The organism is Pontibacterium sp., from assembly GCF_964228735.1.
Classification (GTDB): Bacteria; Pseudomonadota; Gammaproteobacteria; order Pseudomonadales; family Balneatricaceae; genus Pontibacterium.
This window is the reverse complement of record NZ_CAXRBQ010000122.1, coordinates 1-56,632: the sequence shown is the minus strand read 5'-3', so window position 1 is coordinate 56,632 and position 56,632 is coordinate 1. Positions and strand designations below refer to the sequence as shown.

57 protein-coding genes (1 of these 57 cut by a window edge) are annotated in these 56,632 nt (G+C 53.9%); 23 read left to right on the top strand and 34 right to left on the bottom strand.

Annotation, left to right across the window (positions count from 1 at the left end):
- Positions 1–288 carry the 5' portion of an arsenate reductase (glutaredoxin) gene (arsC, locus tag ACEQ15_RS13930; RefSeq protein ID WP_370279817.1) on the bottom strand. Its footprint begins 63 nt before the window's first position, so only the first 288 of its 351 coding nucleotides appear in the window; it begins with the start codon at positions 286–288; its stop codon lies off the left edge, out of view.
- A gap of 86 nt (positions 289–374) precedes the next feature.
- Here arsC and ACEQ15_RS13925 point away from each other — a divergent pair, with 86 nt between their 5' ends.
- Together ACEQ15_RS13925 and ACEQ15_RS13920 are read left to right on the top strand one after the other, a co-directional pair.
- Positions 375–1,658: a YihY family inner membrane protein gene (locus ACEQ15_RS13925; RefSeq protein WP_370279816.1), complete on the top strand. Its 1,284-nt coding sequence runs from the start codon at positions 375–377 to the stop codon at positions 1,656–1,658.
- 8 nt (positions 1,659–1,666) lie between these two features.
- Positions 1,667–1,942, top strand: coding sequence for an acylphosphatase (locus ACEQ15_RS13920; protein ID WP_370279815.1), 276 nt, complete (start codon positions 1,667–1,669; stop codon positions 1,940–1,942).
- Between the two features lie 36 nt (positions 1,943–1,978).
- Here the strand turns inward: ACEQ15_RS13920 and ACEQ15_RS13915 are convergent, their stop codons facing one another.
- On the bottom strand, positions 1,979–2,542 hold the full coding sequence (locus ACEQ15_RS13915; RefSeq protein ID WP_370279814.1) for a lytic transglycosylase domain-containing protein: 564 nt from the start codon (positions 2,540–2,542) through the stop codon (positions 1,979–1,981).
- A gap of 115 nt (positions 2,543–2,657) precedes the next feature.
- Between ACEQ15_RS13915 and ACEQ15_RS13910 the strand changes: the two genes are divergently transcribed.
- Positions 2,658–3,554, top strand: coding sequence for a diguanylate cyclase (locus ACEQ15_RS13910; protein WP_370279813.1), 897 nt, complete (start codon positions 2,658–2,660; stop codon positions 3,552–3,554).
- 52 nt (positions 3,555–3,606) lie between these two features.
- Here ACEQ15_RS13910 and rarD read toward each other — a convergent pair whose 3' ends face one another.
- Both rarD and ACEQ15_RS13900 read right to left on the bottom strand, forming a co-directional pair.
- Positions 3,607–4,506: an EamA family transporter RarD gene (gene rarD / locus ACEQ15_RS13905; RefSeq protein ID WP_370279812.1), complete on the bottom strand. Its 900-nt coding sequence runs from the start codon at positions 4,504–4,506 to the stop codon at positions 3,607–3,609.
- Between the two features lie 133 nt (positions 4,507–4,639).
- Entirely contained in the window at positions 4,640–6,004 is a 1,365-nt protein-coding gene (locus tag ACEQ15_RS13900) for an SLC13 family permease (RefSeq protein ID WP_370279811.1), read from the bottom strand.
- 86 nt (positions 6,005–6,090) lie between these two features.
- On the opposite strand from ACEQ15_RS13900, the gene ACEQ15_RS13895 reads away from it, so the two are divergent.
- Together ACEQ15_RS13895 and ACEQ15_RS13890 are read left to right on the top strand one after the other, a co-directional pair.
- Positions 6,091–6,897 carry a helix-turn-helix domain-containing protein gene (locus ACEQ15_RS13895; protein WP_370279810.1) on the top strand — a complete coding sequence of 269 codons (807 nt, stop codon included), beginning with the start codon at positions 6,091–6,093 and terminating at the stop codon, positions 6,895–6,897.
- Positions 6,898–6,928: 31 nt separating this feature from the next.
- A complete protein-coding gene (locus ACEQ15_RS13890; protein WP_370279809.1) occupies positions 6,929–7,969 on the top strand; it encodes a ribonuclease Z in 1,041 nt (346 codons plus the stop codon).
- A 46-nt stretch (positions 7,970–8,015) separates the two neighbouring features.
- On the opposite strand, the gene hisC is transcribed toward ACEQ15_RS13890, so the two are convergent.
- The 3 genes from hisC to ACEQ15_RS13875 all read right to left on the bottom strand — a co-directional run bounded on the left by hisC (position 8,016) and on the right by ACEQ15_RS13875 (position 10,250).
- Positions 8,016–9,089: a histidinol-phosphate transaminase gene (gene hisC, locus ACEQ15_RS13885; protein WP_370279808.1), complete on the bottom strand. Its 1,074-nt coding sequence runs from the start codon at positions 9,087–9,089 to the stop codon at positions 8,016–8,018.
- Between the two features lie 159 nt (positions 9,090–9,248).
- Positions 9,249–9,461 carry a hypothetical protein gene (locus ACEQ15_RS13880; RefSeq protein WP_282355999.1) on the bottom strand — a complete coding sequence of 71 codons (213 nt, stop codon included), beginning with the start codon at positions 9,459–9,461 and terminating at the stop codon, positions 9,249–9,251.
- Positions 9,462–9,827: 366 nt separating this feature from the next.
- A complete protein-coding gene (locus ACEQ15_RS13875) occupies positions 9,828–10,250 on the bottom strand; it encodes a bacteriohemerythrin (protein WP_370279807.1) in 423 nt (140 codons plus the stop codon).
- Between the two features lie 313 nt (positions 10,251–10,563).
- On the opposite strand from ACEQ15_RS13875, the gene ACEQ15_RS13870 reads away from it, so the two are divergent.
- Positions 10,564–11,256: a GGDEF domain-containing protein gene (locus tag ACEQ15_RS13870; RefSeq protein ID WP_370279806.1), complete on the top strand. Its 693-nt coding sequence runs from the start codon at positions 10,564–10,566 to the stop codon at positions 11,254–11,256.
- A 215-nt stretch (positions 11,257–11,471) separates the two neighbouring features.
- Positions 11,472–12,899 (top strand): aspartate kinase, encoded by a 1,428-nt coding sequence (locus ACEQ15_RS13865; protein ID WP_370279805.1) that lies wholly within the window; start codon positions 11,472–11,474, stop codon positions 12,897–12,899.
- Between the two features lie 73 nt (positions 12,900–12,972).
- On the opposite strand, the gene ACEQ15_RS13860 is transcribed toward ACEQ15_RS13865, so the two are convergent.
- Both ACEQ15_RS13860 and ACEQ15_RS13855 read right to left on the bottom strand, forming a co-directional pair.
- Positions 12,973–13,599 (bottom strand): nitroreductase family protein, encoded by a 627-nt coding sequence (locus ACEQ15_RS13860; protein WP_370279804.1) that lies wholly within the window; start codon positions 13,597–13,599, stop codon positions 12,973–12,975.
- Positions 13,600–13,625: 26 nt separating this feature from the next.
- Positions 13,626–14,522, bottom strand: coding sequence for an EamA family transporter (locus ACEQ15_RS13855; RefSeq protein ID WP_370279803.1), 897 nt, complete (start codon positions 14,520–14,522; stop codon positions 13,626–13,628).
- Between the two features lie 113 nt (positions 14,523–14,635).
- Here ACEQ15_RS13855 and ACEQ15_RS13850 point away from each other — a divergent pair, with 113 nt between their 5' ends.
- The gene (locus ACEQ15_RS13850; RefSeq protein ID WP_370279802.1) at positions 14,636–15,139 is read left to right on the top strand and encodes a MarR family winged helix-turn-helix transcriptional regulator; all 504 of its coding nucleotides are present in this window, start codon (positions 14,636–14,638) and stop codon (positions 15,137–15,139) included.
- A gap of 83 nt (positions 15,140–15,222) precedes the next feature.
- Here ACEQ15_RS13850 and ACEQ15_RS13845 read toward each other — a convergent pair whose 3' ends face one another.
- From ACEQ15_RS13845 to ACEQ15_RS13835, 3 genes are all read right to left on the bottom strand, one after another.
- Positions 15,223–15,528 (bottom strand): hypothetical protein, encoded by a 306-nt coding sequence (locus ACEQ15_RS13845; RefSeq protein WP_370279801.1) that lies wholly within the window; start codon positions 15,526–15,528, stop codon positions 15,223–15,225.
- A gap of 253 nt (positions 15,529–15,781) precedes the next feature.
- Positions 15,782–16,087: a hypothetical protein gene (locus ACEQ15_RS13840; protein WP_370279800.1), complete on the bottom strand. Its 306-nt coding sequence runs from the start codon at positions 16,085–16,087 to the stop codon at positions 15,782–15,784.
- A 233-nt stretch (positions 16,088–16,320) separates the two neighbouring features.
- Positions 16,321–17,391: a nucleoid-associated protein gene (locus ACEQ15_RS13835; protein WP_370279799.1), complete on the bottom strand. Its 1,071-nt coding sequence runs from the start codon at positions 17,389–17,391 to the stop codon at positions 16,321–16,323.
- A 135-nt stretch (positions 17,392–17,526) separates the two neighbouring features.
- Between ACEQ15_RS13835 and ACEQ15_RS13830 the strand changes: the two genes are divergently transcribed.
- On the top strand, positions 17,527–18,060 hold the full coding sequence (locus tag ACEQ15_RS13830) for a YaeQ family protein (RefSeq protein ID WP_370279798.1): 534 nt from the start codon (positions 17,527–17,529) through the stop codon (positions 18,058–18,060).
- Between the two features lie 45 nt (positions 18,061–18,105).
- Positions 18,106–19,698, top strand: coding sequence for a Na/Pi cotransporter family protein (locus ACEQ15_RS13825; RefSeq protein WP_370279797.1), 1,593 nt, complete (start codon positions 18,106–18,108; stop codon positions 19,696–19,698).
- On the opposite strand, the gene arfB is transcribed toward ACEQ15_RS13825, so the two are convergent.
- Together arfB and ACEQ15_RS13815 are read right to left on the bottom strand one after the other, a co-directional pair.
- The gene (gene arfB, locus ACEQ15_RS13820) at positions 19,688–20,101 is read right to left on the bottom strand and encodes an alternative ribosome rescue aminoacyl-tRNA hydrolase ArfB (protein ID WP_370279796.1); all 414 of its coding nucleotides are present in this window, start codon (positions 20,099–20,101) and stop codon (positions 19,688–19,690) included. The two genes, ACEQ15_RS13825 and arfB, sit on opposite strands and share 11 nt — an antisense overlap.
- 40 nt (positions 20,102–20,141) lie before the next feature.
- Complete coding sequence (locus ACEQ15_RS13815) at positions 20,142–20,351, bottom strand: PA3496 family putative envelope integrity protein (protein ID WP_370279795.1); 210 nt, start codon at positions 20,349–20,351, stop codon at positions 20,142–20,144.
- A gap of 467 nt (positions 20,352–20,818) precedes the next feature.
- Here ACEQ15_RS13815 and ACEQ15_RS13810 point away from each other — a divergent pair, with 467 nt between their 5' ends.
- The 3 genes from ACEQ15_RS13810 (at position 20,819) to ACEQ15_RS13800 (ending at position 24,851) form a co-directional block, all read left to right on the top strand.
- Positions 20,819–23,554, top strand: coding sequence for a GNAT family N-acetyltransferase (locus ACEQ15_RS13810; RefSeq protein WP_370279794.1), 2,736 nt, complete (start codon positions 20,819–20,821; stop codon positions 23,552–23,554).
- 293 nt (positions 23,555–23,847) lie between these two features.
- Positions 23,848–24,543: an AzlC family ABC transporter permease gene (locus tag ACEQ15_RS13805; protein WP_370279793.1), complete on the top strand. Its 696-nt coding sequence runs from the start codon at positions 23,848–23,850 to the stop codon at positions 24,541–24,543.
- A complete protein-coding gene (locus ACEQ15_RS13800; protein ID WP_370279792.1) occupies positions 24,522–24,851 on the top strand; it encodes a branched-chain amino acid transporter permease in 330 nt (109 codons plus the stop codon). Before ACEQ15_RS13805 ends, ACEQ15_RS13800 begins: the two co-directional genes overlap by 22 nt.
- Positions 24,852–24,911: 60 nt before the next feature.
- On the opposite strand, the gene ACEQ15_RS13795 is transcribed toward ACEQ15_RS13800, so the two are convergent.
- Entirely contained in the window at positions 24,912–25,244 is a 333-nt protein-coding gene (locus ACEQ15_RS13795; protein ID WP_370279791.1) for an ArsR/SmtB family transcription factor, read from the bottom strand.
- 261 nt (positions 25,245–25,505) lie between these two features.
- On the opposite strand from ACEQ15_RS13795, the gene ACEQ15_RS13790 reads away from it, so the two are divergent.
- From ACEQ15_RS13790 to ACEQ15_RS13780, 3 genes are read left to right on the top strand one after another with little or no spacing between them, the layout of a single operon-like run.
- The gene (locus ACEQ15_RS13790; RefSeq protein ID WP_370279790.1) at positions 25,506–28,076 is read left to right on the top strand and encodes an RND family transporter; all 2,571 of its coding nucleotides are present in this window, start codon (positions 25,506–25,508) and stop codon (positions 28,074–28,076) included.
- Positions 28,069–28,875: an outer membrane lipoprotein-sorting protein gene (locus ACEQ15_RS13785; RefSeq protein WP_370279789.1), complete on the top strand. Its 807-nt coding sequence runs from the start codon at positions 28,069–28,071 to the stop codon at positions 28,873–28,875. The genes ACEQ15_RS13790 and ACEQ15_RS13785 overlap by 8 nt, the downstream gene beginning before the upstream one ends.
- A complete protein-coding gene (locus ACEQ15_RS13780; RefSeq protein WP_370279788.1) occupies positions 28,872–30,197 on the top strand; it encodes a hypothetical protein in 1,326 nt (441 codons plus the stop codon). Before ACEQ15_RS13785 ends, ACEQ15_RS13780 begins: the two co-directional genes overlap by 4 nt.
- A gap of 30 nt (positions 30,198–30,227) precedes the next feature.
- On the opposite strand, the gene ACEQ15_RS13775 is transcribed toward ACEQ15_RS13780, so the two are convergent.
- Both ACEQ15_RS13775 and ACEQ15_RS13770 read right to left on the bottom strand, forming a co-directional pair.
- Positions 30,228–31,505, bottom strand: a complete 1,278-nt coding sequence (locus ACEQ15_RS13775) for a GGDEF domain-containing protein (RefSeq protein ID WP_370279787.1) — start codon at positions 31,503–31,505, stop codon at positions 30,228–30,230.
- 237 nt (positions 31,506–31,742) lie between these two features.
- Positions 31,743–32,153, bottom strand: a complete 411-nt coding sequence (locus ACEQ15_RS13770; protein WP_370279786.1) for a DUF2892 domain-containing protein — start codon at positions 32,151–32,153, stop codon at positions 31,743–31,745.
- 226 nt (positions 32,154–32,379) lie between these two features.
- On the opposite strand from ACEQ15_RS13770, the gene ACEQ15_RS13765 reads away from it, so the two are divergent.
- Positions 32,380–33,324, top strand: a complete 945-nt coding sequence (locus ACEQ15_RS13765; RefSeq protein ID WP_370279785.1) for a universal stress protein — start codon at positions 32,380–32,382, stop codon at positions 33,322–33,324.
- Between the two features lie 22 nt (positions 33,325–33,346).
- Here ACEQ15_RS13765 and xthA read toward each other — a convergent pair whose 3' ends face one another.
- Positions 33,347–34,162 (bottom strand): exodeoxyribonuclease III, encoded by an 816-nt coding sequence (gene xthA / locus ACEQ15_RS13760; RefSeq protein WP_370279784.1) that lies wholly within the window; start codon positions 34,160–34,162, stop codon positions 33,347–33,349.
- Between the two features lie 233 nt (positions 34,163–34,395).
- Between xthA and gor the strand changes: the two genes are divergently transcribed.
- Entirely contained in the window at positions 34,396–35,751 is a 1,356-nt protein-coding gene (gene gor / locus ACEQ15_RS13755; RefSeq protein ID WP_370279783.1) for a glutathione-disulfide reductase, read from the top strand.
- Between the two features lie 74 nt (positions 35,752–35,825).
- Here the strand turns inward: gor and ACEQ15_RS13750 are convergent, their stop codons facing one another.
- Complete coding sequence (locus ACEQ15_RS13750) at positions 35,826–36,845, bottom strand: diguanylate cyclase (RefSeq protein WP_370279782.1); 1,020 nt, start codon at positions 36,843–36,845, stop codon at positions 35,826–35,828.
- Between the two features lie 321 nt (positions 36,846–37,166).
- On the opposite strand from ACEQ15_RS13750, the gene ACEQ15_RS13745 reads away from it, so the two are divergent.
- Both ACEQ15_RS13745 and ACEQ15_RS13740 read left to right on the top strand, forming a co-directional pair.
- Positions 37,167–38,366, top strand: coding sequence for a L,D-transpeptidase family protein (locus ACEQ15_RS13745; protein WP_370279781.1), 1,200 nt, complete (start codon positions 37,167–37,169; stop codon positions 38,364–38,366).
- Between the two features lie 105 nt (positions 38,367–38,471).
- Entirely contained in the window at positions 38,472–40,121 is a 1,650-nt protein-coding gene (locus ACEQ15_RS13740; RefSeq protein WP_370279780.1) for a SulP family inorganic anion transporter, read from the top strand.
- Here ACEQ15_RS13740 and ACEQ15_RS13735 read toward each other — a convergent pair.
- Positions 40,088–40,693, bottom strand: coding sequence for a YigZ family protein (locus tag ACEQ15_RS13735; protein ID WP_370279779.1), 606 nt, complete (start codon positions 40,691–40,693; stop codon positions 40,088–40,090). The genes ACEQ15_RS13740 and ACEQ15_RS13735 overlap by 34 nt on opposite strands.
- Positions 40,690–41,826 carry a cation diffusion facilitator family transporter gene (locus ACEQ15_RS13730; protein WP_370279778.1) on the bottom strand — a complete coding sequence of 379 codons (1,137 nt, stop codon included), beginning with the start codon at positions 41,824–41,826 and terminating at the stop codon, positions 40,690–40,692. Before ACEQ15_RS13730 ends, ACEQ15_RS13735 begins: the two co-directional genes overlap by 4 nt.
- A gap of 372 nt (positions 41,827–42,198) precedes the next feature.
- Here ACEQ15_RS13730 and ACEQ15_RS13725 point away from each other — a divergent pair, with 372 nt between their 5' ends.
- Complete coding sequence (locus ACEQ15_RS13725; RefSeq protein WP_370279777.1) at positions 42,199–43,071, top strand: bile acid:sodium symporter family protein; 873 nt, start codon at positions 42,199–42,201, stop codon at positions 43,069–43,071.
- Positions 43,072–43,095: 24 nt separating this feature from the next.
- Here ACEQ15_RS13725 and queE read toward each other — a convergent pair whose 3' ends face one another.
- Complete coding sequence (gene queE / locus ACEQ15_RS13720; protein ID WP_370279776.1) at positions 43,096–43,725, bottom strand: 7-carboxy-7-deazaguanine synthase; 630 nt, start codon at positions 43,723–43,725, stop codon at positions 43,096–43,098.
- Between the two features lie 68 nt (positions 43,726–43,793).
- On the opposite strand from queE, the gene ACEQ15_RS13715 reads away from it, so the two are divergent.
- Both ACEQ15_RS13715 and ACEQ15_RS13710 read left to right on the top strand, forming a co-directional pair.
- Complete coding sequence (locus ACEQ15_RS13715) at positions 43,794–44,294, top strand: DUF3087 family protein (RefSeq protein WP_370279775.1); 501 nt, start codon at positions 43,794–43,796, stop codon at positions 44,292–44,294.
- 140 nt (positions 44,295–44,434) lie between these two features.
- Positions 44,435–45,073, top strand: a complete 639-nt coding sequence (locus ACEQ15_RS13710) for a rhodanese-like domain-containing protein (RefSeq protein WP_370279774.1) — start codon at positions 44,435–44,437, stop codon at positions 45,071–45,073.
- 67 nt (positions 45,074–45,140) lie between these two features.
- On the opposite strand, the gene rdgC is transcribed toward ACEQ15_RS13710, so the two are convergent.
- From rdgC to ACEQ15_RS13650, 12 genes are all read right to left on the bottom strand, one after another.
- Positions 45,141–46,052: a recombination-associated protein RdgC gene (rdgC, locus tag ACEQ15_RS13705; protein ID WP_282353818.1), complete on the bottom strand. Its 912-nt coding sequence runs from the start codon at positions 46,050–46,052 to the stop codon at positions 45,141–45,143.
- Positions 46,053–46,135: 83 nt separating this feature from the next.
- Positions 46,136–46,603, bottom strand: a complete 468-nt coding sequence (locus tag ACEQ15_RS13700; RefSeq protein WP_370279773.1) for a thioredoxin fold domain-containing protein — start codon at positions 46,601–46,603, stop codon at positions 46,136–46,138.
- Between the two features lie 12 nt (positions 46,604–46,615).
- On the bottom strand, positions 46,616–47,509 hold the full coding sequence (locus tag ACEQ15_RS13695) for an alpha/beta hydrolase (RefSeq protein ID WP_370279772.1): 894 nt from the start codon (positions 47,507–47,509) through the stop codon (positions 46,616–46,618).
- Positions 47,510–47,664: 155 nt separating this feature from the next.
- Positions 47,665–48,207, bottom strand: coding sequence for an adenine phosphoribosyltransferase (locus tag ACEQ15_RS13690; protein WP_370279771.1), 543 nt, complete (start codon positions 48,205–48,207; stop codon positions 47,665–47,667).
- A 165-nt stretch (positions 48,208–48,372) separates the two neighbouring features.
- Positions 48,373–49,161, bottom strand: a complete 789-nt coding sequence (fnr, locus tag ACEQ15_RS13685) for a fumarate/nitrate reduction transcriptional regulator Fnr (protein WP_370279770.1) — start codon at positions 49,159–49,161, stop codon at positions 48,373–48,375.
- Between the two features lie 96 nt (positions 49,162–49,257).
- A complete protein-coding gene (hemN, locus tag ACEQ15_RS13680) occupies positions 49,258–50,649 on the bottom strand; it encodes an oxygen-independent coproporphyrinogen III oxidase (RefSeq protein ID WP_370279769.1) in 1,392 nt (463 codons plus the stop codon).
- A gap of 73 nt (positions 50,650–50,722) precedes the next feature.
- Positions 50,723–51,388, bottom strand: a complete 666-nt coding sequence (locus tag ACEQ15_RS13675) for a sulfite exporter TauE/SafE family protein (protein WP_370279768.1) — start codon at positions 51,386–51,388, stop codon at positions 50,723–50,725.
- A complete protein-coding gene (gene ccoS, locus ACEQ15_RS13670) occupies positions 51,385–51,588 on the bottom strand; it encodes a cbb3-type cytochrome oxidase assembly protein CcoS (protein ID WP_370279767.1) in 204 nt (67 codons plus the stop codon). Before ccoS ends, ACEQ15_RS13675 begins: the two co-directional genes overlap by 4 nt.
- Before the next feature lie 34 nt (positions 51,589–51,622).
- Positions 51,623–54,091, bottom strand: a complete 2,469-nt coding sequence (locus tag ACEQ15_RS13665) for a heavy metal translocating P-type ATPase (RefSeq protein WP_370279766.1) — start codon at positions 54,089–54,091, stop codon at positions 51,623–51,625.
- A 3-nt stretch (positions 54,092–54,094) separates the two neighbouring features.
- Positions 54,095–54,631 (bottom strand): FixH family protein, encoded by a 537-nt coding sequence (locus tag ACEQ15_RS13660; protein ID WP_370279765.1) that lies wholly within the window; start codon positions 54,629–54,631, stop codon positions 54,095–54,097.
- 211 nt (positions 54,632–54,842) lie between these two features.
- A complete protein-coding gene (ccoG, locus tag ACEQ15_RS13655; RefSeq protein ID WP_370279764.1) occupies positions 54,843–56,255 on the bottom strand; it encodes a cytochrome c oxidase accessory protein CcoG in 1,413 nt (470 codons plus the stop codon).
- Positions 56,256–56,403: 148 nt separating this feature from the next.
- Positions 56,404–56,632 (bottom strand): c-type cytochrome (locus ACEQ15_RS13650; RefSeq protein WP_370279763.1); only part of this gene is annotated, 229 nt, incomplete at its 5' end.

Below are 56,632 nucleotides of genomic sequence, written 5' to 3'. Positions count from 1 at the left end.
GATTGGACGCTCGATCAGTTTTGGGAATTCGATCATCTTAGCGATCACTTCATCATCGCTCAGGCCGTCGTTGTCCAGGCCTGCTTCTTTGTATTCAGCTTCTTTCTTACGCAGCAGGTCGCGTGCAGAGATGCCCAGCTTCGCCAGTACTGCTTTCAGCTCATCAGCATTTGGGGTGTCTTCCAGGTACTTAACGATCTGAGGTTCGATACCCTGTTCTTCCAGCAGAGCCAGTGTCTGGCGGGATTTGGAACAGCGTGGGTTGTGGTAAATAGTCACGTCACTCATTATGCAATACCGATTTATAATTAATGCGATGTTGGGTTTAAGCCCTGTATTGTATACGTCTGATCTCCCGCGACAAAGGAAACGTCATGCGTCAGTTGTTAGATAAACCGGCATTTCGCTTTTTGGCCTATCTGTTCCGCCAATTCATTGCCAATCAGGGCGTGTTGAATGCCTCCGCGCTCACCTATACCACCCTGTTTGCGGTGGTCCCGTTGATGACCGTTTCTTACGCGGTGCTTGCAGCTGTCCCTTCCTTCCAGGGAGTGGGGGAAGAGCTGCAGAGTTGGGTGTTCAGTAACTTTGTACCGACCACCGGTGCTGTGGTGCAGGATTACCTGAGCAACTTCGCCAATCAGGCCCGCCAGCTGACCGCGGTGGGGGTGGCGGTGCTGGCCGTGACCGCCATCATGATGATGAAAAATATCGAGGCGGCCTTTAACCGGGTTTGGCGGGTATCAGAACCGCGTAAGGGGCTCTCCAGCTTTCTGCTCTACTGGGCTGTACTGAGTCTTGGACCGGTGCTGATCGGTCTTGGTCTGGGTGTGACCTCTTACATCGCATCGATCTCGGTGATTACGGAAGCCACTGAGCTGGTGGGGCGAGCGCGTTTGCTGTCGATCCTGCCGATGATTCTCTCTGCCGCTGCGTTTACCTTGCTGTATGCGGCGGTGCCTAATTGTCGCGTACCGATCAAAAATGCTTTTTACGGCGGACTGGTGGTGGCGATCCTGTTCGAAACCGCGAAACGTGGATTTGCCCTGTTTGTCACCCAGTTTCCCTCCTACGAGCTGATCTATGGTGCATTTGCCGCGGTGCCGCTGTTCCTGCTCTGGATCTTTATCTCCTGGATTATCATTCTGCTGGGCTGTGAGTTAACCCGCAGTCTGACTGTATACCGTCGTCTCGACAATGCCAGTGGTGTATCGGAACTGCATATCATGGTGGCGGTGGTGCATCGCCTCTGGCAGGCGCAAGAAAAAGGCGAGGCTGTGCCGGACCGTGTGCTGCTGAAAGAGGTGCCGGGACTGGACCAGGGGCGTTGGGATCAGTACGTGCAGATCTTGCTGGAAGGTCAGATCATCAGCCGCAGCGACCGGGGAGACTACCTGCTGAGCCGCGATGCAGGGCGTATCTCCTTGGATGAATTGAACAACCTGCTGCCCTGGCCGCTGCCGGATGCGCCGGTGGCCGAATCAATTTCTGCATGGGAGCGCGACCTGAACCAGCGCCTGGGGCAGGTGAGCAACCAGCGGAAAGATGCATTGAATATTTCGCTGGAAGCGTTATTTTCTGACGCTGAACAGGACAGTTACGCGGCGCAACGTAGCGATAAAAGCGCAGGGGACAACAGCGCAGACGAGGTGAGGTAATTAAGAATATGGCAACAATCTGTATACACGCATGGGTGACCGGACGGGTGCAGGGTGTTTGGTACCGTCAGTCCACATTGGAAGAAGCGGAACGCGCCGGCTTAGTTGGTTGGGTGCGCAACCTGAGCGACGGCAACGTTGAGGTTATGCTGCAGGGTGAAGAGAAAGCTGTACGTCACGTGGAAGCGTGGTTGAGCCAGGGGCCTGAACTGGCCAATGTGGCAGAGGTAAAATCCGAAGAGGTTGAAGTCTCCGACGAATTGGTGGATTTCCGGGTCATCTGAACCTGAATCCCTTTCTCGCTTTTACAAGCGGTACAGCTACTCCCTGTACCGTTTTTGGTTTTTATAGACCCGTTCCGGATACCAGGTTTTACCGTAGGAGCCGTTGTAACGGGCCAGTGCTTCAGTCCAATCGCCCTTGGCCACTTTCAGGTAGTGTTTCAGGATGGTACAACCGTAGCGCAGGTTGGTTTTGATGTTGGTGAGGTTGTCGTTGGGACGACCGATCTCGTTTTTCCAGAACGGCATTACCTGCATCAGGCCTTGTGCGCCCGCCCTGGAGATCGCAAAACGGTTGAACAGGCTTTCGGTGTGGATCAGCCCGAGAACCAGATCGATGGGTAACTCGTGGCGTTGGGCTTCGGCATGGGCGTAGCGCAGGATCTCAACCCGTTCCAGGTCATCCTTCACGTAATTGCGGATACGTCCACCCATATCTACCAGCCAGACCTCCGCCACATAGCGGTCTTCAAAGCTGTCCGCGGTGGCAAAGCTTTTCTTCAGCGCATCGCGTAGCGCCGGATCAAACTGCTCCGCTGAATTGCCCCAGGCACTGTTTACACACAGCAGGGCAACAAGTGTGAAGGTCTTGAGAATGTTCATGGAGCGCAGTATATCCTGAGTTTTGTCAGATAAAGAATGCTGCAACTCAAAACACCACAAATTGTGCTATAACTTCCCACTAATGATTTATTCGTATAGATGACGGAGTGTTCGGATGTCTGTTGACAGCAGCCTCGCAGTAACCCAGTTGGATGCGTTGATCTCTACCCTGGAAGAATCGGTGCTTTTCCTCAACGAGAAAGCTGAGGTGATCAGCTACTCGGTTGGTACCAATGAGTGGATGAACCCGATGATTCTGCTGGGACACAACGCTAGTGAAGTAATTCCGGAATCTGTCGTTGCCTCGCTGAGTAATGTGTTGGATAAGGCCGCAACCGATGGTGCGCAGCAGATGGAGCAGTTGATCCGACCGGACAGTGCGCCGCTGCTGAAAGATGCAGGCCTTTCCGAAGCGCTTTGGTTCCGGCTGATCATTGCCCAGTCCGGTAATGGTTGGGTGATGGTATTGCGTGACGTGAGCGAGCAGAAGCGTTTGTCCCGCCGCTCCGGTGGTCAGTCCCAGCGCGATATGCTGACCGGCGCCTACAACCGCCGCACATTGATGCCGGTGGTTGAGCAGGCTGTGGCGCAGGCACAACGTTACGACTGGATCTGCTCGATTCTGGCGATCGACGTGGACGGTCTGACTGCCATCAATAACAAGTACGGCTGGGATGCGGGTGATCAGATCCTGCAGCAACTGGTGCAGACCCTGGAGGCAACCAAGCGTACCGCGGACTTCCTGGCGCGTATCGCCGACGATCAGTTGGCACTGTTCCTACCGGAAACCAACCGTGAGCAGGCGCTACTGGCGGCACAGCGTATTATTAACCTGGCCGGTGAGATGCGTATCCCGGTAGAAGGCGGTGAAATCTCCTTCTCCGTGAGTATTGGTGCGGCAACACTTAACGGTGTTGAAGATACGGCTGCGAAGATGCTGGATCGTGCGGAAGACAATTTGGCGGTTGCGGCACAGAGTGGCGGTAACCGCGCGGAAGGTGACGACATCTAAGTCGAAACCTTCCCATACAGAGTTCAGGCTTAAAGGCCGGTCGGTGGAAACATCAACCGGCTTTTTTCTGCGCTTCATTTCCCTTGTTGAACAACGCCCCTCCGCTGAATACCACCAATGCTGCCCAGATCAGGGCGAAGCTGATCAGCTGGTGGGTACCAAACGGCTCGTTATACAAGAACACCGCCAGCAGGAAGTGGCAGGTTGGTGCCATGTAGGTCAGGAAACCGACTACTGTCAGACTAAGGCGCTGGGCTGCTGCAGCAAATGCCAGCAGTGGTACCGAGGTCAGGATACCCATCGCGACCAGACGACCAGCATCAAAGCTGCTTTCCATAAAGTGATCCTGTCCCGTATCCAAGAGCCAGTACCAGTAGGCAAACGCAATCGGACACAAAACCAGGGTTTCGATCAGCAGACCCGACAGGGTATCCACAGGTGCTTGTTTGCGCACCAAGCCGTACACACCAAAGGTGCTGGCCAACACCAGGGAGATCCATGGCAGTTCGCCGAGGGCGATGATCTGCCAGAGTACGCCTACCGTTGCCAGCACCAGCGCGAATTTGCGGAACTTATCCTGTTTCTCACCCAGTACCAGCGTACCAAGTAACACGTTGACCAACGGCGTGAGGAAGTAACCCAGGCTGGACGCCAGTACCTGGCCTTCGCCCACGGCATAGATAAACACACCCCAGTTTATGGCAATTAGCAGGGCTGAGAAGGTCAGTGCGGCCCACACCCGTATGTTTTTCAGGTGGGTAACCGTTGTCTTCCAGCTGCGCATTAATGTCAGCACCACGCCGGTAAATACACAGGCCCAGATCACGCGATGGGCGAGCACTTCCAGCTCGGGCAGGTCGGTTACCTGCTTGAAAAACAGCGGGAAAAAGCCCCAGAGGCCATAGGCGATCAGGGCGTACAACAGTCCTTGTTGGGCGGTATTCGTTGGCATAAAAAATCCGGGCAATGCGTGAAAGGGCGCCGATTGTACGCCCCTTTGTGTTCAACCGCAGCAGAAAAATATGCAATTTTCTGTATCACATTTTTACCCAATAAAGCTGGGTAGATTCCGTAGGCAGGACCAATCAGATCCAGCCCAGCAGTTGCCACCACAGGTAGTCCAGTGGCAGCAGGATCAGGATAGTCAGTGCACCGGAGATCAGGCAGAAACGGATCGCATGGCGCAGAGGTTCCTTGGCCAGATGCATCGCAACAACCAATGGCGCGGATTGATACGGCATCAAGATGGTGGAGAATCCCAGCACCTGGGTCATCAGCACCGCTTCCAGTGTCATACCGCTTTTGTCCGCCATCTGGTCGGCAAAGGGGGTTAGTACCGCTGGCACACCCGGCAGCGTGGCTACCAGTGCGGTAAGAATCGCTGAGCCGGAGAGGGAGGCAAAGTTCAGCGCTGGATGGTCCGGATTCAGCGGCACCCAGCTGTTGAACGCATTGGCCATGATGGCACCCAACCCAGTGGTATTGATGACTGTGCCTAGCGCCAGAATCCCTGCCAAATACACCATCAGGTTGAAATTCATCTTTTCGTTGAAGGTTTTGGTGTCCACCAGGCCCACTCCTGGCATCAGCAGAAAGAGTGCAGCACTCAGGCCTACCCAGGCGGGAGAGATCTGGTGCAGTGAGTCGGTAAACCAGAGAACCAGAGTTACACCTAAGACAATGATCAGCTTGCGCTGCCCACCGTTGCCGGTAACCGGCTCGGCGTGCCTTGGCTGATGTTGAGGCGAATCAGGAAAGAGCAACAGAATCAGGCCGATGATCAGTGCTGCTTTCAGTAGGCCTAATACCGGGAAGTGCAGGAACAGGTATTCGGCGTAGCCCGGCGTGACGCCCTGGATGGTTTCAGCAGCGCCGATAAACACCATGTTAGGGACGTTGGCAGGCAGTACGGCAAAGGTGGGTACGTGGCAGCCCAACGCGCCTGCCAGTGCAGTACCGGTGCGGCCTTTGCTGCCCGCCTTGAAACCACAGTTGTCCGCCAGCGCCATCACAATGGGAATCAGCAGTACGGCACGGCCAAGGGAGGAGGGCATTACAAAGCCCACCATTACCGATGCGATCACAATGCCACTGATCAGGCGCACGTAGCTGCCGTCAACCTGATGGCTAAGTGTACTGGCGATGCGCTGTCCCAGACCGGTACTGTTGATCGCCATACCAAATACCAAGCCGGAAAAGATCAGCCACATTGCTGCGGAACTGAACCCGGCAAACACGATTTCAGGTGGAGCGACTGCAAACAAGATCGCCGCCAGCATAAAGATCAGCGCTGTAAGGTAATCTGGCAGGATCGCTGCTGCCCAGAACAAGATGGCGAATAGCACCAGTGCAGCGCCTGTGGCTTGCTGCAACGTCAGACCGGCGGGCTGCAGGATAATCAAAAGCAAACCACACAAGAGTGTCAGTATCGCGGTAATGAGCTTGGGCATTATCGTAACTCGTAATTGTGTTGCTAAGGTGTCCATTCTGCGCCTTAATGGAAAGGTACGCATACGATAAATGGACAGGTAATGTAGTGAAACAGACAAAAACACCACCCAGCGGTATTGGTTGCATCGACGATCCGTTGCGGCCGATTCTGGGCATGTGTGGCGTCATGCAAGGGAATGAAGAGGTAATTCTGCATACCCACCCACGAGCTCAGTTGGCTTACGCGAAAGCGGGCGTGCTGCGGGTGAACACAGCCGATGGCACCTGGGTGATTCCGCCGACGCAGGCGGTGTGGGTACCGGGTGATATGGAGCATCAGGTGATCGCAGTGTCACCGGCAGAGGTGCATCACCTGTTTATCGATCAACGGCAGTTTGATGCGCTGCCGACCCAGTGCAGTGTGCTGGAGGTTTCCCCTTTCCTGCGCGAGTTGATTATCCGGGCAATCAGTCATGGTCGTGATTACCTGCCGGACAGCCCTGCGGCACGGTTAATGGCGGTGATTGGTGACGAGCTGCAGGCGCTAGAACCTTCGTCCCTCTACCTGCCCTTGGCGCAGGATCGGCGGGTGGTGCGGGTGATGTCGATGCTGCGGGACAACCCAGCGGACAGCCGCGGCCTGGAGGAGTGGGCTGCGGATGTGGGGGCCAGTGGACGTACACTGGGCAGGCTGTTTCTGCGCGAGACCGGTCTGAGCTTTGGCCAGTGGCGCCAGCAGCTGCGTTTACAGGAGGCAGTTAAGCTGCTGGGTGAGGGTAAAGGTGTGACGGAAGTGGCACTGATCTTGGGGTACCGCAGCCCCAGTGCGTTTGTGGCGATGTTCCGTAAGGCGTTGGGTAAACCACCGAAGCAGTATTGTGTGGATCTGACGTCTGGATCGGGCGAAAGCTAAAGGTTGGGAGAGGAAAGGGAGAGCAGTCACGATGCAGATTACGTTTTTAGGTACCTCCTCCGGTACGCCTACACGCAGTCGGAATGTCAGCGCGATTGCGGTTGGACCGGAGCGAAAGCGGGAGTGGTATCTGGTGGACTGTGGAGAGGGGACCCAGCACCGACTGCTCAAGGCGCCGCTTTCCCTACTGAAACTGCGTGCGGTGCTGATTACCCATATGCACGGCGATCACTGCTATGGCCTGCCAGGCATGCTGGCATCGGCCCAGCTGTCGGGGCGTACCGAACCGCTGACGTTGATCGGCCCTAAGGCACTTGAGTCGTTTTTGCAGGCGATGATGCAGTTCGCCGAACTGAGCCTGGATTACGAGCTGCGTTTTATCGATGTTGCGGATAACGAATTGGTATGGGACGCGCTAGGGATGCGAATTACACGCTGTAAATTATCTCACCGTGTGCCGAGTTACGGTTACCGCTTCGAGGAAACCGATGTGGAGCGCCGCTTGCTGGTGGATAAGTTACGTCAAGAGGGCATTCCCAGTGGACCGGAGTGGAACCGGCTGCAGAAAGGGGAGAGCGTCACGCTGGAGGATGGCCGAACCCTGGACGGTCAGCTCTATTCAGAGCCTTCTCGCAAGGGACGGGTGGTTGTGGTCGGCGGTGACAATGACAAGCCAGAGTTGATGGAAGCGCTTTGTGAAGGGGCGGATCTGCTGGTGCATGAATCCACATATACAGTGGAGGTTGCCGCCAAAGTGGGACCGGAACCACAGCACAGTACCGCCGCACAGGTTGCTGAATTTGCCGAACGCGCCGGACTGCCACACTTGATCCTGACCCATTTCAGTCCGCGTTACCTGGACGTGCCCGCGATCAACCCGGTAACCGGTGAGCAGAAAGGGTTGTCGGTGGAAGACCTGCGTGAGGAGGCAAAAACGTTGTACAGCGGTAATCTGTGTATGGCGGCCGATCTCGAGCGTTACAAGCTGAATCGGAAGGGGGAGTTGCAGTGTGAGTGGCTGCGCAGTCGACGTAACGCAGAAAGTTCAAACGGGAAGGAGATTAGAAGGTAAACCTCAGGCAATAGCTGTTGCCTGAGGTTTCGATATCCGGTGGGTATCAGCCCATCGAAACGATGTCCGGGTGCTGCTTCAGGGTATCGATCAGCAGTTGCATCTCTTCCTGGGTACCGATGGTGATACGCAGGTGGTTGTCGATGCCTGGCTTGCTGAAGTGGCGTACCAGAATCTTATTGGCACGCAGGAAACCCATCAGCTCTGCCGCTTCCACGTAACGGTGGGTGGTGAACACAAAGTTGGTCTTGGATGGCGTGGTAATAAAGCCCAGCTCAGCCAGTGCGTTCTCGGTCCAGTCACGGGTTTCGATAATCTTCTGCGTGGTTTCGCGGAAGTAGGCATCGTCTTCAATCGCCGCCACGGAAGAGGCGATCGCCAGCATATCCAGTGGGTAAGAGTTGAAGCTGTTCTTCACGCGCTCCAGACCTGCGATCAGATCTTCGTGACCGATCGCGTAACCCACACGCATGCCTGCAAGGGAGCGGGATTTGGAGAAGGTCTGGATCACCAGTACGTTGTCGTAACGACGGGTCAGTTCAACAGCGCTGTCGGCGCCGAAATCCACGTACGCTTCGTCAACCACCACCAGAGATTCGGTGTTTCGCTGCAGCAGCGCTTCGATCTCGCTCAGCTCCAGGGCGCGACCGGTTGGGGCGTTCGGGTTGGCGAAGATAATACCGGCGTTCGGCTCGTTGTAATCGTTCAGGTCGATGCTGAAGTCATTACGCAGCGGAATCTGCTTGTATTCGATGTCGTACAGGTTGCAGTACACATCGTAGAAACTGTAGGTAGTCTCCGGCAGCAGCAGCGGACGCGGCTGACGGAAAAACGCCATAAACGTCAGTGCCAGTACTTCGTCAGAGCCGTTACCAACAAAGACGTTATGTTTGTCGACAGAGAAATGATCAGCCAGCGCCTGTTTCAGCGCGCCGCAGTCCGGGTCGGAGTACAGACGCAGTCGATCCATCGGGAACTCGCGAATCGCCGCTTCAGCCTTTGGTGAAGGCGGATACGGGTTCTCGTTGGTGTTTAACTTAGTGATCCCAGTGTCTTTTGGCTGTTCACCGGGTACATAAGGGGTGAGGCTGTTGACCGCCTCGCTCCAATACTTACTCATGGTGCTGACTATCTTCTCTGTAATTGTGGGGTGTCACACTGGACACAGGATAGAGCTGGAGCATACCAGAGTCGTGGCATTAAATCCGCAAAAACGGAACCCTGTGCAGGCGTGTACGGCACCTATATGGGTGTAGCTATATCGAGGCTGGAGAACGGTTCAGCGACGCGAAATTTCACGCATCAGACCGCTCAGATCCAGATCCTGCATGGACGCCAGGGAGTCGAGATCAGTGGCGACCGGCGGAAAGCGACTGGCGCGTTTTTTGGCTTCCTTTTTCTCGGCTACCAATTCTTCCAGTTTTTTTTGAACCTGGTCCAATTGTTCCAGGGAAAGTGGCATCAGTTTCTGACTGATTTCGTCGTTTATCATAAAGCGCTTTATTCACAACCAAACGGATGAACAGGACGTCCTTATTACTTCAAACAAGCTCAAGATACATGATTGGAATAGAAAGTCAGGTACTTGGGCTTATTAATTGTAGTCCCTTCTCCCGGATGAAACCGCATAGCAAACAAGGTGCTTGCACGGTTTAGCCAGGCTCCTGATAAATAGAGGAGAACGAACTTTATAACTAAATATCAGTATATTGCAATATACGCGGATAAAATTCGTTCAGATCAGAGTTTAAACAGCGCAAAAAATAGACAAGAGCGTCGTTTAATCCTCCTTATAAATTAGTTTAGACGCTGGAATTAATGAATGTGTGAATCAGTTTCGTAATTGCGTTAAAAATTTTTAACCTTGTCGCGAAACAAACATTGCAGTCACTGTATCCATGGTATTGATGTGGTTGATAAACCACGGAACCATGGTTTCGCTCAGGTAGGTTTCCAGAGCTTCTGGGGCCATGCCGTCTTGCCAGGCGTTTAGTACATCCTGCAACTCGTTCAACACACGCTCGTGCTCACCTTTATGGCAGCCGTATGCCGGGAAACCGGTGCGTTCCATTTCCGCCTCTTCACGGGCGAAGTGTTCCTTGTCGTGGTTGTAGATTTCGGTCAGTGCTGCGGTGATTAAGGAACGGTCGAAACCTTCAACTTCCTGCGCGTCCAAAACCAGGGTGTGCAGCTTGTTGGTCATCAGGGTTGCTTCACGGTGATCGTCGTTCATGAAATCAAGCATCACGCTTGGGATGTTTGTGAGAGGCAGGCTGCTCATATTAGGACTCCGGTATGGATGAATTAGCGGGGTCACAGTAGCGGAAACACGAGATCCGGCGTTTGATGGAAGTCAATTTCAGACGCAGTTCACTTTAGGCACTATGGATTTGGTTTTGGCTGCCGACAAGAGGGATGCATCTGTCGGGACAGGACCCCCATAAGTTTTAGATTTAGGGATAATCGCGCTACAATATTGTTTGGGAACAGGGCCTGGAGTGCCAAATTATAAAGGCTTGGCACGCAGTTAGAGGTTAAATGAGCGTTTGAACAGTCACCGATTTCTTAAGCAAAGGCGGCTCTGGAAAGAGCTGTTGTTTTGCAGCCCCCTGTTCCTTGGAATCATTCTGCTGAACATCGAGTTTGATGCAGCGAATCGCGTCTTTGGCTTCCTGGACAGCTTTGAAGGCCTGCACCTGGCTGACCTGGTATTTAGCCTGATGTTTATCCTGCCGCTGTATTTGTTGGTGTTCGCACTGCGGCGTAAGCGGGAGATCGAGACATTGGTATCTCAGGCGGGGACCGACTCGCTCACCGGTGTGCTGAACCGCCGTCGCTCTCTTGAGATCCTGATCAACGAAGTGCGCCGCTCCCACCGCTCAGGTTCGCCGCTTTCGCTGATTGTTTTCGATATCGACCATTTTAAGCTGATCAACGATACCTACGGCCATCCAACCGGCGATCGTGTGTTGCAGCAGTTTGTACGCAGTGTCGGTCAGTACGTACGCAGCTACGATTACCTGGCGCGTATCGGTGGCGAGGAGTTTATGCTGATCGTTACCGAAACCGATGGTGATTTGGCAACGGATGTTGCCGAGCGTCTGCGCCTACAGGTCGAAACCGAGAGCTTTGGTCTCGACCGTGCGGTGACCGCCAGCTTTGGTGTCTCTCAGCTGCGTAAAGGTGAGTCCTACGCAGACCTGATGCACCGCACCGATGAACGCCTTTACTGGGCAAAAAACGAAGGGCGTAACCGGGTGGTTGGGCCTTCCGCCGGCAAAAGCTGATCCAGTCCTCAGAGCAAAATACAGCTATTAGCCAATAGGTTAATGGGCGACTGCTCACATATTCATACTTTTGGTGTATAATTTCGCGCCACATTTTTCCGTATTTTCGCGACCGGGTGGGATGAATATCTAGCGAACGCCTCAGAGCGGGGCAGGTTTATGCTCACTCACAGTGCGAAACCCCAACGGCAGTAACTGAGAAACCGAAGTTAAGTATGCATACAGTCGAAAAGATCGGCGGCACGTCCATGAGCCGCTTCCAGGAATTGATGGACACTATTCTGATCGGTAACCGTAGTGAAGATCAGCTGTATAACCGAATTTTTGTGGTGTCTGCATACGGCGGTATTACCAACCAGCTGCTGGAACACAAGAAAACAGGTGAGCCAGGCGTATACGCGCGCTTTGCCAATGCAGAGAGCGAGGAAGCCTGGGTTGAAGCGCTGAACAAACTGCAGGTCAACATGCAGGAGATCAACGCTGAACTGTTCGAAGGCAGTGAATACGAGCTGACTGCAGCCAACAACTTCGTTGCGGAGCGTCTGAACGATGTGCGCGACTGCATGAAGAGCCTGCATCACCTCTGCTCTTACGGCCACTTCCAGCTGGAAGAGCACCTGATGAAGGTACGTGAGATGCTGGCATCCATCGGTGAAGCCCACAGTGCCTACAACTCTGTACTGGCATTGCGTAAAGCTGGCGTAAATGCACGTTTTGTTGACCTGACGGGTTGGCACATGGCGACTCCGCTGCCATTCGAAGAGATGGTTGCGAAGCAGTTCGATGGTATCGAATTCGACAAAGAGCTGGTGATTGCGACCGGTTACACCCACTGTGAAGAAGGTCTGATGAATACCTTCGACCGTGGTTACAGCGAGATGACCTTCAGCGCGATTGCAACCGTGACCGGTGCGAACGAAGCAATTATCCACAAGGAATACCACCTGAGCTCCGCTGACCCGATGCTGGTCGGTCCGGACAACGTGGTGACCATTGGCCGTACCAACTATGACGTAGCGGATCAGTTGTCTAACCTGGGTATGGAAGCGATCCACCCGAAAGCCGCTAAAGGTCTGCGCCGTTGTGGTGTTCAACTGCGTATCAAGAACGCATTCCAGCCTGAAGACGAAGGTACCCTGATCAGCCAGGATTACCGCAGCGAACTGCCTCGTGTTGAGATCGTTGCGGGTCGCAAGGATGTCTTTGGGATCGAGATCTTCGACCAGGAGATGCTGGGTGATGCGGGTTACGACATCGAGATCTCCACGCTGCTGCGTCAGCTGAAGCTGTACGTAGTGAACAAAGACGCGGATGCGAACAGCATCACCTACTACGTGGCTGGTTCCCTGAAGATGGTGAACCGCGCGACCCGTCTGATCGAAGACAAGTACCCGGAAGGTGCGGTTCAGCTGCACAACCTGGCGATTGTTTCCGCGATCGGCTCTCACATGAAGGTGAAAGGTATTCTGGCACGCACCGTGACTGCACTGGCTGATGCCGGTATCAGCGTACAGGCGCTGCACCAGTCTATCCGTCAGGTAGAGATGCAGTGCATCGTCAACGAAGAAGACTACGAGCAGGCGATCATCGCGCTGCACCAAGCGCTGATCGAAAACGGCAGCAACATGCACGACGCAGCCTGATCAGCCCTCTGAAGAAAAAGGCGGACCTGGACATTAACCAGCTCCGCCTTTTTTGTGTCCGCAGCAAACGTTGTTACGCAAAGCGCAGTACCGTCTCAACCGGGAGCCTGCATTTCTGTGGCCAGTTGTTTTCCGCACCATGCCCTACGGTCACCAGCATCACCGGTAGTTCCTGTTCAGACAGCTCAAATGCCTGACGCAGTGCATTCTCATCAAATCCACTCATTGCGCCACTGGCCAGGCCCATCCCCTGCGCGCTGATCATCAATGTCATCGCCGCCAGGGATGCGGAACGGAACGCCTCATCCCGCTGTAACTGAGCGTTGTCCTGATGCGATGCGGTTGCGGCATCGACCCAACTTGTTTGTACCTGGGGACTGATAATCTCAGCATCAACAGATGCCTGCAGTGCGTTAGCCAACGATTTGTGTGCATCGGTTGTGCCGCAAACGATAAAGGTCACACCTGCATCCTTAACCTGCTGCTGACCGTAGGCCGCTTCGCACAGGCGGGCTTTTGCTGCATCGGACACCACGGCAATAAAGCGCCAGTTTTGCAGGTTATACGCGGATGGTGCCAGCGTGGCGCAGCGCACGAGTTCGATGATCTGGTCGTTTGTGACGGGCATGCCTGCCCGATAACGGGTGGTGGAGGTACGGGCTTCAAGAATTGGTGTAACTGGATTGGCAGTGAAAGACATAAGCGTTCTCCTTACTGAGAGGTGGATTAAGGTTTGCGAAATGAGTGAGTCGGTTGTTCTGGGCGCTGTGGTTGGGTTGCGCTCCACTGCACCAGAACCACGCTGATCAGCACGGTGACAAAGCCCAACAGCGCAATACCGGTAAGGCTCTCGCCGAGCAATAGCCAGCCAAGTACTGCAGCGCTGAGTGGGCTGAGCAGGGCAAGGGAAGACACGGCAACCGGCGGCAGACAGCGCAGACCCCGAAACCACAGCGCGTATGAAAGCAGTGCGCCGATCAGGGTCAGGTAGCCGTAGCCAATCAGGTGTTTCATGCCCAGTGTCGGCAGTGGTGGATCTACCTGCATGGCCACTGGCAACAACATCAATCCGCCGATCAATAGCTGCCAACCGGTGTTGGCCATCACCGGTAGATCGCTTTTCCAGCGTTGCGACAGATAGGTGCCAGCTGCCATGCACGCGGCACCTGCAATCGCGGCCAGTGCACCAACGGGATCAAGCAGGCTATCTGGCGAAAGGAGCAACGCTGCCATCCCGATCACGCCAATGACGCCGGCAAAGACCGCCCATGGGGAGGGAGCATGACGGTCACATGCCCAGACAAGAGCCATTACCAATAACGGTTGGATAGCGCCCAGCACAGCGGCCAATCCACCCGGGAGCCGGTAGGCGGCGATAAACAGCAGCGCCTGGAATACGCTGATATTCAGGGCAGACAACACCGAGATACGCCACCAATTCACCTGACGCACATAACGGGTGGTGAACAGGATCAGTATCAATCCGGCGGGTAACGTGCGGATCAATGCAGCCGTAAATGGACGATCCGGTGGCAGCAACTCTGTGGTCACGATATAAGTCGATCCCCAGATGATGGGTGCCAGAGCGGTGAGCAGCATATTGTAGATCGTGGTGTAACCCATGATGGGAGCTCCATAATATTTATCTTAACTTCAAGATAAATTAGAGTCTTGCAGGTGTTTATCTTAATATCAAGATAAATTTGAACGCATTGTGCGAACAGTGAGATGCATAAATGGATGAGAATCAGCGCAAAGACGCGGTCGACCTGATACTGAAACAGTGGGCACGTGAACGTCCGGACTTAGATGTAACGGCGATGGGAACTGTTGGCCGCATGAAGCGCGGTAGTGCTTTGCTGCAGCGCCGACTGGAGCAAGTGTTTAACGAATTCAATATGAGCGGTTGGGAGTTTGATGTACTGGCAACGCTGAGGCGCTCGGGGGCGCCTTATTGTCTGGCACCCACAGCGCTGTTTTCCGCCTTGATGGTGACGTCGGGCACTATGACCCATCGTATGCAGCGGCTGGAATCAGCGGGGCTGGTGGAACGGATTGCCAATCCGGAGGATGCCCGCAGTAATTTGGTGCAGCTAACCGCTGAAGGCCTGGCGCTGATTGATAGAGCAGTGGAAGCACACACTGCAAATATGACCTCTATGCTGGAACCGTTGAGCGAGGATGAGCGGGTCGCGCTGGATAAAGGCTTAAGCGCTTTGCTGCGGGTACTGGAGGAGTAAGGCGTGGAGGCGTTCTGAAGACAAAAGAAAACCCCGGCAACCAGAAGTTGGCGGGGTTTTCCCGGAAGATCTAACAGGCGCTATTACTTAGCGATGTTAGAAACTTCAGCGATAGCAGCTTCGCGAGCTTCAGTAGCGATTGCAGTGAACGCTTCGCCCTGTGCTTTCAGCAGTTCGAACAGTGCAGTGTTCGCTTCTACGTTGAATGCGATTACTTCTTCAGGAGTTTTCAGGTTTTTAGCTTTTTCAGCTTCGGATTTGAAGAAGTTAGTCAGCTCTTCGCCAGTTTTCTGCTGCTGAGCAACAGATTTGGAGATAGCGTCAGCCTGAATAGTCATCAGGGTTTTAACTGCTTCGAATGGCTTCTGGAAGTCTACTGGGTTAGTCATGATCGATGCTCCAATAATTTTGTTGCAGTGCAAAATTGAATATGGGGCCATATTACTGGTGAAAAATCGTACAGTCAACACTTTTTTGTGCAGTGCACAAAAAATATTCTGAGTATTTTGCAATGACTGGAATATACGGTGTGGTGTGGCCTGGAATGGAGAGGCTGTTAGTCTGGCAGGAGGCATGGTCCAGACATAAGAAAACCCCGGCGACGTCCAGTCGGCGGGGTTTCCCGGTTCTAACTGACTGAGATTACTTAGTCAGGTTAGACACTTCAGCCATAGCAGCTTCGCGTGCTTCAGTCGCAATCGCAGTGAACGCTTCGCCCTGAGCTTTCATCAGTTCGAACAGTGCTTTGTTAGCGTCCATGTTGTACTTGATTACGTCTTCTGGAGTTTTCAGCTCTTTAGCTTTTTCAGCTTCAGTTTTGAAGAACTCAGCCAGCTGTTCACCGGATTTTTTCTGCTGTTCAACAGATTTGGTGATAGCGTCAGCCTGGATGTTCATCAGGGTTTTAACTGCTTCGAAAGGCTTCTGGAAGTCTACAGGTGCGTTCATCTTTATCTTCTCCGTAAGTATATTGCGATGCACAATTGGAATTTATTGTAGGCGAAAAATTGATCGAGTCAATATCTTTTTGTGCGTTGCACAATTCAGATCGGCAGACCGTGAACTGCTGTATGGCTGCTGTGAATTGCACATAGTCTGGCGGGAGAATGTGACAAGGATATGTCGGCAAGGGTGCACTTTTATTGCAATGCACCCCTGCGACGTAGATCGGTTGGAATGTGTTAGCCGTTTTCCTCTTCCAGTGTGGCGCGAATCTGGTCGAGCACTTTGCTTGGCAGGCGCTTCAGCGTCAGGGTGCCGCTGGCCTCATCAAACTCGATATCCTTGCCGGATTGCGCAGGACCCAGCGCTTTCTTGGTGAAATCCAGCTGCCAGTTGTCCGCCTTCGCTTTGAGTTTGGAGAAGCGATTGATCGTACTGGTGTGCGGCTGGAACTCGTGGCTGACATTGTACGGCCCGCCGTTGGCGAACGTACCAAAGGTGCCTGCCATGGTTTCCGCCTGCTCCGGTGGAATGTAGGCATCAAACAGATTCTCGATATCGTTCAGGTTGGCGGTCTGTTTTTCAGAGCGCTGACGCTCCAGGTAGCTCACCACGTCTTCAACGATCTCCTCCTTCTTTTCGCCCAGATCGTGCTGGCTGCAGAAATCTTTGGCCGCCTTGATCAGCTCGCCGGTGGATTTACGTGACGGTGTTACATCGGTGCAACCAAAGGCGGTGGAGAAGTAGTGGGTGATCTCGCCCTTCTGCTTACTGCCGATAAAACTCAGGTAACTGTCTTTACCCTGTTTGAAGGTGGTGATGTTGATACGTGCGGCCTGGTGCAGCTGCTCCAGGTTAACCTCAATCACTTCGGTTGGTTGCAGGCTGTCATTCAGGGCGATGCTGCTGCGGTCACGCACCAGGGCGGCCAGCAGATAGTCGGCACGGTCACTGCCGTACACGGCAAAGATCACGTAGCCGCCGGTTGCCGAGCGGGCGGAAGGGGCTGCGATGGCCGCTGCCAGCTGGGACATACCGGCTTCTACCAGTTGCTCGAAGTTCTCAGGGGCTTCTTCATTAACCAGGAATTTTTCAAAAGAGGAGATAAACGGGTAACCCTCTTCGTTTTCCTGGTTAAACGAACCGTGAGTCAGGGAGGAACGGCGCTCAAAGGCGTTGAGCAGTGACTCGAACAGGTTGTGGATCATGCTGTTGTCGGTATCCATGATACCGCCCTTATCGCTGATCTTTGCTGTTTCTTCGTCGGCTTCTTTTAACAACTCACGAATGGCAAGGTGCTTGAGTTCCATCGTCTCTCCGGCAGGCTGGATTGGGCAGATAAGAGGGCAATTCTAGCGCAATTTATCGCGTCACTGCGATACCTGATCAGGCGGCTTAACGTATAATGCCGTCTTTCGATTTTTGCCTACAGGAAGCCTGCCGCTATGGCGCTGAAGCCGACCATCTACAAAGTGGACCTGAACCTGGTTGATATGGACCGCAACAACTACCAGCAATGCAAGCTGACGATCGCGTTGCACCCATCGGAGACACCCGAGCGGATGATGGTGCGCTTGCTGGTGTACGGGCTGAATCAGGACCAGGGCCTGCAGTTCAGCCGTGGTCTGTCAGCCACTGATGAACCGGACCTGTGGATTATCCGTCCGGATGGCAGTGTTGATCACTGGATTGAGGTTGGCCAGGCATCGGCGGATCGTATCCGCAAGGGAATCAGCCGGGCGCCTGAGGTATCTCTATATGCCTACGGCAGCGAAACCGACATCTGGTGGGAGAAGAACAAAGATAGCCTACAGGCGCTGCCGAAGCTGTCGATCTACCGCTTCAACTGGGAAGAGATCCAGGCGCTGACACCGATGGTGACGCGTAACATGGAACTGACTATGACCATCAGTGACGGCGACCTGTTTATTGCCGACGATCAACATCAGGTAAGCCTGAGCCTGCAAAAACTTTCATAACGCAGGCAGTTACTCCCGCAGCAACTATGCTTTCTGGATACGGATATGTTGCTGACGGGAGCGGCGATGCTATTAGGACTGCTGCAGGCACTGGGTGGCCTTGGGGTGTTTATTCTCGGCATGGTGATCATGGTCGATGGATTGCATTCCGGGGCGGGCGAGGGGCTGCAGCGACTGCTGGCACGTTCCACACGGAGCCCACTCAGCGGCGCAATCACCGGCGCGGCCTCCACCTCAATCCTGCAATCCTCCAGTGCCACGACCATCGCAGCGGTGGGTTTCGTCAGTGCGGGCTTACTCTCCTTTCCCCAGGCCTTGGGGATTATTTACGGTGCTAACCTCGGTACCACTGTTACCGGTTGGCTTGTGGTTTTTCTGGGGTTCAAGCTCAAGCTGGGGACATTGCTGCTGCCCCTGATCTTTCTGGGCGCCATGCTGCGTATCTTTGCCCGCGGACGACTGTCGGATCTGGGCTATGCACTGGCTGGATTTGGACTGATCTTTCTGGGGATCGGCCAGATGCAGCTCGGTATGCAGGATTTCGGTGATGTGCTGACTCCTGATGCCTTTCCTGACGATAGTTTTACCGGGCGCCTGCAGCTGATTGGATTGGGCGTCACCATCACCTTGATTACCCAGTCCTCCAGTGCTGGAGTGGCCACCATGTTAACGCTGTTGTATGCCGGGAGCGTTAACTTTGCTCAGGCAGCGGCCGTAGTGATCGGTATGGATCTGGCCACGTCAGTTAAGGCGCTGATCGTCACGCTGGGTGGGCGGGCCGAAGCGCGCCGTACGGGGGTATCTCATCTGGTGTTTAATTTGGCCACCGTGGTGATTGCGCTGTTGATGCTCCAACCCTTTATCTATGCCTGGGAGTGGGTGGCAGGGCAGAACATTGAGCAGTCAGCCGAGATCGCATTGGTGGCTTTTCACTCCGCATTTAACCTGGCAGCGGTGGTGGTGATGCTGCCGTTTGTGCACCTGTTTGCACGGTTTATCGAGTTTTTGGTGCCTGATCGTGGTGAAACGCCAACCCTGCGGCTTGATCCGTTGCTGTTACGCGAGCCGTCTGTAGCCCTGCATGCAGCGCTGCCTCAACTCCAACAGCAACGTGATCTGGTGTGTGAGCAATTAGCGATATTACTGCGCGGAGAGCGTGCTGACCGGGAACGGCTGGCGGAGCTGCAGCATAATCTGGATCATCTGCACAAATTTCTCGACGCAATGGATCTGAAACCCGATCAGGCACGATTGTGGCACACACTGACAGCGATGATGCACGGTATGGATCACCTCCAACGCTTGCACGAACGCTGCGACGAGGAGCCGGAGCGAGGCATAACCGCGTGCACAATGAAATTGCTGCGCTCACCGCTGAAATCTTTGCGCTGGTATCTGCAAGCTGACCATGTTGATCCTGCGGTGCTGGAGGCCGACTACAAACGACTGGAACAACAGCGTACGCGCATCAGACAGGCGGTCATCGCCGATATGGTCAGTGGTGATCTGGAAGTAGAGGAGGGCACTGATCAATTGGAGGCGTTGCGCTGGCTGGTGCGGGTCAGCAAACATCTGTCCCGCATTGATACCCACCTGCAGGATGCCATGTTGCAGGATGGAAAATTACCTAGTAACTAACCTTGCCGCGCAGAGCTTTGGTCTGGCCGCGTTGGGTTTTCTTATCCATGCGTTTGCGTTGGGAGGAGCGGGTTGGCTTGGTGGCACGCCGGCTCTTCTGTACAACGGTAGCCTGTTTGATCAGCGTGACCAGGCGTGCGAGCGCGGCTTCACGGTTGAGTTCCTGACTACGGTGTTCCTGGGATTTGAGCACAATGATACCATCGTTGCTGATACGGCTATCGCTGAGGGCGAGCAGGCGCTCTTTGTAAAAATCGGGCAGGGAGGATGCCCGGATGTCGAACCGGAGATGGATAGCGCTGGAAACCTTGTTGACGTTCTGGCCGCCAGCACCTTGTGCACGGATTGCCCGTAGCTCGATCTCTTCATCCGGAATAGAGACGTTGTTGGATATCTTTAGCATCCCGTTACTCTATTCGCCGGATGGATCGGGGTAAAGTGTTTCAGTCTTCGTCGTCGAATACTTCGCGCAGTGCTTTTCGCAGTTCTCGTTCTTCCTGCATCATCTCAATACGGCGTCGCTTGCTCGGATTGATTCCGGACGACTTGTAGATAACGCTGGACTCTTCTTCGGCGGAGTCAAACTCTCCATCCGCCAGCCATTCCTCGTCGACCGGATCAGATGTCTGGTCGTGTCGCGGGTTTCTAGCCATGATCACCACCTCGTTTGATTATCGAGTATGTGCTGAGTATGGCCCAAATTTCGGAAAAATGAACAGAGAAATTCTAGGGGGTAAAAGTCCAGTTGGATGAGAAATTTTCAGATTGAGAGCCGTGTTGGGTTTGATAATTGAACTATTGTTCATTTAATAATCAAAACTGTTGTCAAGGTGGCGGTTTAAACAAATCCCTGAATGGGAGATCTACGACACCATGTCGCGGCTTCTAAGCCCGCCCGGATGGCGGTGTTGCCGCGTTATCGGTGTCTTTTCAAAGCGCGGTATGGGCATGTTCCGTACCGCGTTTTTTAATGCACGAATTTTACAGTGCGCAACTATGACCAATATCAAATGGTTCTAATTTTGCACCTGCGAAATTTAGACGATGGTAGTAGAATCAGCCACCGTAATATTTCCCTGCTATAACGTCATTAGATTCGCTGCACGCTTCGAGGTCCCACTTGAGTACCAAGTATCTCAAACGCTTTTTTAAACCCACTTCCATCGCTGTATTCGGTGCGTCCGAAAAAGAGAACAGCATGGGGGGCGCAGTGTTGCAAAACCTGCTGGAAGGTGGCTATCAGGGAGAGTTGATGGCCGTTAACTCACAAGGCTACGACAAGGTATTTGGCGTGCCATGCGTGAAAACCGTAGGTGATCTTCACCAGATGCCGGATCTGGCGATCATTTGCTCTCCTCCCGAGACGGTACCGGGCATCATCCGTAAGCTGGGAGCCAACATGGTGAAGGCGGCGGTGATCCTGACCGGCGGTCTTTCCAGCCTGAACGCGGAGACCAAACGCACACTGCACGACGAAGTACGCGAAGCAGCACGTCCATACGGTATTCGAATCCTGGGGCCGGATTGCATGGGTATGCTGGTGCCGGGGCACAAGATGAATGCCAGCTACTCCCACGTGAATATCCAAAAAGGGAAGGTGGCGTATGTGGGTCAGTCGGGGCTGTTGGGCACCGCTATGATCGATTGGGCTAATGGCCACGACATCGGTTTCTCCCACTTCCTGACCCTGGGGGACGGCGTCGACGTGGATCTGCCGTCGGTGGTGGACTACTTGGCGCAGGATCCATTTACCCAGTCGATCCTGCTACAGATCGATAGCGTAAAAGGCTCGTCGCGTAACTTCCTTTCTGCGATCCGTTCCGCGTCCCGTAATAAGCTGGTTTTGGTACTGAAATCTGACGTTATTCGTAACCAGCAGGTACAGAGCGATGTGGCGCCGGGCCTCGATGACGAGGATCAGGTGTATGACGCCGCTCTGCGCCGTGCCGGTGCCGTGCGTGTGGATACCTCGGACGAGCTGTTCAACGCACTGGAAACCCTGTCGCGCATGAAACCGATGCGCGGCGAGCGTGTGGCCATTGTTTCCAACGGTTCCGGGCCGATCTCACTGGCGACCGATCGCCTGCTGAAGAAAGGTGGTCAGCTGAGTGATCTGACGGAACAGACCATCGAGCAGCTGCGGGCGCACATGCCCGATCACTGGGATGGCCTCAACCCGGTGGATCTGCACGCTGATGCGACACCAGAGCGCTTTGCTGAAACGATTCGAATTCTGTCTAAAGACAAAAACGTCGACGGTATCATGGTGCTGCATGCACCCACACGCTTAGCACCGGGTGTGGAGACCGCTGATGAAGTGGTGAAAGTGGCGCGTAAAACCCCACGTAACGTACTGACCTGCTGGATGGGCCGTGCAACGGCGATTGAATCCCGTAACCACTTTACCAGCGCCGGTATCCCAACCTTTATCTCGCCGGAAGAGAGCGTAGACGCGTTTATGCACATGGTGGATTACCACCGCAACCAGGACGTGATGCGTCAGACGCCGATGCCGTATACCGAGCAGAACAGCCCTAACCACGTGCGCGCACGGGAAATGGTGCAAACGGCGCTGGATGAAAAGCGTGATTACCTGACTCACCCGGAAGTGGGTGATCTGCTGGATCTGTACGATGTACCGACCATCAACACCGCGTACGCTGATGACATCAACGGTGTGGTGGAGATCGCCAAGAACCTCGGTGGCTCTGTTGCGGTGAAAGCGCTGCACAAAGACAACGTCTATCCGTTTTTCTACGACGAGAAGTCCAACCAACGCTGGAAAGATCTGGCTTTAGACCTGTACTCCATCGGCGAAGTGAAACACGCGGTGACCAAATTGGCCTACCGTGTGGGCGAGCGTTACGAAGATCAGGACTGCATGGGCTTCTGTGTGCAGCAGATGAAACGTGGTTTCCAGTCCCTGCAGATCAACGTAGGCATCACCCGTGATCCAACCTTTGGTCCGATGATTATCTTTGGTGTGGGTGGTTACGCGGTAGACGTGCAGGCCGACCGGCAGGTGATGCTGCCGCCGCTGAATACGGCACTGGCGACGGAGTTGGTGAAACGATCCCGCGTGTATAGCGTTATCCAGGCCAACAGCTACCAGCCGGAGCGCGATTTGGAACAGCTATGTGATCTGCTGATCAAGCTGTCTGAGATGGTGGTCGACCTGCCGAACCTGGCCTGTCTGGAGATCAACCCGCTGCTGCTGAACAAACGTGGTTTGCTGGTGGTGGATGCCACCGTATCCTTGGGCGAAGCAGTGGAACCGGCGATCTCGCCATACCCGGAACACCTGAGCGAAGATATCACCCTGCGCCGCTCCAAACGCGCGGCTGAGATCCGACCGATCCGCGGTGAGGACGAGCCGAACCACCTGGCCTTCTACAACACGCTGAGCCCGGAATCGATCCGCATGCGTTACTTCTACAGCCGTGGTGTGCCTACCCATCAGGAGCTGGCGACCTGGACCCAGATCGACTATGACCGTGAGATGGCCTTTATCATCTCCGCACCGAAGCTGGAAGGTAAGGGCAGCGAGACCCTGGGTGTGGTGCGTGCCGTGACCGATGCGGACAATATCCGCAGTGAGTTCTCTATCGTTATCCGTGATGATCTGCAGGGCGAAGGCCTGGGCGAGATGCTGATGCAGAAGGTGATCGACTACTGTCGTGACCGGGGAACGCTGGAGATTATCGGCTCCACTCTGCCGTCAAATAAAGGGATGCAGGGATTGGCGAAGAAGCTGGGTTTCCGCAACAGCTTTAACGCGGAAGAGGAAGTGGTGGACATGAAAATGATGCTGAATGATCCGGTTGAAGACTGGCAGATCTACAGGCTCCAGCACTAAGCGGATTTAAAACTTTGTTTAAAATCCGGCAACCTCAAAATTAGCTGCTACACTGAATACAGGTTTCGTTTTAGCTGTTTATTTGTACTCTGGATTAGCAAGACGCAATACGCAGGTTAGGACATCTTCTCCGTAGCAGGTAAGTAAGCATTTGGGCCGCTCCTTGGGAGCGGCTTTTTTATGTGCAAAATTTGAATTCAAAGCGTTGCATAACACGCTATGCATTGGCAGCTAATCTGTGCAGTGCTAGCATTCCGCCTCTGTTTTTCGGACCTTACTTGCCAGCAGGAACAATGGCTACCTCTCTTAATCAAACCGTATTCAAGGCGACTGTGCCGGTGATGTTTGGATATATCCCGCTCGGTATGGCCTTCGGTGTTCTCTTCAGTGAACTGGGTTACCACTGGGCATTTGCCAGCGCGATGGGCATCTTTATCTTCGCCGGTGCGGCGCAGTTTCTCGCAGTGGGTTTGCTGGCTAATCAAGCCGGCCTGCTGGAGATCTTTATCACCACCTTTCTGCTCAACTCCCGTCATGTGTTTTATGGCATCTCGTTGATCAGCAGTATGAAAGCCAAAGGCTGGCGACGTTTCTATCTGATCTTTGGCCTCACCGATGAAACCTTCTCGCTGCTCACCTCTACACAGCCGCCGGAAGGGGTAGACCGTACCGACTACCAACTGCGGGTGACCTTCTTTAACCAGAGCTATTGGGTGATTGGATGTACCCTTGGTGGTTGGCTGGGATCGCAGATCAGCTTTTCGACGGCGGGCATCGAATTTGTGCTGCCTGCACTGTTTATGGTGCTGGCGATTGAGCAGTTCCGCCACTTGCGCCGGGCTATGCCGTTTCTAATGGCGCTGGTGATCGGCTTGCTGGTGTTGCTGTTTATCAGCCGGGATCAGATGTTACTGATCTCCATTATGATCTCAGTGGCGGTGTTGTTGCTGTACAGAGGAGGGGAGCGATGGAATCCGTACCGTACCTGATCGGCGTAATTGCCGTAATGACGGCCGCAACCTTCCTGACCCGGGTATTGCCCTTTGTGGTGTTGTACAAGGTGGCGGATCATCCGTTGCTACGTTATCTCGGTCGCTTTCTACCGCCGGTGATGATGGTGTTGTTGCTGATCTACTCGTTTAAAAACGAAGATCTGTTTGATAAAGGTTTCCTGCCGGAATTGGCGGGGCTGTTCGCGGTACTGGTTCTGCACCTGTCAATGCGCAATGCGTTGGTGAGTATTCTGGGAGGGACCGGGTGTTATATGGCGCTGATTCAGTTGGGGGGATTTGCCTGAACCCCTGCTGTTGGTGCAGCAACAGCAGTAGATTCAATATGGCGGTGGGTCCGGTTTTAATTACATCGATGGGCAGAACATCTCGTGCAGGGTATGGATAATACGCTGCGCGGTATCGCCCTCCAGTGAATAGTAGATGGTCTGGGACTCCCGGCGGGTTGTCACAAGGCCATCTTTGCGCAGAACCGCCAGATGCTGAGACAGCGCTGACTGGCTCAGGTCCAGGCAGGCATTCAACTCAGATACGGATAGTTCTTTGCCGTCGAGATAACACAAAATCAGCAGGCGGCTTTCATTCCCCAGAGCTTTCATAAGCTTCGCCGCTTTGCTGGCGTTCTCTTTCATCATCTCTAGCGTCGCCGGATCCATCGGCGGCAGAGCAGCTTGGTTCATTTCGTTCAATCTATCACCCAAGGTTTGTAGGTTTATTATTATTGTTGCAAATTTTACTGAATGTACCCTTCTATCTCAATTTTCTAATATAACGCTTTCTAATACTTCCTGTATGGAAATAGCATATAGACGCATTCGTGTATGTACAGGTTCGGGCTTTACTTTAGTGTAGGCTAATTTATTAATTGAAATATTAGAAAATACTAATATAATTTCAATCATCTTATCTTAGTCTTCGTCTGTTCATAGGAGCCGGAACCCATGTCGCTGCGAGATCGCCTCGTGTCATTTTCGATGGATAAGCCCAAGCAGGTGTTCTACCTGGTGTTGGCGCTGGTGGTGCTGGCCGCCATCCAGATACCGTCGATTCAGGTGGATACCGATCCGGAGAACATGCTGCCCCATGATCAGGTAGACCGTGCCTACCACGATGAAGTGAAGGAGCGTTTTGCTCTCCACGATATGATCGTGGTGGGGGTGGTGAATGAGGGGCATAGCAACGGTGTATACAACACGCAGACGTTAAGGGACTTGCATACACTCTCCACCGAAGTGCAGAAGATGGAAGGTGTAGTGCGTCAGGACTTGATGGCGCTGGATACGGTGGACAACATCACACAAGAGGGGTCGGGCAGTATCCGTTTTGAGTGGATGATGAAGCTGGCGCCACAAAGTGACGGCGATGTGCAACGTATTGAAGACGCGGTGGCCCGACTGCCGTTGCTGCAAAACACGCTGGTGGCGGACGACGGCAAAGCCGCCGCAATCTATATCCCGATAGTGGCCAAATCCGAGAGCTACCGGCTGTCGCAGGAGATTCAGGCCGTTATCGAGGGGCTCGACGGTCAGAACCAGTATTACATGGCAGGTCTGCCGGTGGCCGAAGATACTTTCGGCGTGGAGATGTTTATCCAAATGGCGATCTCAGCGCCGTTGGCCGGTCTGATGATCTTTGTTCTGATGTGGGTGTTCTTCCGCTCTGTCCTGCTGATAACCGCGCCGATGATTGTGGCGATGGCCACGGTGATTATCACCATGGGCCTGCTGATCGGCCAGGGATATACCGTGCACATCATGAGTTCGATGATTCCGATCTTCCTGATGCCGATTGCGGTGGTGGACTCGGTGCATATCCTGTCCGAGTTTGCGGACCGCTACCGCCCGGGTGAACACCCGCGCAAGGCGCTGCAGAATGTGTTGGGCCATCTGTTCACGCCGATGCTGTATACCTCGGTGACATCTGCCGTGGGTTTTGCCTCCCTGGCATTCACGCCGATCCCACCGGTGCAGATCTTCGGCTTGCACGTGGCGGCGGGTATCATGCTGGCCTTTGTGCTGACGGTTGTTTTTGTACCGGCTTACATCATCAGTTTGTCGGAACAGCGTCTGGCGGCGTTGAAAGACCACAACATTGAAGAGGACGACAATTCGCTGCTGGGGCGTGTGCTGGCGTCCACCGGTCGTTTCTCTTTGGCCCGTGCCAAGGGGCTGGTGGTTGTGTTTATTGCACTGGTGGCGATCTCCGTCTATGGCGTGAGCCAGATCCAGATAAACGACAACCCGATCCGCTGGTTTAAAGAGGATCATCGCCTGCGCATTGCGGATGTGGTGATGAATAACCATTTCTCCGGTACCTACGAAGCGTACCTGGTGCTGGAAAAACCGGACATGACAGCCGATCGCAAAGCGCTGGACGACGCACTTAAGCAGCATGTTGCTGACAATGTGCAGGTTGCTGAAGCGTTGATTCCGATGTTGGCCAAAGCGGATAACGTTAATTTCCAGATCTATGCCGACAACCTGATCACGGCTTTCGATGAGGCCTCGTACAACCAGCCTGAACAGGAACAACAGTGGCTGGCCCTGATGAGTATTGCAGAAGAGGCGCAGCAGAATGCCAAGTACTTCCTGACACCGGACGCGCTGAGCTATCTGGAAGCTTTGCAGGATCATCTGAATGGCTCTGATTACGTGGGTAAATCGAACGGGTTGCCAACGCTGCTGAAAACGGTGTACCGCGAGCTGAATGGTGGTGAGGCCGATCAATACAAGCTGCCGGGCAGTGCTGCGGCGGCTGCGCAGACCATCCTGAGTTACCAGTCGTCGCACCGTCCGAACGACCTTTGGCATATGGTCACGCCAGACTACCGGTCGACGGTGTTGTGGTTGCAGCTTAAGAGCGGCGACAACCAGGACATGAGCAAGGTGATCGATCTGGTGAACCGCTATGTGGAGGCCAATCCTCTGCCGCAGGGCGTGGAAGCCAACTGGGCGGGCCTGACCTATATCAATGTGGTTTGGCAGGATCAGATGGTGAACGGCATGCTCAACAGCTTGCTGAGCGCCTTCGTTATGGTGCTGCTGATGATGGTGTTCCTGTTCCGTTCCGTGAAGATCGGACTGCTCTCCATGCTGCCACTAACGGTGACCATCCTCTTTATCTATGGCCTGATTGGGCTGGTGGGCAAAGATTACGATATGCCGATCGCGGTGCTGAGTGCCCTGACGCTGGGATTGAGTGTCGACTTTGCCATCCATTTCCTGGAGCGCACCCGTGCCATCTACCGTGATACCGGTAACTGGCCGCAGACCATTGCCGAAGTATACAAAGGCCCGGCACGGGCGATCAGTCGCAACGCTGTTGTCGTTGCCGTGGGATTCACACCGTTGTTGTTCGCACCGCTGGTGCCTTATATCACCGTTGGATTCTTCCTGGCGACCATCATGGCGGTATCAGCGGTGGTAACCGTAATTCTGTTGCCGGCCGTGATGGATAACATCCGCAACAAGAATGCGCTGTTTGGCGCGCAGAAGGAGACCGAAAATGCGTAATCTGATTCGTTCCCTGAGTCTGGGTGTTGTATTGGCCCTGGCGCAGCCAGCGCTGGCGGCTGATCTAACTGACGTTAACGATATTATCGATAAGGCCAATCTGGCAGCGTACTACAAGGGGACTGATGGTCGTTCCGAAGCACGCATGGTGATTACCGACGGGCAGGGGCGTACGCAAACCCGCCAGTTCACGATCCTTCGCTACGACCGTGCCGACGGTGGCGATCAGGATTTCCTGGTAGCGTTCAGCCGTCCCGCCGATGTGCGTAATACCGTGTTTATGGTGGCCAAGCACATCGAGAGTGATGATGACCGTTGGCTCTACCTGCCAAGTCTGGACCTGGTGAAACGCATCTCCGCCGGTGACAAGCGCACCAGCTTTGTGGGCTCTCACTACTTCTATGAGGATGTTTCCGGGCGCAATATCACCGAAGACAGTCACCAACTGGTAGACACAACCGACCAACATTATGTGGTGGATAACACACCAAAAGATCCAGCCAGTGTGGAGTTCAGTCAGTACCGTGTTTGGATCGACAAAGCGAATATGCTGCCGGTGAAGATCGAATACAAGGACAGCGCCGATCGCCTCTACCGCCGCGTAGATGTGTTGGAAGTGCAAGATATCCAGGGCCATCCTACTGTTACTAAGTCACGTGTAAGTGATCTGGTATCGGGGGGCAACACCACCATGGAATTCCGTTTCATCAAATACGATGTGGGGCTGGACAGCTCTGTGTTTACCGAACGTTCTCTGCGTAAGCTGCCGCGTCAGTGGTTGCGGAGACCGAAGTCATGAGCGAATGCTTCACCCCGGTAACAGATCGGCGGCTGCAGCCGCTTGTTCTGGCCGTAACGCTGGCTCTGGGCAGTGTTCAGCCGCTTTTGGCATCTGACGACTGGGGTGACGACAGTTGGAGTGACGACAGATGGGGCGAGGAAGCAAATGCCTCTCCGCGTTGGCACGGGTTTGTGGAAACCGCAATCGGTGCGCGTTTAGATGAGGATCCGGCGTTGCCGGACGATGACCTGAGTCTGGCGGATCTGCGTGCGCAGCTGGAGATCTCTGATTATGTGGGTGAGAACCGCTACAGCCTGAAGGCGGATCTTTATGCTGACGGAGTTGAGCACGGCCTGCATGGCGAGCTGCGCGAAGCGTTGCTGGACCTAGGCCCATCGCAGAATACAGATCTGCGTATCGGTCAGCAGATCCTCACTTGGGGCACCGGGGACCTGTTGTTTATCAACGATCTGTTTCCCAAGGATTGGGTGTCCTACTTTGCAGGACGTGATGACCAATACCTGAAGGCACCGTCCGCAAGTGCCAAGCTGAGTTATTACAACGACAAGGCCAACCTGGATCTGGTGTGGACGCCGCGCTTTACCGCTGACCGGTTTCTCGACGGTGAACGTTTCTCCTACTTCAATGCCATGAGCGGGCAGCAAACCTCAGCGCATCTCGTACCTATTGATCCTGAGGATACGCCCGACAATGGCGAATTGGCATTGCGTCTGTACGGCACGGTCGACAGCACCGAGTGGGCGCTGTACGCCTACAGGGGGTTCTGGAAACAACCCAATGCGCTGACTGCCGGTGGTGATGCTTATTTCAGTCGGCTGGATACCTTCGGCGCCAGTGTGCGGGGCAATTTGGGGGCAGGAATCGCCAATGCCGAGTTTGGCTGGTACGAAGGGGAGGACTCTCGCGGTGATGATCCGCGGGTGCCGAACGATCAGTTGCGTGTGCTGTTCGGCTACGAGCAGGAGCTGGTCGCCAAGCTGACCGGATCGCTACAGTACTATCAGGAGTGGATTCAGGACTACAGCGCACTCACCCGGACAGACGGCAATTCACCCTATCGTCCGGATGAGCACCGCCATGTGTGGACGCTGCGTCTGACCTACCGGATGCTGCAGGATAACCTGATCCTGTCCTGGTTTAACTACTGGTCTCCATCCGATGAAGACCTGTTTATGCGCCCGTCAGTGTCGTATCGCTTTGACGATAGCACTTCGCTGGTGATGGGGGCTAACGTCTTTAGCGGCAATAAGGCACATACTTTCTTTGGGCAGTTTGAAGATGCCAGTAGTGTCTATGCACGCCTACGCTACAGTTTCTGATCGGTGGGTTTGCCGGTCAGGCCTCTCCATTCAGGCATAATCCTTCCGAGTACGTCGACGCTTCGGCGCTTCCGGTTTGTAGTGGGCTGCAACTGACTGGTTGCGGCCATTTTTCTTTGCTTCGTACAGGGCGTTATCTGCCTCTTTGATCACCGCCATCGGGTCGGCATATTCATCGGTTTTTTCACACACACCGATACTGATGGTGACACTGGTGTAGTCCGCATTCGCCTTGTTGTTACGCATCTGCGCGCCCTTTTTCTCGTCTTCAGGGCGGTTATCGCTGCGGATATACATCGGGTAGTTGGCGATCAGTTCACGAATCTGTTCTACAAACGGCAGTGCCTGGGCTTCATCCTTACCCGGGAAGACCAGGGTGAACTCCTCCCCCCCATAACGATAGGCCTTACCACCACCGCTCACCGTTGCCAGCTTCGCCGCCACCATACGCAACACCTGGTCACCAATATCGTGACCGTAGGTGTCGTTAAACTTCTTGAAGTGATCGATATCCACCATGGCGATGGTGTAACGCTTACCCAGGGTCGCCAGTTTGTCCTGCAGCGCGCGCCGGGCGGGGATCTCGGTCAGCTCATCCAGGTAGGCCATTTTGTGGCTGCTCTGTACCACGGAGATACCCATCCCGATCAGGGCCGCTGTGATCAGCAAGGTGGAGATATTGGGCTGATCAAACCAGATAAAGATACCGAGGCTGGCGATCAGAGAGATCAGTACACCGGTACTGCCGTAGCCGCGTTGGGTGATGAAATAAATCAGGTTGGTGATTAATGCCACGCCAAAGAACACGGCAGCCATGTTGCTGAGGAAGCGGCCATCAATAAACATCTCAAACATGTTGGTAGGCAGGTTGGGTAACTGGCCCGCCAGCGCCTCATTGCTCCACAGCAAGAGCAACAGGATGTAACCCAGCAGTACGCCCCCAAGGCGTGTTAATCCCAGGGGAGTGAACAGGCCCTTCTCGCTGTAGGTGGCGATAAAGGTGATATTGATTGGGACCAGCAGGCTCAGGGCGCTGAAGAGCACATAGGCACCGGGCTGATCCAGACTGACCTGGAGTCCGAGTTGGATCAGCAGATAGGCACTGATCAGGTTAAGCGTGGCAAAGAGAATCTGATTTCGGTTAAAGCCGTAGGCCATCAGTGCCACGCCGGTGGCAAGCGCATAGGGCAGTTGGCTGAGGGTGAGTTTGTGTGCGGCAGGCAGCTGCGCGACCGGATCGATCAACAGACCAGCGGCTATCAACAGAAGCAGTGCTGGTGCCAGCAGTTTAAGAAATCGAAGGGCCAACCGAATGTCCTTATTAGTAATACAAGAAATTGCGCTGAGTATTGTAAACAACATCGGCCGTGTTTGCTTTTTCTGTACGTGAGATTTCTTAATAAAATCAAAAGAGAGAAGGATGGCGGGCGTCGTGGTGGGAGAGAAGAAAAAACACCGCCCAAATGGGCGGTGCAAAGCTCCCGGATAGATGGAGTGTGTTGAAGCGTGCTGCCGAAGGCTTGCTGTATCTTCGGCAGGGGAAACTTAGGCGGTGGTTTGTTTCATACCCAGCATGCGGGCGATCATGATCGCCGGGCACCAACCGGTGAATGCGGACTGCGCCAGGCTGGCACCCACAATGGCGGTCACGATCAACACCTGATTGGAGATTGCAGCAAACATCACCGCACCTACAGTGGCCATGACGATCAGTCCGGCAATGATGTGTACACCCTGATTCACAGTCATACCCGGTGTACTGCAGGATTCCGCTTTCAGGCCGATCATCTGGAAGATTGCGACAGCAGGGCACCATTTCGTGAAAGCAGACTGGAAAAGGTTCAGGCCGACAAAGCCGGTCAGGTAGTACCAGTATTCGTTGACGTAGGTCCCCAACGCCAGGCTGACGAGAATGACAGTACCTGCCATCAGGCGAAGTGCAGCATTGATGGTCATCGTATTCTTCCTGTGAGTTCGAATCGAAAAGTAGAATTGGCTTATATTATATATTAATAATATCTAATATAAAGTTGGTTTTTAGAACTGATTCGTTGGACAGAAAAGATAGCTATTCAGTTTGGGTATAAACCTGTCTGCGCCTGTTCGGTAATTCTGATCAACTACTACAGAATTCGGGCTTTGGGCTAAGCTTCCTACATGCGTTAAAACGCGGTAAGTGATTATGCCTGACATCCAGCGTATCCTCGTCCATATCAGTCCGGACAATGACAACGGCCCAATTGTTGCGCGGGCCAGCCGTATCGCGATGGCGACCGGCGCCTCGGTTGAGCTTTTCAGCTCTGTATACAGTGCCTCCCTCCATCAGGCCTACCTGTTCGATAAAAAAGCTGAGCTTCACGCTGAACATGGATACGTTAAAGGTGTAGAAGCCAAGCTGGAGCAGATTGCCTACCTGTTTGATGCTCAGGATATCCGCGTCGGTGTGGATGTGTACTGGGCGCAACAACAGATCGATGGGATGATGCGCAAAATACTGCGTTTCGAACCCGACCTGGTGATGGTGGCGCACAGTCACCACAATATCCTGGCCGAGCTGTTTGTGGGGGACAGTGACAAACGTCTGATCCGGGAGTGTCCGGCGCCCCTGTTGCTGACCCGGTCCCAGGGCTGGCCTGACCATATCTGTATTGCCGCCGGGGTTGATCCCTTGCATGCCTGTTCCGAGCCCATGAGACAGGACCGGCTTGTCCTGGAGACTGTGCAGCAGCTGGCATCGGTACTGCAAGCCGATATGCGGGTGGTGCACAGTTTTCATACGTTGCCGCAGGCCGCCATCTTTGACGAACATCTGGCAACCGACTACGAAGGGTTACATCTTAAGGTGTTAGCGGAACACCGCGCATGTCTGAACGACCTGTTAAGGCCGTATGCGCTGGATGCTGAAAGTGCTGAAGTCAGTGTGCTGGAAGGCGAAGCGCACAAAGTGCTACCGCGCTACGTGCGGGATATCCCGGTCACTATTCTGACGGTAGGGCACGTGAGCAAAGGTGTATTGGAGCGGGTGATCAGTGGCAGTACGGTAGAGCGAATGCTGGATAGCCTGGAATGTGACCTGTTGGTGGTAAAACCGCCGGGCTTTGTCTGCCCGACGGAATACGACATCTGATCTGACAAAGGCGCTCTGAAAATCAGAGCTTAAACTCCGCCCACAGTGGTGCGTGATCAGACGGTTTCTCCATGCCACGAATCTCGTAATCAACGCCGGCACTCACGCATTTGTCCAGCAGGCAGTTCGTCACCAGAATACCGTCGATGCGCAGGCCGCGTTTCGGTTCACGATCAAAACCACGGGAGCGGTAGTCAAACCAGCTGAAGGTTTCGTGGTTGTCCGGGTGCAGATGGCGGAAGGTGTCGGTCAGGCCCCAACCGGTCAGGGTTGTCATCCATTCACGCTCGATTGGCTGGAAGCTGGCTTTACCGGATTTCAGCCAGCGCTTACGGTTGTCCTCGCCGATACCGATGTCACAGTCTGCTGGGGAGATATTCAGGTCACCCATCACCACGATTGGCTTACTTGGATCGCAGTTCTGCTCAAGGTGGATCTGCAGGTCGGCGTAAAACTTCTCTTTGGCCGGGAACTTGGTTTCGTGGGCGATGTTCTCACCCTGTGGGAAGTAACCGTTCAGAACCAGAACGGTGCCGCCGTTGCCGTCGCTGAACTCGCCCATGATCATACGACGCTGGGCATCCTCGTCATCGGTAGCAAAACCTTTCTGCAGTGACAGCGGTTTCTCTTTTGAGATCAGGCACACACCGTAGTGGCCCTTCTGGCCATGAAACTCAACGTGATAACCCAGTGCTTCAACATCAGCGACCGGAAACTCCTCATCCGAGACCTTGGTTTCCTGGATGCCGATTACATCGGGTTGATACTTGTCGATGACCGCTTTCAGCTGGTGCAGACGGGCACGCAGGCCGTTAACGTTGAAGCAAATGAGTTTCATCTGAAGCTGTTCTCCGGGGTTAAAAATTGCAACACAGTGTATCAGAACACATTTTGGGGTGAGTACCGCCAACGAAAAAAGTTATGCTGTTATAAATCAGCAGCTTGTGCATCGCTAATAGAGGTATGCAATCTGGTGGTTAGATCTTTTTTATTGGTAGCGCAATACGCTCCACGCTAGAGTAGTGCGCAGCAAATTAAGAGTTAAAGGCAGAGAGCATAAGGAGCTGCATAGTGGCAGATTTTGATTTTGACCTGTTTGTAATTGGCGCGGGTTCCGGTGGCGTTCGTGCCGGACGTATGGCCGCAGCGATGGGCGTTAAAGTTGCCGTGGCGGAAGATCGTCACCTGGGCGGCACCTGTGTGAACGTGGGCTGTGTACCCAAAAAACTGTTTGTGTACGCGTCTCACTATGCTGAAGACTTCGAAAACTCTCGCGGTTTTGGTTGGACGCCTGGTGACGCCGGATTTGACTGGCCAACCCTGCGCGACAACAAAACCAAAGAGATCGAACGCCTGAACGGTATCTACAACAACCTGCTTGTGAACTCCGGCTGTGAGCTGATCCACGGTCGCGCCACGCTGGTAGGTCCGCACACCGTGGCGGTGGGCGACAAGACCTACACCGCAGAGCGTATTCTGGTGGCTGTGGGCGGCTGGCCGAATGTACCGGAATTCCCGGGCAGCGAGCACGTGATCAGCTCCAACGAAGTGTTCTACCTGGACGAATTCCCGAAACGTGCGATTGTTGTTGGCGGCGGTTACATCGCGGTTGAGTTTGCGGGCATCTTTGCTGGTCTGGGTGCAAAAACTGACCTGATCTACCGTGGTGAGATGTTCCTGCGTGGCTTCGACAACGAAGTCCGTGAGTTCACCGCCGAAGAGGTGGCGAAGAAAGGTATCAACCTGCGCTTTAACACCAACATCACCGAAATTGAAAAGCAGGAAGACGGTACCCTGGTTGCAACGCTGACCGATGGTTCTACCGTTGAAGCTGACGCCATTATGTATGCCACTGGCCGTAACCCGAAAGTGGCGGGCCTGGGCCTGGAAGAGCTGGGTATCGAGCAGGGCAAGAACGGTGCAATCATTGTCAATGATGATTTCCAGACCAACGTACCGTCTGTTTACGCAATTGGTGACGTGATCGATCGCGTGCAGCTGACACCGGTTGCGTTGGCCGAAGGTATGGCACTGGTGCGCAACCTGTACGGTGGTCAGAACCAGAAGGTGGACTACGACCTGATCGCAACGGCTGTATTCTGTCAGCCTAACATCGGTACCGTGGGCCTGACCGAAGAGCAGGCCCGTGAACGCTACGAGAATGTGGATGTGTATAAGTCCAGCTTCCGTGCGATGAAACACACGCTGAGCGGCAGTGACGAGAAAACCTTTATGAAGATGCTGGTGGATCGTGACAGTGACAAAGTGCTGGGTGTGCACATGGTGGGTCCGGATGCGGGTGAGATCATCCAGGGCATCGCGGTCGCACTGAAGGCTGGCGCCACCAAGGCGGTTTTCGATTCAACGATTGGTATCCACCCGACGGCCGCTGAAGAATTTGTCACCATGCGTGAGCCTGCCAAGTAAGCAGATCAACACGCGATAGCCAAAACAAAAACGGGTAGCAACTGCTACCCGTTTTTTTATCTCTGGATCGACGTTTACCGCCCGATCTGCACCTGGTTACGGCCGTTCTGTTTGGCGCTGTATAACGCCTGGTCGGCACGGTCGATCAGCGTATTGATCGAATCTTCCGGTTTGCTGCTCGCCACGCCGAATGACGCGGTGATGGAACTGATCACTTCGCCGGACTTCTTCTGCTTGATACGGATCGCCTGGATCTTTTCACGCAGCTGGTTGGACAGGTCAACCGCTTGTTCTATGGATGCAGACGGCAGCAGTACGGCAAACTCTTCACCGCCAAAGCGCACCGGCAGCATCGGCTCCGGGCAGAACTCACGCAGCAGCTTGCCTACGTACTGCAGTACTTTGTCACCCATCAGGTGGCCGTAGGTATCGTTGAAGCGCTTGAAGTGATCGACATCCACCAGAACCAGCGTTACGGCGCCTTCGGTGCCGCCATACAGCAGCGTGCCCAATTCGGATTCGAACACACGACGGTTGAACAGGCCGGTCAGTGGGTCAACACGGGCGTCCTGGCGGGTTTTCTCCAGCTCGGCTTTCAGAGATTCGATCTCGGCCTGAGCGTCATCGATCCGCTGCTGGAAGCGCTGGGTGCTGTCGCTGATATCCTGGGTTTTACGGGCCAGTGTCTGGATGATGGTTTCCAGCGGCAGGGCCGGGCCCCCATCAGCTTGCAGTGCATCCAGGCTGTCCTGCAGTGTATCGGAGTAATCTTTGGTTTGTTCGGCGGTTTCCGCTGCATGTTCGTGCAGGTTATTCACCAGCGCGATCAAGCCGGCTTGCACGTTCTCAGCGCTGTCGACCTCATCTTTGATCATGTGCTCGCGGAACATCTGCTCGCCCACCAGGTTGGGGCAGGTGCCATACGTCGTGAGGGTTTTATCCAGCTCCTGATTCAGTTCAGGCACGCGGTTGGACACATATGTGTACCAGAGTGCGTAGTTCAATGGATTTGGTGGAATGTTATGTTTCACCATCAACGGTATGGCTTGCCGCAGGTATTCGGCTGCCTGGCTGGTGTTTTCCGCGAATTTCATACAACCCCTCGCGCGTCACTACAAACGATTAACGCGTATCCCCTGACAACCTGCAATCATCCTGTGCAGCGCTGTCTAAAATTAACTCTAAGCAAAAAGAGAAAAAGGCTTTGCTACACTAATTTGTACCCCTGAAGGAAAGTGGTGCAGCCTTTTAACTTCTAAGCAGTATGTATCGGCCGTAAATCCGATAACTTCAGGAATTTTTTACGGGAGGCAGGAATTATGAGAATTGCCTATCTGCCCGCATCATTTGTGTTGTTGTTTTGGGCGAGCTCAGTCCATGGTTTAGACCTTTACTGCGGGTCTAAAGAGAGTGGTATGGGGGAGTGTAAACAAGGTCAGCAACAACAAGCGTTCTGGCCTGAACTCTCTACGTATGATGACAATCGCAGCTACCTTTCTGCAAACTTTCATTCGATTGATGCAGCGATCAGCCATTATCGCACTTTGGCACATTCCAAAAGCTGGAAGCCGCTGAAAGGGCGCTTTCTGCTGCGTGAGGGCAGGCAGCATGCTCAGGTTGAACTGATCCGGGAGCGGCTGCGAATTCTTGGCGACTACAGCTACGATCATCCACTGGCCAACCAGCGTTTCTTTGATTCCCGCCTGACCGCTGCCGTTATCACATTTCAGCGCCGCCACGGCTTGAAGGTAGACGGTATTGTTGGCCCCAATACCCGTAAGGCACTGAATATCACGCCGCGCGAGCGCTGGCAGCAGTTACTGGTCAACAAACAGCGGGCATTGGTGGATCGGGTGGCGGAGCGACCGGATTATATCGAAATCAATATCCCGGATTTCCAGCTGCGTTACTTCCGCAACGGTGAGGTGATCACTCAGATGCGGGTGATTGTGGGTAAGAAAGACCGACCCACGCCGGTGATGAACAGTACGTTGAAGGCGCTGGAGGTAAACCCCGACTGGAATGTGCCCAGACGGATCGCCTACGAGGATATCTTGCCCAAGCTTCAGGGCGAAAGGGAGGCGTTTGATAAGCTGGGCGTGAAGCTGGTAAAAGGCTGGCACGAAGAGCCGAATGTTGTGTCGGTTGATGAGCTGAATATGGATCACTTCTACCGAGGTGAGCTGGCTGAGCAACACCGCTTCTGGCAACCGCCGGGGGCCAGCAATCCGTTGGGACAACTCAAGTTTATCTTCCCCAATGACTTTTCCATCTACATGCACGGTACACCCGGTATGCACCTGTTTGATGAACCCAGGCGTACCTTCAGTTCTGGTTGTATCCGAATCGAAGACCCGATGGGGTTAGCCCGCTTGTTGCTGGAAACCAGCGAAAAACCAGCACTTGATCTGGATGCGGAACTGGAGACTGAAGCGGCGTCCATCTCAGGCTTACCTGGGAACGTGGAGATCTTCACCCGTTACCGCACTGCCTGGGTCGATCAGGACAGTGGTGTGCTGCAATTCCGTGCGGATATCTATCGGCGTGATCCGAACGAGCTGGCACAGCTGAGTGCTGCGCAACAACAGGAACCAGCGGACACGGTGACCAACTGAATCGCGGGTGGTTATTCGACCAACTTAGGATTTACCCGGCGTTTGAAGGCTGCATAGACTGCGGTAGTCCCCAAGTAGGGGCAAAGGAGTCGCAGGGGGCAGTTGATGTCGGGATCAATCAGATCAAATATTCGCGGTGACCTGTTCGGCGGTGTCACCGCCGCGGTGGTGGCTTTGCCGTTGGCACTGGCATTCGGTGTGTCATCGGGCATTGGTGCGATCGCCGGTCTCTATGGCGCGATCTGCGTCGGTTTGTTTGCCGCCCTGTTTGGCGGCACCTCTACTCAGATTTCCGGCCCAACCGGTCCTATGACGGTGGTGATGGCCGCTGTGTTTACCCAATTTGTCGCGATTGATCCGCAATCCGGGCCGATCTTGGCCTTTACGGTTGTGATCATGAGTGGTGCGTTGCAAATCCTGTTTGGGCTCTGCAGGTTGGGCAAGTACATCACACTGGTCCCGTTTCCGGTGATTTCCGGCTTTATGAGCGGTATCGGGGTGATCATCATTCTGCTGCAGCTGGGGCCGTTGCTGGGGCATGACGCCCAAGCAGACGTGCTGACTGTGGTAATTGTGTTGCCTCAACTGATCAGTGATATGAACGCCAATGCACTGATGCTGGGTGCTGGTGCACTGTTGTTGCTGTACTGCTGGCCATCTCGCCTGGCACACCTCGTGCCTTCGCCGCTGGTTACCCTGTTTGTGGGCACGTTATTGTCGATATGGGTGTTTCAGGACAATTCGCTGGCAGTGATCGGCGAGATTCCGACCGGCTTGCCACAGCTGCAATGGCCCGTTTTTGAGCCGGAACTGGCATTGGCGATGTTAAAGGCCTCCATGATCCTGGCGGCGCTGGGTTCGATCGATTCCCTGCTGACCTCACTGGTGGCCGATAACATGACCAAAACCCATCACGATTCTGATCGGGAGCTGATCGGCCAAGGCATCGGCAATATGGCGGCGGGATTTATTGGTGGCTTGCCCGGCGCGGGAGCCACGATGCGTACGGTGGTGAATATCCGTGCTGGGGGTAAAACACCGCTGTCGGGGGCCATTCACAGCCTGATCCTGCTTGCGGTGGTGATGGGGGCGGGCCCGTTGGCCGAGCAAATTCCCCATGCGGTGCTGGCAGGCATCCTGATCAAGGTGGGGCTCGATATTATCGATTGGAAGTTCCTGCGCCGACTCCATCGCGCACCGTTGTTTGTGGTGTGCCTGATGTTGTTGGTATTTGGTTTAACTGTGTTTGTTGATCTGGTGACGGCGGTACTGGTAGGCGTATTTCTGGCCAATATCATCACCGTCAAACGTCTGGCTGACACCCAGGTAGCCGCGTTGGAGGTGATCAGTCGGGAAAACCTGCAGAGTGAGCTGCTCACAGTACGGGAAAATGAATTGTTGTGCAGAGCGCAGGGACGCATTCTGCTCTACCACTTCAATGGCCCGGTCAGCTACGGTGCGGCTAAAGGCATTACGCGTAAACTGCAGCAGGAGTCGCAGTTTGATGCCTTAATTCTGGATTTCAGCCGGGTGCCGATGATTGATGTGTCTACCGCCATCGCGATCGAAGACATGATTGTGGATTCGCAGGCCGCGCAGCGGGAGGTCTATGTGATCGGCACCAACGATGTGGTGCACAACGTTCTGTCGCGGATGCAGATTCTGAGCCTGTTGCCTGAGCATTGCTTACACGAGCGGCGGGAAGCGGCGCTGGAGACCGCTTATTCGCAACTCAGCAGGGTAATGCCCGGGTAAGGCTGCAGTGCTTCCAGAAACTCTTCCAGGCGTGTCAGTTCAATCTCACCCTCTATCAGCAGCTGTTCCTGCCAGTCACGTTGGGTTACCTGCACCTGATATTGGTTAAGCAGGTGTTCCAGTTGCCCGGTCATGGCGAAGTCTGCGCTCAGTCGCAGAGGTGTTTTAGGCACAACGGTGGCCAAAGGCAATGAATCGAGTCCTTCACGCACCGCCTGGCTGTAGGCGCGTACCAAGCCACCGGTACCCAGCTTGATACCGCCGAAGTAGCGGGTGACCACTACGCTGATCTCACCGAGGCCACTGTGTGACAGCACATTGAGCATGGGGCGTCCTGCGGTACCTTTGGGTTCTCCGTCGTCACTGCACCCCCACAGGCGGGAGTCGTCCGGTTTACCGGCAACGAAAGCCCAGCAGTTATGATTGGCAGACGGGTGCTGTTCCCGCAGTTCCTGAATAAAGGCGTCTGCACTCGCCTTATCCGGTGTGTGGGCAATGGTCGTCAGGAAACGGCTGTTCTTGATGATCAGTTCGACCTGGTGGCGAGCCGCCGGAATCTGATAACTGCTCAACGGCCAGGACCTATCCAGATGCTAATCTCGTCCAGCCAGTGTGGGTTGTCCATCGCGGCTTTCAGCTGGTCTGACAGGCTTGCATCCGCAGTCGTGTCGGCTGCAAAAAACAGCTCGATCTCAACGCCGTCGTTGTAATGGAGCGTCATACGCTTAGGTTGTGGAAGTTGCGGCGCAACGTTGGCCAGCGCTTCGTTAATCGCCTGTTGAATCTCACCACGCAGGGGCAGGGTTTTACACACCTGTTCGGTTTCATCGTTGTAGGTGTCGATGTGGAAAATCACATGACCCACGTCTTCGAACGCATCCTGCAGGCGGCAGACAGCCGTATCTCCGATGTAATGGCCTTCAGAGGCTGACAGAGTTGGTGGAACCTGAATGTGCATCTCCAGCTGGCTTTGACCTGCCATCTTGCGGCTCTTGAAGCTGTGTACGCTAACAATCCCCTCGACCTGCATCACGACTTTCCGGTAAGCCTGGACACGTTCTTCCGGTAGGGCAGTGTCGACCAGCTCCTTGATGCTGTCCCAGGTCATCTCCCAGCCAATCTTACCAACGACAACAGAAACGATCAGTGCTGCCAACGCATCCAGCCACCAGATCCCCATCATCGCACCACCCACACCAACTAATACGACAACGGAGGAGAGCGCGTCGGTGCGGCTATGCCAGGCGTTTGCAATGATCAGGTCTGACTTGATCGCCTTACCTACGCGCATGGTGTAGTGGAAGATCCACTCCTTACCCAGAATAGACAGGGCAGCGATCACCAGTGCAGGCCATTCTGGTGTCAGAGGGATGGAATCAGCGAAAAGCAGTTTGGCGCTTTCAAAAGCCATTGCCCCGGCGACGGCGATTAGTGCGCAGCCAAGTACAACGGTACCCACTGTTTCGAAGCGGCCGTGCCCCCAGGGGTGATCTTCATCCGGTTCCTGATGGGAGATTCTCAGTACCACAACCACCAGGCCATCTGTCACCAGATCGGAGAGAGAGTGGACACCGTCGACGACCAGTGCGCTGGAATGGGAGATGATACCGACGATGATTTTGGCGATACCTAAAACAAAGTCGAGTATGGCGCCGACGAGGGTAACCCGTTCGGCTGCTTTTTGTTGGCTAAGTTCTCTGCTCATGATGAATAAGAATACTATTAAATGGTCACCGGATCGCGTCATAGTGCCATCTAGAAAGGGGTTGACGCCGAGACTTTTCTCACAGAACCGGGTTTATGCTGGGAACTTTAACAGATAAACGGTAAATTAGATAAATCTTATGGTCTTGTGCCTGTAAGTTGTTGAAAATAAAAGCTGGAATTATCTGGTTAAAAAATGAGCAATTTGCTGAAGGGTAAGAAAGTGCGTGGCTTTGGTGACGTTTTCGAGACCAAATCCACAGAGTTATCCACAAGATATGTGGGCATAACCCGGGATCCCTGATACCACGGGTAGTTGAGCCGGTTTTCTACAGACCGGTTGATAATTTCAGCTTTTGATGTGAGTGATTTCATGGAAAACAGTGCCATGACGCAGGTCATATTACCGTTAGCTCTCTTTACCATTATGTTGGGAGTTGGCTTGTCACTGTCGGTTGCCGATTTTAAGCAGGTTTTCAGACGGCCTGGGGTGACTGCTTTGGGTATTGGCATGCAGCTGCTGCTGGTGCCGGTACTTGGATTTATCGTGGTCACTGCTCTGGATCTGCCGCCCGCACTGGCGGTTGGTTTGATGATTCTGACCTTTGCACCGGGTGGGGCGACATCGAATATGATTACCCTGCTGGCGCGGGGAGATACGGCATTATCAGTAAGCATGACGGCGATTGTCAGCTTTATAGCGCCGTTTACGCTGCCGCTGCTGACCCTTTCGGCATTACAGCATTGGATGGATTCAGCGGAGTTCACGGGTTTTCCCGTGTTGCCTACCATGATGAAACTGGTGGTGATGACGATTGTGCCTGTGGCGATTGGTGTGTTCCTGCATCACCGATTCCCGGCTTTTTGTCAGCGTTTGCAGAAGCCGGTCAAAGTACTGTCGATGCTGTTCCTGCTTCTGGTGGTGGTCGGGATCGTCAAAACCAACTGGACGCGTTTACCTGAATTGGTCGCGGTTCTGGGGCCGGCTGTGCTGTTGTTGATTGCGCTGGCTTTTGGTGCCGGGTTTGGCATCGCGCGTCAGTGTGGTATCGAACATAAACAGGCGCTGACGCTGGGTATCGAAGTGGGTATTCAGAATGCGGGTACCGCGTTATTGGTCACAGGCACTGTATTGCAGAATGCAGAGATGTCGGCGGCAGCACTGACCTACGGTGTTTTGATGAACCTGCCCGCGTTCGCCCTGATCTTTTACCGCAATATGAGAACGAACGCCCTGCCGGCATAGCGCCGCATCTATAAGAAGCGTGAGTTATTCGATGCCCAGCAGCTTGTGGGTTTGTAGACTGAGTTTCCAGCGTGGATGGTCCATGCAGTATTGCACGGTATCGCGGGTGTGGATCTCCCGCAGAGGGCCATCCATCGGTTGCAGATAGAAGTGCTGGAAGGCAAGAGATTCAAAGCGTTCCGGCATCGCCAGCCGTTGTGGATAGACCAGTTTCAGCTCATCCCCCGAGGTGATCACCAGCTCGGCGTCGGCCTTAGGGCTGACGCATATCCAATCGATACCGTCGGGCAGCGGTTTGGTGCCGTTGGTCTCAATTGCGATTTCAAAGTCCGCTGCATGGCAGGCTTCAATCAATGAATCATCCAGCTGCAGTGCGGGTTCCCCGCCGGTAAAGATCACATAACGGTGTGTCATATCCTTCGGCCACAAACGGGTCAGGAACTTTACCAGTGTCTCGGCGTCACTGAACTTGCCGCCGTTATTGCCATCGGTGCCGATGAAGTCAGTATCGCAGAAATCGCAGACAGCACTGTCCCGGTCCTGCTCTCGGCCGGACCAGAGGTTGCACCCGGCGAAGCGACAGAAGATAGCCGGACGTCCGCTATGGGCTCCTTCGCCCTGCAGGCTGTAAAAGATCTCTTTTATTGAGTACATCGGTATAGCTATGGCTGAAAAATGCGGTAGTCTACACGCCTTCATCAATTATAGGTAGCGGAGCCACCATGAAACTACGCCAAATCGATAAAGCCCTTTATCGTGCGAAACAGCGCAAGGTTGCGATTATTTTTTGTTCCATTTTTCTGGTGCTGGGTATGTCGTTTGCGGCACTGCTGCGTGATTGGGCAGGCAATCCTGAGGGCTCCAACATGGCAGTCAATCTGGCGGGTGTCATCATCGGGCTGGTGATCACCGGGGGCATCTACGCGCTGGTGGGTGGTAAACCGTACTTTGATGAAATTCGTTACGCCTGGAACCTGAAGCGTCAGGTATTAAAGATCCAGAATAAAAAACACATCTGGAAAGAGAAAGTCGAGCAGGGCGACCAGACTGCTGCCACAGTAATGGCCTTTTACTATGCCGGGGTGACCCAGCTGCAGTTCCTGGAAAACAACGAGTTTGGTCAGAAAGAGATGGAAGATGAGCGTTCAGAATTTGAAGGCCGCTGTTCAGTTCATAACCTGACGCATGATGCAGATAACTTCAGTATCGATATGTTGCTTTGATCTTCGCTGATTGACCTTCCCCGGGGCGGGATCTCCGCCCTAAGTCTATACCCCGTCGCATGGCCTTACTCACCGCTTTGGTGTATAAATCTTTACTTATAACTAATAAAGATAAATATATAACAAGCGTGGTGAGGAAGATGTTGAAGAGAACTGTGACCGGTTTGGCTCTGGCGGCTGCAATCCTGTCTTCTCCTGTCGTAATGGCAGAAGGCGGTAAGCGTGCGATGATCGCACCTGATTTGTACTCTTTTGTAGTTGAGCACGATGGCGAAAAAGTCGAAGTAAAGCGTGCCCAGAGCCCGGATAACCAGATTCATGAGCTGTATAGCACGACCTTCCGCGGTATGCCGCAACCGATCCGTCCGTTTGAGCCTCACGATGTGGAAACGATTGGTGAGCGTGAATTCGTCAAATACATGATCGAATCCCAGGCGGACGAAAATGTGCTGGTGGTGGATACGCGCACTGAAGGTTGGCACTACCGCCTGACAATCCCGGGTTCCGTGAACGTTCCGTACACTGTTATGGATGAAGCCGATTCAGCCCAGGATACCCTGGAAGAATTTGGCGCCGTGAAAAATGGTGACGACTGGGATTTCTCCAACGCGAAAACCCTGGCGATGTTCTGTAACGGTTACTGGTGTGGGCAGACACCACGCTTGGTGCGCCAGCTGTTGGAAGCGGGTTATCCGGATACCAAGTTGAAGTACTACCGTGGCGGCATGCAGGCTTGGACCAGCCTGGGTTTGACCACTGTGGGTGATGCAGCGGAATAAGCGCTATCTGAAATAAGAAAAGGCTGCCTGATGGCAGCCTTTTTTGTATCTTGAAGAACGTTGGACCTTAAGGTGTTTCCGCCAGACCGCCGAAGCTTTCGATCAGCATCGGGAAGAGACGGGTGAACTCGATACCCATCTGGGTCATATCGGTATCGAACTGAGCCAGTTGGTCTTCCTGTGACTCCTGATCCATCTTCTCTTTCATCTGGTCAGTTAGCTTGATGCGTTTGATCGCCAGATCTTCCTGCACCATAAAGCGTAGCTGTTCTTCCCACTCGACAGACAGTTTCACCACACGCTTGCCTGCTTCCAGGTGGGCGACAAACTCTTCGTCCAGCAGTTCCTGGCCTTTGATGCGGATAACGCCGCCTTCCACCAGGTTGTCGCGCAGCTCTGCCTCGTCCAAGATCTCCAGCCCCTGTGGGCGTTGCTGGCCTTCCAGCCACTGACTCATGATGGCGGATGGGGAGTGTTTGACGTCTGGCAGGGCAATCGGCAGTGTGCCCAACGTGCCACGCAGGTAGCTCAACAGCTCCTCAGCACGCTTGTGGCTGGAAGCGTCAACGATAACCCAGCCCTGTTGTGGGGCGATCAATGCACGGGTCTGTTGAAAACGGCTAAATGCACGTGGCAGCAGATCCAGTACCACTTCATCTTTAAGCTGGTCGCGCTCTTTACGGTAAACCTTGCGTGCCTGCTCTTTTTCGATCAGGGCAACTTTCTCCTCCACTTTCTGTTTTACAACAGCTGGTGGAAGGATCTTCTCCTCTTTTTGGGCTGCGACCATGTGGAAGCCGTGGACGCTGTGGAGCAGGGTATCCTGCAGGCCGTTGCTTGGAGAAATCCAGCCGTAACGGCTCAGGTCCTGGCTACCGCAGGGGGTGAAGGCCTGTTCCTGAAGTTTCTCTTCAAGCTGGGCTTCGTCATAGTTGAAATCGCCAGTGATGCGATAAACGATGATGTTCTTAAACCACATGAAATAACGGCTCCTCTGAATCGAGGCGGTATTCTAGCTTTAATGGGGTTAGAAATCCCGTATCGGGTGACCTCGACAGGGGATTAATGGTTAATAGCGGCTTGTGCGGCAGACAGGGACTTGTCGACGTAGTAGCCATAAAACTCCGGCGTGTTGATACCCACCATCTTTTCGGCGATCTGGTTGCCGTTGCGGTCGAGGAAAAGCAGGGTGGGGGTGGCCCAGGCATCATAACGCTTGGCGAACGCGGTCGCGTCGACCTGAATGCCGGCGAAGTCTTTCAGGGATTGTCCGGCATAGATGTTAATCACACGGATGATGGTGGTTGCGTCGTAGTGACCGCTCACTCGCATCGGTTGCAGGATCTCTTCCTTGATCAGTTCACAGTAGTGGCAGCCGGGCTGAGAGACGAGCAGCAGTAACACCCGGTGATCGTCCTGTTTGAACAGCTGCTGCAGGTTATCCACCGTTTCCAGCTTGCCACTGGCGTTGGCCGGAAGTACAGGGAGCAGGCAGCAGAGAAGCAGGGTTGTGAGTGCACGTCGGATCACAGAACAAACACCTTAGAGGGTTTCCAAAAATTCCAGTGTACCCTCAATCACTTCATCTGCGTACAGATCCAGGAAGAAGTGATCTGAGCCTTCGATACCAATCGTGGTGACGTTGTCGTTGCTTACCAGGGCCATCTTTTCGGCCAGGTCTGGTACCACATCATCTTCACTGCCGTAAAACACCAGGGTTGGCAACGTGGCTGATTGCAGCAGGGTTGGGGTATCCTGGCGTTCGTTGGGGGTGTAGTAACTCAGGAAAGAATCAGGCGTGACCTTGCTGTCGGCGCAGTAGATAAAGCCGGTTTTCTCCAGCCACCGCTCTTCGTCCTTGTCTGCCAGTGTCTGGGCTTCTGCAAGCAACGGTTGCAGCGGTTGCTGGTAACGCTTTTCATAACCCGCAGCGGCCTCTGCTGCGCTCCAGGTTTGAGGTGCGATCAGGATCTGGGCTTTTACGGTTGGGTCACTGAGTTGATCAGAGAACATCGCTGTCTGGTTGCCACCGCGGGAGTGTGCCATCAGTACGATGTTGTCGCTGCCCTTCGATTTCAGCCAGTCGACCCAGGCACCGATCTCGTTCACCGCGTCGCTGTGTTTGTGGGTGTGGGGCACTGTGCAGTCGTACATACCATGGCGATCAGATTGTCCGAGGCTCAGGTTGATGGCAAGACTGTTGTAGCCCTCATCAGCCAGCAGCTCCTGCAGGGTAGTGATGATGTCCATGCCGTTGTGGGCAAGGGTTCCGTGGGTTATAAGAACGGCACCATCTTGCAGCGAGCTGTCGTCGCTGATTGCCAGGTTGGCATTCAGGGTAAGACCATCATGCTGCAGGGTGATCTCCTCTGCATGGATGACCGGAGAAGCGAAAAGTGTTGCCAGCAGTGCGTTGGTCAGGATAGAGCGAGTCATCTGTACTGAACCTTGCGTATAGTTATATTTATATAATTAAAACAACTATGCTGTAGAGTACTCAAAATGGCAAGTCATGCGAAAGGTGTATGCGCGCAAGAAAAAGGGCTGTCGATGACAGCCCTTATAAATATGCGTGGGAAGCAGAAAGGCGCTTAAAGCCCTTCGTATGCCATCAGCGTATGAACAGGTACGCCGATTTCCTGGATGCGTGCAGAGCCCTGCAAGTCTGGAAGATCGATCAATGCTGCGGCTTCCACTACTTCGCCGCCCAGCTGTTTAACCAGGCTGCATGCAGCCAGAATGGTGCCGCCGGTTGCGATCAGGTCATCAAACACCAGAACCTTGTCGCCTTCTGAAACGGCATCAAGCTGCATCTCGACAGATGCTGTGCCGTACTCCAGTTTGTACTCTTCGTGGATGGTCTCGCCTGGCAGTTTGCCTTTCTTGCGCACCAATACCAGTGGAATGTTCAGCTGGTAAGCCATGATGGAGGCGATCAGAAAGCCACGGGCGTCGATCGATGCGATGTGGGTGATTTCGCTGTCGATGTAACGCTGAATGAAAGAGTCTGCGATCATGCGCAGTGCTTTCGGGTCCTTGAACAGTGGTGTGATGTCACGGAACTGGATGCCCGGTTCTGGCCAGTCTGGAATCGTGCGCATGACTGACTTGATATAACATTCATCGTAGGACATCGTTTACTCCTGGAGTGGGTACAGCTTGATATGGCTCAATGTTTTGAAAGTGGTTCACAGGTCTAATAGAACCGTTGGGTTACACACTGAGATGGCTACTTCATTGTGCAACTGGCTGGCGTCCTTTGCCCTTGGCAAAGGACGCTTTTTTTTGCCCTGTAGATATCAGGATGCAGCGTCGGATTCTTCGCCACAGTTGTTTGTTTCGCCTGAGGTTGGGCATTCACCGGAAAGGGTGTAAAGCTGGTCAAGATCCAGTATCTCAACTTCTTTACCGTCAACGCGGATCAGTTCGCTCTTCTGGAAGCGTGTAAAGATACGACTTACGGTCTCAACTGCCAGGCCCAGGTAGTTGCCGATCTCGTTACGCGACATGGACAGGCGGAACTGGGAAGCAGAATAACCACGTGCTTTGAATCGCTGGGACAGCTTGATCAGGAAGGTCGCAACACGCTGCTCAGCGTTCTTCTTGGACAGCAATAGCATCATCTGCTGCTCGTCGCGAATCTCTTTGCTCATGGTGCGCAGAATCTGGCGGCGCAGTTCAGGCAGTTGGCCGGAGAGATCATCCAGACGCTCAAACGGGATTTCACAAACGGTTGTGGTTTCCAGGATCTTCGCAGACACCGGGTAGCTGTTTTCATCGAAGCCACCGAGGCCAACCAATTCACCCGGGAAGAAGAAACCAGTGATCTGCTCTTCACCTTCATTGGTGATGGTGTAGCTCTTAATGGTTCCGGCGCGGATAGCGTATACGGACGTAAACGGTTCTCCTTGATGGAACAGGTGCTCGCCTTTCTTCAGCGGGCGGCTCTTATCGATAATGTTATCGAGGCGTTCCATTTCGGTCATGTCCAGTGACACCGGCAGGCACAATGAACTTAGGCTGCAGGTCTGGCAATGAACCTGTTGAAGGCTTCGCAGTTTCCCTTCTGTCGACTTTGTATCACCCATAATCAGGTCCTGAAATTAGTTACGTTTGAGAGGCTACTCGGCGTCATTATCCACAATTTGAGCAAAGCGGTGAAGCTTTGCTGCAAATTTACCCGGTCAGATAATACGGGAAAAGCCGTTGGTCGCCTGCTTTTTCGGAATATAAGCATCGAATGCCATGCAAATACGACGGATCAACAAACGACCAGCCGGTGTTACACGGATCACGCCATTGATTACGGTAATCAGGCCATCCTGAGCAAACTGAGCGAGTTCTTCCTGCTCGGCCGCAAAGTAGTCTGAGAAATTAATCGCAAAGCGTTTCTCGATCTGTGCAGTATCCAGCTCGAAGTGGCAGATCAGCTGCTTGATCACTTCGCCGCGCAGCACATCGTCATCATTCATTACGACACCACGTTTCACGGCGAAGTTACGTTCTTCGACGGCTTTAGTGTAGCTGGCGATATCGTGTTCGTTCTGATAGTACACACGGCCGATCTGGCTGATGGAAGATACACCCATCGCCACCAGGTCGCAGTCTGCGTGTGTGGTGTAGCCCTGGAAGTTACGGTGTAGCTGGCCATTCTGCTGCGCCAGTGCCAGTTCATCGTCTGGTTTGGCAAAGTGGTCCATGCCGATGTAGGCATAGCCGGCATCCAGCAGGGTGTTAATGGTGTTCTCCAGAATCGCCAGTTTAGTTTCCGGGCTCGGCAGTGTTGATGCATCGATGTGTTTTTGGGAGCGGAAACGGTCCGGCATATGTGCGTAGTTGAATACGGACAGGCGGTCCGGATTCATCGCGATCACAGTGTCCAGCGTTTCGCGGAAACTGTCTTCTGACTGGTGCGGCAGGCCGTAGATCAGGTCCATGTTGATCGATTTAAAGCCGTGTTCACGTGCAGTATCCAGAACAGCCTGAGTCTGTTCGGTTGGCTGCACGCGGTTAACCGCCTTCTGCACCTCTTCGTGCACATCCTGAACACCCAGGCTTATGCGGTTGAAGCCAATGTCGCGCAGAACCTTGATTGTATCCGGGTTTGCTTCGCGCGGATCGATCTCGATGGAGTAGTCGCCCTTGTCATCATCGCGCAGGTTAAAGTGCTCGCGGGTTTTGGTCATCAGCTCGACCATCTGGTCATCACTGATAAAAGTGGGTGTACCGCCACCCCAGTGAAGCTGGTTCACAACGCGGTCATTGCTGTACCACTGAGAAACCTGCGCCATCTCTTTATATACCGTATCGAGGTATGGTTGCGCCTTTTTACGGTTACGCGTGATCACCTTGTTACAGGCACAGTAATAACAAACGTGTGCACAGAAAGGGATGTGGAAATACAGGGAGAGTGGAGCTTCGGTGTCGGTGGTCTGCATGCCGGTTTCAACCAGGCTGTTTGCGGACAGTTCCGGATCAAACTGCAGTGCCGTCGGATAAGAGGTATAGCGAGGCCCGGACAGATCGTATCGCTTAATAAGATCCAGATCCCACTTGATCAGGTTGTTGTTATCCAAAATCTCTACCTCTTAACTAATGTCAAAACCCGGCAATTCTAGGGGCGCGATGCAGCGTAAACCTTGATATAGGTCAAAGTGCGAGCAGCCCATGCCATGGAAGCGTGTATACGCCGAATATGATAATGATGGTGCCAAACAGACCGCGTGTCAGCCGTTGCTGAAACATCTGTCGCACCCGTTGTGCGAGTATGCCGGTGAGTAGCATGGTGGGCAGCGTGCCCAAGCCAAACATCAGCATCAGTTGAGCACTCAGGGTCCAGTCTGCTGCGGCAGACGACCAGATCAGCGTGCTATATACCAAGCCGCAGGGTAACCAGCCCCACAGGATGCCCAGTGCAAAGGCCTGCGGCAGGTTTTTAACCGGAAGGAGTCTGCTGGCCAGTGGCTGAATGTGTTTCCACAGATTGCCACCGGCTTTCTCAATGTAGGTTAGTCCTTGCCACCACTGGGCGACGTAGAGTCCCATGGCGATGAGCATCAGTCCGGCAAAGGTACGAAGAGCCAGGACCAGTTGCTGATCACGCATCAGCCAGCTCAAACTGCCGATCAGGGCGCCGGCAGCGGTATAGCTTGCTACCCGGCCGATGTTGTATCCACCCAGCATCAGGGTGCCGCGCCAGCCTTGAGGGGAGCTCATGGAAACGGTTGCAGCGATACCTCCACACATGCCCAGGCAGTGGGTGCCACCCAGCAGGCCGAGTATAAATGCGGTGGACAGAGCCAGCGGTTCATTCATTCAGGCTTCTGCTCTTTGCCGTCTTTTTCCTGTTCCTTCACGTCATCGGGGATCAGGTGATCGTCATCTTCAAATAGGATGCTGTGTGCAGGTGACTCAAGATCTTCGAACTGGCCGCTGTTAACGCTGTAAAAAAATGCCCAGATCGCACAGGCAACAAAGATGATGGCGATTGGGATGAGCAGAAAAATAATATCCATAGCGGAGCTGTCCAGTTAACTGACCTGTATAGGCCTATTTTACACGATTGGCCTTACCGAGTTTAGACAAGCGCAGAGCGTTGGCTACAACCACAATTGAGCTGAGAGACATACCCAGCGCTGCCATATACGGTGCGATGAAACCCAGTGCCGCAAGAGGAAGGGCAAGCAGGTTATAGCTGGCAGACCAGCCCAGGTTCTGACGGATAATACTGCGCGTTTTACGTGACAGGCGGATGGCATCGGCCAGGCGCATCAGGTCAGCAGAGATCAGCACGCCATCGGCGTTGGTCTTTGCCAGGTCGGTGGCAGATCCCATGGCGATTGAGGTTTGTGCTCCTGCCAGTACCGGGATGTCGTTGATGCCGTCGCCAACCATAATTACCTGCGCACCTTCGCTTTGCAGTTTCTGAATATGGGCCAGCTTCTGTTCCGGCGATACGCCGGAGATCACGGTGTCGATACCCAATGTGGAGGCGACTTCCTCTACGGCGCTGGAGCTGTCACCGGTTAGCATTTCACACGTCAGGCCAAGCTGATGCAGTTGCTTGATGGTTTGAGCCGCTTCGGTGCGTACCTGGTCGTTCAGTCGGAACCAAGCCAATGGTCCGGTTTCACTGCACAGCAGTAACCATTGGCCACTGACCGGAGGTAGTTCAGGTTTGGTATGTTCGTTCGGGCACACGGAAAATGCATAATCGGGCTTGCCGATGCGGTAGCGTAAACCGTCGATCTGGCCTTCCAGTCCCTGGCCGAGTGTGGCCTGCAAGTTGTCGACCTTGTGAGGGGTGACAACCGTATGAAACGCCTGCGCAATCGGGTGTTCGGAGTGTTTCTCCAGTGCGGCTGCAATCTGCAGGTGGTGCTCGGTTGCATGTTCGTCGAGCGACAGTGTTTCCTGCAGGGTCAGGTTGCCCTCGGTGAGGGTGCCGGTTTTATCAAACACTATATGTGTGGCACGGGAAAGACTTTCCAATACATGCCCGCGGGTGATCAATACGCCGTTCTGGCGCAAGGTTCCGGTAGCGGCAGTAAGCGCAGTTGGGGTTGCCAGAGACAGGGCGCACGGGCAGGTCACTACGAGCACGGAAAGGGTGATCCAGAAGGCGTCTTCTGGCGAGATCAGCCACCAGCTGAAGCCTACAGACACTGCTGTCAGCAGTACCGCCGCAACAAAATAGCTGGCTACACGGTCGGCCAGTTGGGCGGCTTTAGGCTTGTCTTCCTGCGCGCGTTCGAGCAGGCGGACAATGGATGAAAGCTGGCTTTCGGCGCCCACTCGTGTCACTTCGAGCGTGATTGGGTTTTCCACGTTAATGGTACCGCCGATAACCTCGTCGCCCTGTTCTTTGCGGATGGGCAGGTATTCACCGGTCAGCGCCGACTCGTCAATGGAGCTGTTGCCCGCAATAATTCTTCCATCGGCAGGCACCGTGTGCCCAGGTTTAATGATTACCTGATCACCCACGGCAAGCTCTTTTGCCGGAATCATAGTCTCTTCGCCGTCGATCACCTTGATGGCAGAAGCCGGCAGAAGGTTAAGCATCGCATTGCCTGCGCGGCCGGTGCGGTGACGGGCCTGCATCTCCAGGAAGCGGCCGATCAGCAGGAAGAAGGTGAACATGGTCACCGAATCAAAGTAGACCTCACCACTGTCGGTGACGGTGGCCCAGACACTGGCCAGGTAAGCACCGCCAATCGCTATCGATACCGGCACGTCCATGCTCAGGTGGCGAGTGCGTAAGTCACGCAGTGCAGCGATAAAGAACGGTCGTGCGGCATACATAATTACTGGTGTCGCAATGACCATGCTCGCCCAGCGCATAAAGGTAACGTGCTTGTTTTCGATCCCTTGCAGGGCACCGCCGTAAAGTGCGACGGCGATCATCATTACCTGCATCATGCCCAGACCAGCAACACCAAGGCGGCGGGTTGCGCGCTTACGTTCCTGGTCGAGAAGCTGTTCTTCTTTGTTGGGGGTGTACGGGTGTGCCTGGTAGCCGATACGGTAGATCTCTGCCAGCAACATGCTCAATGGCAGTGTCTGTGGGTTCCAGGTCAGGCGGGCACGGTGGTTAGTCAGGTTAACACTGACTTTTTCTACGCCGTCCTGTTTATTGAGGTGGTGCTCCAGCAGCCACACGCAGGCGGCGCAGGTAATGCCTTCTATGACCAAGGTGGCTTCTTTCAGCCCATTCTCAGCGGTGACAACAAAATCCTGTTGGATCGAATCCTGGTCATAAAGAGCCAGTTCACTCAGTTGCGCCTCAGATACGGATTTGACGTTGAAATCCGGAGTATAAGAGGTCGTCGCGCGATGTTTGTAAAAGTTATCCAGGCCGCTGTCGACGATCGTCTGAGCGACGGCCTGGCAGCCAGGGCAACACATCTGGCGCGGTTTTTCTTCAATAATGGTAAAAAAGCTACTGCCCTGTGGAATATCCTGGCCACAGTGGTAGCAGCCGTCTTCCGCGGCCTGTGATGGAGTGAGTGAACTGTTCATTGATTACTCTGAAGCAGAGAGCGTCGCTTTAACCGGTGCGTCTGAGTTTTTCGCACGGTGTGCGCCAACGGTAATCTCAGCGCGCAGACGCCAGCTTTCGTCTTCAGGTGTCAGGTTCATGTAGCGTTTACCCAGAATCTTGCCCTTCAGGCTGCCAATGAAGTTGCTTGTGCCTGGCTGGTTACGCAGAGTCAGGCTCTGATCATAATTCTGGTGGGTTGGGTGAATGATGCCCAGTGTTAGAAATTCCGGCATAGAATCCAAGTTACCAGCCAGGTTAACCACAACATCACCAGTCAACAGGTCGAAAGTCAGGTCTCCTGAAAGGCCAAGTTCGCGTGTGTACTGCTGACGTGAGTCATCAACGTGATAACCGCGGGCCTCCTTGTAGTAGTCATCTTTAACAATGCCGTCATGGGTCACGATAGAGATGTATAGGAACGCAAAACCATAAATGAATACGGCAATCAGTGGTGCGAGAATGAACCATAGCCAAGGCTGTTTGTACCAAGGGGCAACTGCAGGATTTTGCTTACTCATCGACATCTCTAAAAATCTATGTGAACGAATTGCGGTCGGCGGCAGTATACAGGAACAGAGGCTAAAACGGGCCTCAACCACTGTGATTACTAGCTTCAACAGCGTTTTTTTTAGTACGGGTCAAATATTGCTAAAAAAAACCGCGTCGCCAAAAGCGACACGGTCATTTTACCCTAATTAGCAAGTGCTGTTATTGGTCAAAAGGTGCGACTTATCGTCGCGGTGCAGGACCAATGAAGCGGTTTTCCTCTTCTACAACAATGCTGCTGTTGTCGAGGGCTTCCACTTTGAACTGGATATCGTAGTTCGGCTTGCTGATGTATTTGGGCTCGATCTGCAGGCGAACAGGGTGGTCCAGAAGTTCACCGGACTTGATGGTTACAATCTCATCGCCGATCAGCTCCAGTCCATCCAGGCCAGAGATGGTGATGCGATATTGGTGATCAACCTGCTCTTTGTTCGCGATCTTGATGGTGTATACGTTTTCGATCTTACCCTGGCTGTTCTCTACGTATAACTGGCCACGGTCACGCAGGATATCAACTTCCAGTGGGACGCGGCTCATGATGGTGTAGCCAAAGGCAATACACATAGCCATCAGGCAGGCGAAGTAGCCGATCAGGCGTGGACGAAGCAATTTGGTTTCGTTGCCGTCCAGTGCGTGCTCGGTGGTGTAGCGTACCAGGCCGCGCTCGTAACCCATGCGATCCATCATGGAGTCACATACGTCGACACACGCGCCACAGGCAACACATTCGTACTGCAGGCCGTCGCGGATATCGATGCCAACCGGGCAGACGTGGACGCAGGCGTTACAGTCGATGCAATCGCCCAGGCCTTCGGCTTTGTAGTCGGCGTTCTTTTTGCGTTTACCGCGATTTTCACCACGCTTCTCATCGTAAGAGATGATCAGGGTATCCTGGTCGAACATTACACTCTGGAAGCGAGCGTATGGACACATATAGATACATACCTGCTCACGTAGCCAGCCTGCATTGCCGTATGTAGCGACGGCTAAGAAACCAAGCCACCAGGTTTCCCATGGGCCCAGGTTCCATGCGAATACTGCAGGTACCAGTTCGCGGATAGGGGTGAAGTATCCAACGAAAGCAATTGCGGATGTAACTGCGATCAGGAGCCAGAGTGCATGTTTGGCGCCTTTGCGCATCACCTTGTTGCCGTTCCAGGGTGCTTTGTCCAGTTTCATGCGGGCATTGCGATCGCCTTCCGTAACGCGTTCAGCCCAGATGAAGAACCAGGTCCATACAAACTGCGGACAGGCGTACCCACACCAGAGTCGACCTGCGAATACGGTCACAAAGAACAGGGTGAAGGCAAGGATGATCAACAGCCAGGACAGGAGCATAAAGTCCTGTGGCCAGAAGGTCATGCCAAACACGTGGAACTGACGGTTTGGCAGGTCGAACAGTACAGCCTGGCGGCCGTCCCATTGAACCCAGGAAAAGCCGTAAAACATCAGCAGCATGATTGCGCTGCTGATGGTGCGGAAGTTCTTAAAGAAACCTTTGTAGAATTTTACGTAAATATGTTCGCGCTCGGCATAGAGGCTTTGGCCGTTACCAGACTTCTTGGGAGTAACATCTTGAACTGGTATCTGATTCATTGGGTGCTCACCGCTATAAAAATAAATCCTTACATGCCTCAGAACCCTTTGAGGCTTGGTTCATTAGCATTATTGAATATTATAAACCGCCCAATAAAAAAGGCGATATGATTTAGATCATATCGCCTTTTTTTGTCAGTCCAAGCTATTACTTGTTAGACAGGCTGTAAACGTAGCCAGTGATCAGGTGGATCTTGTCTTCGCTCAGCAGAGTTTTGTGTGCAGGCATTACACCGTTACGACCGTTACGAATGGTGTGGGCAACTTTCTCGAAAGAACCGCCGTACAGCCATACGTCGTCAGTCAGGTTTGGTGCACCCAGAGCCAGCATGCCGGAGCCGTCAGCGCCGTGACATGCAGTACACAGAGCCTGGAAC

Coding starts and splice junctions, on each gene's coding strand:
- ACEQ15_RS13925 (WP_370279816.1), top strand. CDS start 375: ATGCGTCAGTTGTTAGATAAACCGGCATTTCGCTTTTTGGCCTATCTG.
- ACEQ15_RS13920 (WP_370279815.1), top strand. CDS start 1,667: ATGGCAACAATCTGTATACACGCATGGGTGACCGGACGGGTGCAGGGT.
- ACEQ15_RS13915 (WP_370279814.1), bottom strand. CDS start 2,542: ATGAACATTCTCAAGACCTTCACACTTGTTGCCCTGCTGTGTGTAAAC.
- ACEQ15_RS13910 (WP_370279813.1), top strand. CDS start 2,658: ATGTCTGTTGACAGCAGCCTCGCAGTAACCCAGTTGGATGCGTTGATC.
- rarD (WP_370279812.1), bottom strand. CDS start 4,506: ATGCCAACGAATACCGCCCAACAAGGACTGTTGTACGCCCTGATCGCC.
- ACEQ15_RS13900 (WP_370279811.1), bottom strand. CDS start 6,004: ATGCCCAAGCTCATTACCGCGATACTGACACTCTTGTGTGGTTTGCTT.
- ACEQ15_RS13890 (WP_370279809.1), top strand. CDS start 6,929: ATGCAGATTACGTTTTTAGGTACCTCCTCCGGTACGCCTACACGCAGT.
- hisC (WP_370279808.1), bottom strand. CDS start 9,089: ATGAGTAAGTATTGGAGCGAGGCGGTCAACAGCCTCACCCCTTATGTA.
- ACEQ15_RS13880 (WP_282355999.1), bottom strand. CDS start 9,461: ATGATAAACGACGAAATCAGTCAGAAACTGATGCCACTTTCCCTGGAA.
- ACEQ15_RS13875 (WP_370279807.1), bottom strand. CDS start 10,250: ATGAGCAGCCTGCCTCTCACAAACATCCCAAGCGTGATGCTTGATTTC.
- ACEQ15_RS13865 (WP_370279805.1), top strand. CDS start 11,472: ATGCATACAGTCGAAAAGATCGGCGGCACGTCCATGAGCCGCTTCCAG.
- ACEQ15_RS13860 (WP_370279804.1), bottom strand. CDS start 13,599: ATGTCTTTCACTGCCAATCCAGTTACACCAATTCTTGAAGCCCGTACC.
- ACEQ15_RS13855 (WP_370279803.1), bottom strand. CDS start 14,522: ATGGGTTACACCACGATCTACAATATGCTGCTCACCGCTCTGGCACCC.
- ACEQ15_RS13850 (WP_370279802.1), top strand. CDS start 14,636: ATGGATGAGAATCAGCGCAAAGACGCGGTCGACCTGATACTGAAACAG.
- ACEQ15_RS13845 (WP_370279801.1), bottom strand. CDS start 15,528: ATGACTAACCCAGTAGACTTCCAGAAGCCATTCGAAGCAGTTAAAACC.
- ACEQ15_RS13840 (WP_370279800.1), bottom strand. CDS start 16,087: ATGAACGCACCTGTAGACTTCCAGAAGCCTTTCGAAGCAGTTAAAACC.
- ACEQ15_RS13835 (WP_370279799.1), bottom strand. CDS start 17,391: ATGGAACTCAAGCACCTTGCCATTCGTGAGTTGTTAAAAGAAGCCGAC.
- ACEQ15_RS13830 (WP_370279798.1), top strand. CDS start 17,527: ATGGCGCTGAAGCCGACCATCTACAAAGTGGACCTGAACCTGGTTGAT.
- ACEQ15_RS13825 (WP_370279797.1), top strand. CDS start 18,106: ATGTTGCTGACGGGAGCGGCGATGCTATTAGGACTGCTGCAGGCACTG.
- arfB (WP_370279796.1), bottom strand. CDS start 20,101: ATGCTAAAGATATCCAACAACGTCTCTATTCCGGATGAAGAGATCGAG.
- ACEQ15_RS13815 (WP_370279795.1), bottom strand. CDS start 20,351: ATGGCTAGAAACCCGCGACACGACCAGACATCTGATCCGGTCGACGAG.
- ACEQ15_RS13805 (WP_370279793.1), top strand. CDS start 23,848: ATGGCTACCTCTCTTAATCAAACCGTATTCAAGGCGACTGTGCCGGTG.
- ACEQ15_RS13800 (WP_370279792.1), top strand. CDS start 24,522: ATGGAATCCGTACCGTACCTGATCGGCGTAATTGCCGTAATGACGGCC.
- ACEQ15_RS13795 (WP_370279791.1), bottom strand. CDS start 25,244: ATGAACCAAGCTGCTCTGCCGCCGATGGATCCGGCGACGCTAGAGATG.
- ACEQ15_RS13790 (WP_370279790.1), top strand. CDS start 25,506: ATGTCGCTGCGAGATCGCCTCGTGTCATTTTCGATGGATAAGCCCAAG.
- ACEQ15_RS13785 (WP_370279789.1), top strand. CDS start 28,069: ATGCGTAATCTGATTCGTTCCCTGAGTCTGGGTGTTGTATTGGCCCTG.
- ACEQ15_RS13780 (WP_370279788.1), top strand. CDS start 28,872: ATGAGCGAATGCTTCACCCCGGTAACAGATCGGCGGCTGCAGCCGCTT.
- ACEQ15_RS13770 (WP_370279786.1), bottom strand. CDS start 32,153: ATGACCATCAATGCTGCACTTCGCCTGATGGCAGGTACTGTCATTCTC.
- ACEQ15_RS13765 (WP_370279785.1), top strand. CDS start 32,380: ATGCCTGACATCCAGCGTATCCTCGTCCATATCAGTCCGGACAATGAC.
- xthA (WP_370279784.1), bottom strand. CDS start 34,162: ATGAAACTCATTTGCTTCAACGTTAACGGCCTGCGTGCCCGTCTGCAC.
- ACEQ15_RS13750 (WP_370279782.1), bottom strand. CDS start 36,845: ATGAAATTCGCGGAAAACACCAGCCAGGCAGCCGAATACCTGCGGCAA.
- ACEQ15_RS13745 (WP_370279781.1), top strand. CDS start 37,167: ATGGGGGAGTGTAAACAAGGTCAGCAACAACAAGCGTTCTGGCCTGAA.
- ACEQ15_RS13740 (WP_370279780.1), top strand. CDS start 38,472: ATGTCGGGATCAATCAGATCAAATATTCGCGGTGACCTGTTCGGCGGT.
- ACEQ15_RS13730 (WP_370279778.1), bottom strand. CDS start 41,826: ATGAGCAGAGAACTTAGCCAACAAAAAGCAGCCGAACGGGTTACCCTC.
- ACEQ15_RS13725 (WP_370279777.1), top strand. CDS start 42,199: ATGGAAAACAGTGCCATGACGCAGGTCATATTACCGTTAGCTCTCTTT.
- queE (WP_370279776.1), bottom strand. CDS start 43,725: ATGTACTCAATAAAAGAGATCTTTTACAGCCTGCAGGGCGAAGGAGCC.
- ACEQ15_RS13715 (WP_370279775.1), top strand. CDS start 43,794: ATGAAACTACGCCAAATCGATAAAGCCCTTTATCGTGCGAAACAGCGC.
- ACEQ15_RS13710 (WP_370279774.1), top strand. CDS start 44,435: ATGTTGAAGAGAACTGTGACCGGTTTGGCTCTGGCGGCTGCAATCCTG.
- rdgC (WP_282353818.1), bottom strand. CDS start 46,052: ATGTGGTTTAAGAACATCATCGTTTATCGCATCACTGGCGATTTCAAC.
- ACEQ15_RS13695 (WP_370279772.1), bottom strand. CDS start 47,509: ATGACTCGCTCTATCCTGACCAACGCACTGCTGGCAACACTTTTCGCT.
- ACEQ15_RS13690 (WP_370279771.1), bottom strand. CDS start 48,207: ATGTCCTACGATGAATGTTATATCAAGTCAGTCATGCGCACGATTCCA.
- fnr (WP_370279770.1), bottom strand. CDS start 49,161: ATGGGTGATACAAAGTCGACAGAAGGGAAACTGCGAAGCCTTCAACAG.
- ACEQ15_RS13675 (WP_370279768.1), bottom strand. CDS start 51,388: ATGAATGAACCGCTGGCTCTGTCCACCGCATTTATACTCGGCCTGCTG.
- ccoS (WP_370279767.1), bottom strand. CDS start 51,588: ATGGATATTATTTTTCTGCTCATCCCAATCGCCATCATCTTTGTTGCC.
- ACEQ15_RS13665 (WP_370279766.1), bottom strand. CDS start 54,091: ATGAACAGTTCACTCACTCCATCACAGGCCGCGGAAGACGGCTGCTAC.
- ACEQ15_RS13660 (WP_370279765.1), bottom strand. CDS start 54,631: ATGAGTAAGCAAAATCCTGCAGTTGCCCCTTGGTACAAACAGCCTTGG.
- ccoG (WP_370279764.1), bottom strand. CDS start 56,255: ATGAATCAGATACCAGTTCAAGATGTTACTCCCAAGAAGTCTGGTAAC.